General features: G+C 63.4%; 60 protein-coding genes and 2 CRISPR repeat arrays (2 of these 62 only partly in view). Of the genes, 21 read left to right on the top strand and 39 right to left on the bottom strand.

Annotated features, from left to right (window positions below; all coding sequences use genetic code 11):
• On the bottom strand, window positions 1-841 hold the 5' portion of the coding sequence (gene nifL / locus HH302_RS14155) for a nitrogen fixation negative regulator NifL (RefSeq protein ID WP_172202884.1). It extends 743 nt beyond the left edge of the window; 841 of the gene's 1584 nt are visible here — the first part of the coding sequence; the start codon lies at window positions 839-841; its stop codon lies off the left edge, out of view.
• Between the two features lie 293 nt (window positions 842-1134).
• On the opposite strand from nifL, the gene rsxA reads away from it, so the two are divergent.
• The 10 genes from rsxA to HH302_RS14105 all read left to right on the top strand — a co-directional run bounded on the left by rsxA (window position 1135) and on the right by HH302_RS14105 (window position 8474).
• Entirely contained in the window at window positions 1135-1716 is a 582-nt protein-coding gene (rsxA, locus tag HH302_RS14150; RefSeq protein WP_172202883.1) for an electron transport complex subunit RsxA, read from the top strand.
• Between the two features lie 11 nt (window positions 1717-1727).
• Complete coding sequence (locus HH302_RS14145) at window positions 1728-2255, top strand: RnfABCDGE type electron transport complex subunit B (RefSeq protein ID WP_172202882.1); 528 nt, start codon at window positions 1728-1730, stop codon at window positions 2253-2255.
• A gap of 11 nt (window positions 2256-2266) precedes the next feature.
• Complete coding sequence (gene rsxC / locus HH302_RS14140; RefSeq protein ID WP_172202881.1) at window positions 2267-3760, top strand: electron transport complex subunit RsxC; 1494 nt, start codon at window positions 2267-2269, stop codon at window positions 3758-3760.
• Window positions 3757-4842: an RnfABCDGE type electron transport complex subunit D gene (locus HH302_RS14135; protein ID WP_371814720.1), complete on the top strand. Its 1086-nt coding sequence runs from the start codon at window positions 3757-3759 to the stop codon at window positions 4840-4842. Before rsxC ends, HH302_RS14135 begins: the two co-directional genes overlap by 4 nt.
• 1 nt (window position 4843) lies before the next feature.
• Window positions 4844-5461: an electron transport complex subunit RsxG gene (rsxG, locus tag HH302_RS14130; RefSeq protein ID WP_172202880.1), complete on the top strand. Its 618-nt coding sequence runs from the start codon at window positions 4844-4846 to the stop codon at window positions 5459-5461.
• Entirely contained in the window at window positions 5458-6144 is a 687-nt protein-coding gene (locus HH302_RS14125; RefSeq protein WP_172202879.1) for an electron transport complex subunit E, read from the top strand. Before rsxG ends, HH302_RS14125 begins: the two co-directional genes overlap by 4 nt.
• Before the next feature lie 11 nt (window positions 6145-6155).
• Entirely contained in the window at window positions 6156-6449 is a 294-nt protein-coding gene (locus HH302_RS14120) for an RnfH family protein (protein ID WP_172202878.1), read from the top strand.
• A gap of 111 nt (window positions 6450-6560) precedes the next feature.
• Window positions 6561-7472, top strand: a complete 912-nt coding sequence (gene bla / locus HH302_RS14115) for a class A beta-lactamase (protein ID WP_172202877.1) — start codon at window positions 6561-6563, stop codon at window positions 7470-7472.
• Between the two features lie 278 nt (window positions 7473-7750).
• Entirely contained in the window at window positions 7751-8212 is a 462-nt protein-coding gene (locus HH302_RS14110) for a hypothetical protein (protein ID WP_172202876.1), read from the top strand.
• Window positions 8205-8474, top strand: coding sequence for a hypothetical protein (locus HH302_RS14105; RefSeq protein WP_172202875.1), 270 nt, complete (start codon window positions 8205-8207; stop codon window positions 8472-8474). Before HH302_RS14110 ends, HH302_RS14105 begins: the two co-directional genes overlap by 8 nt.
• A gap of 32 nt (window positions 8475-8506) precedes the next feature.
• Here the strand turns inward: HH302_RS14105 and nifM are convergent, their stop codons facing one another.
• From nifM to nifE, 13 genes are all read right to left on the bottom strand, one after another.
• Window positions 8507-9373: a nitrogen fixation protein NifM gene (gene nifM, locus HH302_RS14100; RefSeq protein ID WP_172202874.1), complete on the bottom strand. Its 867-nt coding sequence runs from the start codon at window positions 9371-9373 to the stop codon at window positions 8507-8509.
• Complete coding sequence (locus HH302_RS14095) at window positions 9366-9839, bottom strand: nitrogen fixation protein NifZ (RefSeq protein WP_172202873.1); 474 nt, start codon at window positions 9837-9839, stop codon at window positions 9366-9368. Before HH302_RS14095 ends, nifM begins: the two co-directional genes overlap by 8 nt.
• Complete coding sequence (gene nifW, locus HH302_RS14090; protein WP_172202872.1) at window positions 9836-10153, bottom strand: nitrogenase-stabilizing/protective protein NifW; 318 nt, start codon at window positions 10151-10153, stop codon at window positions 9836-9838. The genes HH302_RS14095 and nifW overlap by 4 nt, the downstream gene beginning before the upstream one ends.
• Window positions 10154-10170: 17 nt before the next feature.
• Window positions 10171-11307, bottom strand: coding sequence for a homocitrate synthase (nifV, locus tag HH302_RS14085; RefSeq protein WP_172202871.1), 1137 nt, complete (start codon window positions 11305-11307; stop codon window positions 10171-10173).
• 25 nt (window positions 11308-11332) lie between these two features.
• On the bottom strand, window positions 11333-12541 hold the full coding sequence (nifS, locus tag HH302_RS14080; protein WP_172202870.1) for a cysteine desulfurase NifS: 1209 nt from the start codon (window positions 12539-12541) through the stop codon (window positions 11333-11335).
• Between the two features lie 42 nt (window positions 12542-12583).
• Entirely contained in the window at window positions 12584-13486 is a 903-nt protein-coding gene (gene nifU, locus HH302_RS14075; RefSeq protein ID WP_172202869.1) for a Fe-S cluster assembly protein NifU, read from the bottom strand.
• Between the two features lie 261 nt (window positions 13487-13747).
• The gene (fdxB, locus tag HH302_RS14070) at window positions 13748-14050 is read right to left on the bottom strand and encodes a ferredoxin III, nif-specific (RefSeq protein ID WP_172202868.1); all 303 of its coding nucleotides are present in this window, start codon (window positions 14048-14050) and stop codon (window positions 13748-13750) included.
• A 36-nt stretch (window positions 14051-14086) separates the two neighbouring features.
• Window positions 14087-14305, bottom strand: a complete 219-nt coding sequence (locus HH302_RS14065; protein WP_172202867.1) for a CCE_0567 family metalloprotein — start codon at window positions 14303-14305, stop codon at window positions 14087-14089.
• 8 nt (window positions 14306-14313) lie between these two features.
• Window positions 14314-14778 (bottom strand): NifX-associated nitrogen fixation protein, encoded by a 465-nt coding sequence (locus HH302_RS14060; protein WP_172202866.1) that lies wholly within the window; start codon window positions 14776-14778, stop codon window positions 14314-14316.
• Window positions 14775-15215, bottom strand: a complete 441-nt coding sequence (locus HH302_RS14055) for a SoxR reducing system RseC family protein (protein WP_172202865.1) — start codon at window positions 15213-15215, stop codon at window positions 14775-14777. The genes HH302_RS14060 and HH302_RS14055 overlap by 4 nt, the downstream gene beginning before the upstream one ends.
• Window positions 15212-15745, bottom strand: coding sequence for a NifB/NifX family molybdenum-iron cluster-binding protein (locus tag HH302_RS14050; protein WP_253946155.1), 534 nt, complete (start codon window positions 15743-15745; stop codon window positions 15212-15214). The genes HH302_RS14055 and HH302_RS14050 overlap by 4 nt, the downstream gene beginning before the upstream one ends.
• Window positions 15642-17048: a nitrogenase iron-molybdenum cofactor biosynthesis protein NifN gene (nifN, locus tag HH302_RS14045; protein ID WP_172202864.1), complete on the bottom strand. Its 1407-nt coding sequence runs from the start codon at window positions 17046-17048 to the stop codon at window positions 15642-15644. Before nifN ends, HH302_RS14050 begins: the two co-directional genes overlap by 104 nt.
• A 1-nt stretch (window position 17049) precedes the next feature.
• Window positions 17050-18453 (bottom strand): nitrogenase iron-molybdenum cofactor biosynthesis protein NifE, encoded by a 1404-nt coding sequence (gene nifE / locus HH302_RS14040; protein WP_172202863.1) that lies wholly within the window; start codon window positions 18451-18453, stop codon window positions 17050-17052.
• A gap of 215 nt (window positions 18454-18668) precedes the next feature.
• On the opposite strand from nifE, the gene HH302_RS14035 reads away from it, so the two are divergent.
• The 3 genes from HH302_RS14035 to HH302_RS14025 all read left to right on the top strand — a co-directional run bounded on the left by HH302_RS14035 (window position 18669) and on the right by HH302_RS14025 (window position 20568).
• Window positions 18669-19202 carry a nitrogen fixation protein NifQ gene (locus HH302_RS14035; RefSeq protein WP_253946154.1) on the top strand — a complete coding sequence of 178 codons (534 nt, stop codon included), beginning with the start codon at window positions 18669-18671 and terminating at the stop codon, window positions 19200-19202.
• A 3-nt stretch (window positions 19203-19205) separates the two neighbouring features.
• Window positions 19206-20051, top strand: a complete 846-nt coding sequence (gene modD / locus HH302_RS14030; RefSeq protein ID WP_172202861.1) for a ModD protein — start codon at window positions 19206-19208, stop codon at window positions 20049-20051.
• 298 nt (window positions 20052-20349) lie between these two features.
• Window positions 20350-20568: a hypothetical protein gene (locus tag HH302_RS14025; RefSeq protein WP_172202860.1), complete on the top strand. Its 219-nt coding sequence runs from the start codon at window positions 20350-20352 to the stop codon at window positions 20566-20568.
• A gap of 134 nt (window positions 20569-20702) precedes the next feature.
• Here the strand turns inward: HH302_RS14025 and HH302_RS14020 are convergent, their stop codons facing one another.
• Complete coding sequence (locus HH302_RS14020; protein ID WP_172202859.1) at window positions 20703-21131, bottom strand: molybdopterin-binding protein; 429 nt, start codon at window positions 21129-21131, stop codon at window positions 20703-20705.
• Window positions 21132-21316: 185 nt separating this feature from the next.
• Here HH302_RS14020 and HH302_RS14015 point away from each other — a divergent pair, with 185 nt between their 5' ends.
• From HH302_RS14015 to modC, 4 genes are read left to right on the top strand one after another with little or no spacing between them, the layout of a single operon-like run.
• On the top strand, window positions 21317-22129 hold the full coding sequence (locus tag HH302_RS14015; protein WP_172202858.1) for a TOBE domain-containing protein: 813 nt from the start codon (window positions 21317-21319) through the stop codon (window positions 22127-22129).
• Window positions 22130-22152: 23 nt separating this feature from the next.
• Window positions 22153-22896: a molybdate ABC transporter substrate-binding protein gene (gene modA / locus HH302_RS14010; RefSeq protein WP_172202857.1), complete on the top strand. Its 744-nt coding sequence runs from the start codon at window positions 22153-22155 to the stop codon at window positions 22894-22896.
• A gap of 39 nt (window positions 22897-22935) precedes the next feature.
• On the top strand, window positions 22936-23619 hold the full coding sequence (modB, locus tag HH302_RS14005; protein ID WP_172202856.1) for a molybdate ABC transporter permease subunit: 684 nt from the start codon (window positions 22936-22938) through the stop codon (window positions 23617-23619).
• Window positions 23620-23626: 7 nt separating this feature from the next.
• Window positions 23627-24712, top strand: a complete 1086-nt coding sequence (gene modC, locus HH302_RS14000; protein ID WP_172202855.1) for a molybdenum ABC transporter ATP-binding protein — start codon at window positions 23627-23629, stop codon at window positions 24710-24712.
• A 379-nt stretch (window positions 24713-25091) separates the two neighbouring features.
• Here the strand turns inward: modC and HH302_RS13995 are convergent, their stop codons facing one another.
• From HH302_RS13995 to nifH, 9 genes are all read right to left on the bottom strand, one after another.
• A complete protein-coding gene (locus tag HH302_RS13995) occupies window positions 25092-25691 on the bottom strand; it encodes an NAD(P)H-dependent oxidoreductase (protein ID WP_172202854.1) in 600 nt (199 codons plus the stop codon).
• Between the two features lie 16 nt (window positions 25692-25707).
• Window positions 25708-26022: a N(2)-fixation sustaining protein CowN gene (cowN, locus tag HH302_RS13990; protein WP_172202853.1), complete on the bottom strand. Its 315-nt coding sequence runs from the start codon at window positions 26020-26022 to the stop codon at window positions 25708-25710.
• Entirely contained in the window at window positions 26012-26287 is a 276-nt protein-coding gene (locus HH302_RS13985; protein WP_172202852.1) for a DUF6129 family protein, read from the bottom strand. The genes cowN and HH302_RS13985 overlap by 11 nt, the downstream gene beginning before the upstream one ends.
• Window positions 26284-26985, bottom strand: a complete 702-nt coding sequence (locus HH302_RS13980) for a dinitrogenase iron-molybdenum cofactor biosynthesis protein (protein WP_172202851.1) — start codon at window positions 26983-26985, stop codon at window positions 26284-26286. Before HH302_RS13980 ends, HH302_RS13985 begins: the two co-directional genes overlap by 4 nt.
• 75 nt (window positions 26986-27060) lie before the next feature.
• A complete protein-coding gene (locus tag HH302_RS13975) occupies window positions 27061-27258 on the bottom strand; it encodes a 4Fe-4S binding protein (RefSeq protein ID WP_172202850.1) in 198 nt (65 codons plus the stop codon).
• A gap of 14 nt (window positions 27259-27272) precedes the next feature.
• Window positions 27273-27497 (bottom strand): putative nitrogen fixation protein NifT, encoded by a 225-nt coding sequence (nifT, locus tag HH302_RS13970; protein WP_172202849.1) that lies wholly within the window; start codon window positions 27495-27497, stop codon window positions 27273-27275.
• 82 nt (window positions 27498-27579) lie between these two features.
• Complete coding sequence (gene nifK / locus HH302_RS13965) at window positions 27580-29148, bottom strand: nitrogenase molybdenum-iron protein subunit beta (protein WP_172202848.1); 1569 nt, start codon at window positions 29146-29148, stop codon at window positions 27580-27582.
• Window positions 29149-29324: 176 nt separating this feature from the next.
• Entirely contained in the window at window positions 29325-30800 is a 1476-nt protein-coding gene (gene nifD / locus HH302_RS13960) for a nitrogenase molybdenum-iron protein alpha chain (RefSeq protein ID WP_172202847.1), read from the bottom strand.
• Between the two features lie 73 nt (window positions 30801-30873).
• A complete protein-coding gene (nifH, locus tag HH302_RS13955) occupies window positions 30874-31755 on the bottom strand; it encodes a nitrogenase iron protein (RefSeq protein ID WP_172202846.1) in 882 nt (293 codons plus the stop codon).
• Window positions 31756-31908: 153 nt separating this feature from the next.
• On the opposite strand from nifH, the gene HH302_RS13950 reads away from it, so the two are divergent.
• The 4 genes from HH302_RS13950 to HH302_RS13935 all read left to right on the top strand — a co-directional run bounded on the left by HH302_RS13950 (window position 31909) and on the right by HH302_RS13935 (window position 35991).
• Window positions 31909-32793, top strand: coding sequence for an NAD(+)--dinitrogen-reductase ADP-D-ribosyltransferase (locus HH302_RS13950; RefSeq protein ID WP_371814719.1), 885 nt, complete (start codon window positions 31909-31911; stop codon window positions 32791-32793).
• 283 nt (window positions 32794-33076) lie between these two features.
• On the top strand, window positions 33077-34159 hold the full coding sequence (locus HH302_RS13945; protein WP_172202844.1) for a site-specific integrase: 1083 nt from the start codon (window positions 33077-33079) through the stop codon (window positions 34157-34159).
• Between the two features lie 274 nt (window positions 34160-34433).
• Window positions 34434-35303 carry a hypothetical protein gene (locus HH302_RS13940; RefSeq protein WP_172202843.1) on the top strand — a complete coding sequence of 290 codons (870 nt, stop codon included), beginning with the start codon at window positions 34434-34436 and terminating at the stop codon, window positions 35301-35303.
• Window positions 35248-35991 (top strand): hypothetical protein, encoded by a 744-nt coding sequence (locus HH302_RS13935; protein ID WP_172202842.1) that lies wholly within the window; start codon window positions 35248-35250, stop codon window positions 35989-35991. Before HH302_RS13940 ends, HH302_RS13935 begins: the two co-directional genes overlap by 56 nt.
• Window positions 35992-36527: 536 nt before the next feature.
• Here HH302_RS13935 and HH302_RS13930 read toward each other — a convergent pair.
• The 15 genes from HH302_RS13930 to HH302_RS13860 form a co-directional block, all read right to left on the bottom strand.
• Window positions 36528-37340 (bottom strand): hypothetical protein, encoded by an 813-nt coding sequence (locus HH302_RS13930; RefSeq protein ID WP_172202841.1) that lies wholly within the window; start codon window positions 37338-37340, stop codon window positions 36528-36530.
• An 850-nt stretch (window positions 37341-38190) separates the two neighbouring features.
• Window positions 38191-38346, bottom strand: coding sequence for a hypothetical protein (locus HH302_RS13925; protein ID WP_172202840.1), 156 nt, complete (start codon window positions 38344-38346; stop codon window positions 38191-38193).
• A 184-nt stretch (window positions 38347-38530) separates the two neighbouring features.
• Window positions 38531-40202: direct repeats of the CRISPR family, unit length 36 nt; unit sequence GTCTCAATCCCGTTGAGTAAATCCGGGAGTCCGCAC.
• A gap of 145 nt (window positions 40203-40347) precedes the next feature.
• Window positions 40348-40668 (bottom strand): CRISPR-associated endonuclease Cas2, encoded by a 321-nt coding sequence (cas2, locus tag HH302_RS13920; protein WP_172202839.1) that lies wholly within the window; start codon window positions 40666-40668, stop codon window positions 40348-40350.
• Window positions 40668-40946 carry a CRISPR-associated endonuclease Cas2 gene (gene cas2 / locus HH302_RS13915; protein WP_172202838.1) on the bottom strand — a complete coding sequence of 93 codons (279 nt, stop codon included), beginning with the start codon at window positions 40944-40946 and terminating at the stop codon, window positions 40668-40670. The genes cas2 (HH302_RS13920) and cas2 (HH302_RS13915) overlap by 1 nt, the downstream gene beginning before the upstream one ends.
• 1 nt (window position 40947) lies before the next feature.
• Window positions 40948-43077, bottom strand: a complete 2130-nt coding sequence (gene cas1, locus HH302_RS13910) for a CRISPR-associated endonuclease Cas1 (protein WP_172202837.1) — start codon at window positions 43075-43077, stop codon at window positions 40948-40950.
• Between the two features lie 9 nt (window positions 43078-43086).
• Complete coding sequence (locus tag HH302_RS13905; protein WP_172202836.1) at window positions 43087-43260, bottom strand: hypothetical protein; 174 nt, start codon at window positions 43258-43260, stop codon at window positions 43087-43089.
• Between the two features lie 206 nt (window positions 43261-43466).
• The gene (locus HH302_RS13900; protein WP_172202835.1) at window positions 43467-44015 is read right to left on the bottom strand and encodes a hypothetical protein; all 549 of its coding nucleotides are present in this window, start codon (window positions 44013-44015) and stop codon (window positions 43467-43469) included.
• A 214-nt stretch (window positions 44016-44229) separates the two neighbouring features.
• Window positions 44230-45138: a CRISPR system precrRNA processing endoribonuclease RAMP protein Cas6 gene (gene cas6 / locus HH302_RS13895; protein WP_172202834.1), complete on the bottom strand. Its 909-nt coding sequence runs from the start codon at window positions 45136-45138 to the stop codon at window positions 44230-44232.
• A 2-nt stretch (window positions 45139-45140) separates the two neighbouring features.
• Complete coding sequence (locus HH302_RS13890) at window positions 45141-47060, bottom strand: TIGR03986 family CRISPR-associated RAMP protein (protein ID WP_172202833.1); 1920 nt, start codon at window positions 47058-47060, stop codon at window positions 45141-45143.
• Entirely contained in the window at window positions 47057-47545 is a 489-nt protein-coding gene (locus HH302_RS13885; protein WP_172202832.1) for a hypothetical protein, read from the bottom strand. Before HH302_RS13885 ends, HH302_RS13890 begins: the two co-directional genes overlap by 4 nt.
• Window positions 47542-48981 (bottom strand): RAMP superfamily CRISPR-associated protein, encoded by a 1440-nt coding sequence (locus tag HH302_RS13880; RefSeq protein WP_172202831.1) that lies wholly within the window; start codon window positions 48979-48981, stop codon window positions 47542-47544. The genes HH302_RS13885 and HH302_RS13880 overlap by 4 nt, the downstream gene beginning before the upstream one ends.
• A complete protein-coding gene (locus HH302_RS13875; protein WP_172202830.1) occupies window positions 48978-50537 on the bottom strand; it encodes a hypothetical protein in 1560 nt (519 codons plus the stop codon). Before HH302_RS13875 ends, HH302_RS13880 begins: the two co-directional genes overlap by 4 nt.
• The gene (locus tag HH302_RS13870; protein ID WP_172202829.1) at window positions 50537-51133 is read right to left on the bottom strand and encodes an RAMP superfamily CRISPR-associated protein; all 597 of its coding nucleotides are present in this window, start codon (window positions 51131-51133) and stop codon (window positions 50537-50539) included. Before HH302_RS13870 ends, HH302_RS13875 begins: the two co-directional genes overlap by 1 nt.
• Window positions 51130-52830, bottom strand: a complete 1701-nt coding sequence (locus HH302_RS13865; RefSeq protein WP_172202828.1) for a hypothetical protein — start codon at window positions 52828-52830, stop codon at window positions 51130-51132. The genes HH302_RS13870 and HH302_RS13865 overlap by 4 nt, the downstream gene beginning before the upstream one ends.
• A gap of 489 nt (window positions 52831-53319) precedes the next feature.
• Window positions 53320-54177: a CRISPR direct-repeat array (repeat unit 36 nt; unit sequence GTGCGGACTCCCGGATTTACTCAACGGGATTGAGAC).
• A gap of 125 nt (window positions 54178-54302) precedes the next feature.
• On the bottom strand, window positions 54303-55423 hold the 3' portion of the coding sequence (locus HH302_RS13860) for a hypothetical protein (RefSeq protein WP_172202827.1). It continues 235 nt past the right edge of the window; only the last 1121 of its 1356 coding nucleotides appear in the window; its start codon lies beyond the right edge, outside the window — the gene reads right to left on this strand; its stop codon occupies window positions 54303-54305.

The raw sequence follows: 55423 nt of genomic DNA, 5'->3' as shown, positions 1-55423 counted from the left end.
CGATGCGCGCCTTCTCCTGCTCCTGCACTTGCCGGCTCACATCGGTGGCCACCAGAAGCAAGAAGGCTTCTCCCTTGCTGGCATAGAAGTCGTCCGCCTCATCGCTATCCGCCGCGACCCACACGGCGGAGCACGAGAACCAGCGCGGTGAGCGCCAGTGCGGGCGGTCGAGCCGCACCTGGCGGTCGAGGAAGGCGTGGCTGCCGGGTTTGAAGGGGCCGAAACCGCTGCCCAGTTCGTTGCGGATCGCGTCCAGCAGCACCTTGGCCGGCTCGGCCATGCCGAGGTCGGACATCAGCGCCTTGTAGGCGAGGTTGTCGAGCACGACGCGGTCACCAATATCCAGCAGGGCGAGCACCAGCGGGGCGCCGTCGACGACCGACTCGATCAGCGCTTTCTGGTTGCGCACTGCGCATTCGAGCTTGTGCAGCGCGGTGATGTCGCGTTGCAGGCCCAGGTAATGGGTGATCTGGCCCGCCTCGTCCAGCACCGGCGTGACGGTGAGATCGGCCAGGTAAGGGGCGCCGTCCTTGCGGCGGTTCACCAGACGCCCGGTCCATGTTTCCTTGGCGGTGATACGGCGCCACATCGACTTGTACACGTCGGGAGGCGTCGTGTGGTTCGACAGGATCGACTGATGCTGCCCGACGGCATCGCCCACGCTGTAGCCACTGACGCGTGTGAACGCCGGGTTCACATATTCGATGCGTGCGCGCGGGTCGGTGATCGAGATCGCGATGTCGGCCTGTTCGACTGCGGCACGGAATAGCGCGGCAGGAATCTTCCGGGCAACCGCCGGTGCGGCCTTCTTCGTGGCGGCGGTCTTCTTCTGCTCTGGCATGGTGGGCCTCGTTTGAACGCTCGCCTACCGCAATGCAGCAACCGTGCCGAAAATCCGCGCCCCGCCACCGCGCTTGAGCGACGTCAAATGCTGGTGTCGTTGTGAGGATTCGTCACAACGCAACGTCGGTTTGTTGCATCCCTGACACGTGAATTTGCGAACGACGTTGGCGCGGCACCAGCCCCGAACGCGCCACACACAAGGGCCGGCGGGGCATTGGCGCACTGCCCCGGTGCGCCGTGCATCGACTTGGCACGCTCCATGCGAAAGCGGGGCAGGAGGCTTCGACCCGCATGAGTGAATACCTGATTCTTCTGGTCGGCACCGCCCTGGTGAACAACGTGGTGATGACCAAGTTCCTTGGCCTGTGCCCATTCATGGGGGTGTCGAAGAGCATGGACAGTGCCTTCGGCATGGGGCTTGCGACAACCTTCGTCATTACGGTTGCCGTGGCGGCGAGCTGGGTGCTGGATCACTTCATCCTGCTTCCGCTCGGGCTGCAATTTCTCCGCATCCTGACATTCATTGTCGTGATTGCCGCGACCGTTCAGTTCATCGAGGCGGTCATAAAGAAGACGATGCCGGCGCTGTACCAGTCGCTGGGCATCTTCCTGCCACTCATTACGACCAACTGCGCCGTGCTCGGCCTCGCGCTGCTTACCGTTCAGGACGGTGGCAGCTTCGTCAAGAGCGTGGTCTACGGCTTCGGATCGGCGCTGGGCTTCACGCTCGCGATGCTGATGTTCGCCGGCCTGCGTGAGCGGCTGGCGCTCGCCCGTGTGCCCAAGCTGCTCGACGGGCCGCCGGTCAGCTTCGTGCTGGCCAGCTTGCTGGCCCTCGCGTTCATGGGGTTTGCCGGTCTCAACTTCAACTGACGGAGGTGACGATGCTTGCGCCGATATTCATTCTCTCGACCCTTGGGTTGGTGCTGGGCGTGTTGCTCGGCGTCGCTTCGCGCTTCTTCGCCGTTGAAGGCAACGAAGTCGCCAGCGAGCTTGCCGCGATGATGCCGGGTACCAACTGTGGCCAGTGCGGGCTCGCTGGATGCACTGCTGCCGCTGAGGCGCTCGTGGCCGGGTCCGCGCCTGCCAACGTGTGTCCGGGTGGTGGGGCTTCGCTGGCCCAGGCAATCGCCGAGAAACTGGGTATTACGTTCGACGCAGGCGCAGCGGGCGATTACAGCCCGAAGATCGCCGATGTGCAGGAAGACATCTGCATCGGCTGCGCGCGCTGCATGAAGAACTGCCCCACGGATGCCATCGTCGGCGCCAGCAAGCAGATTCATGGGGTGTTGCACCAGGCATGTACCGGTTGCGGTGTATGCGTGTCGGACTGCCCGACGGGTGCGATCAGCCTGCGCCCGTTGCCGCAGAGCTTGCAGGAATGGAACTGGGCAGCGCCGAGCTTCGCCTGAGGATGACGTGAATGGGCCTACTTGAAAAACTCAACGGTGGGCGTTGGGGGGTGCATCCGCACGACGACCACAAACGCCCGGCCGCCGACGTGCCGCTGCGTGTGATGCCCTTGCCGGCAAAGCTGTGTGTGCCGCTGTTACAGCATGTCGGGGCGCCTGCCAAGCCAGTGGTGGTTGTCGGTGACATCGTGCTTCGTGGCCAGATGATAGCTGCAGCGCAGGGCAGTGTTTCCGCACCCGTGCATGCACCGTCGTCAGGCGTCGTGAGCGCGATCGGGCCAGTGACCGCACCGCATCCCTCGGGGCTTCCGTTCGACGCGATCACGATCACGCTCGATGGCGAGGACCGCGCGTTTGCCACCGCAGGCGTCGAAGACCCGCTCGCGCTTGATCCGGCGGAAGTCACGCGACGCATCGCCGATGCCGGCATCGTCGGACTCGGTGGTGCGACCTTTCCGTCGGCACCCAAGGCGCAGCTCGGCCGCAAGCTTGAGGTCAACACGCTGGTGATCAATGGCGGCGAGTGCGAGCCCTACCTGTCGAGTGACGACAGCGTGATGCGGCATCGGGCCGACGAGGTGATCGACGGGGTGCGAATCCTGATGCATGCAGTCGGTGCAAGCACCGCGCTGGTCGGCATCGAAGACAACAAGCCGGAAGCGATTGCTGCGATGCGCGAAGCGGCGCGGCCGTACGCCGCGATCCGCATCTGCCCGGTGCCGGCGCGCTACCCGATGGGGTCCGATCGCCAGCTCGTGGAAGTGCTTACCGGCAAACAGGTCCCGGCCGGGGCGCGCACTGCGAGCATTGGCGTGCTGGTGAACAACGTCAGCACTTGTGCGGCGATACATCGCGCGCTGCGCCATGGCGAGTCGCTCTATCGCCGCATCGTCACCGTCAATGGCGGGGCGGTCGCCGCGCCAGGCAACGTTTTGGCGCCGGTCGGCGTGCTCGTCGAGGACCTGCTGGCATTCGTCGGCCTCAAGGAAACGCCAGCCCGCCTCGTGATGGGCGGACCGATGATGGGGCTTGCGCTGCCGCATGCCCAGGTGCCCACGGTAAAGGCCTGCGGCGGCGTGCTCGCGCTCACTGCAGCAGAAATCGCGCGGCCCGCACCTTCCGCCTGCATTCGTTGCGGCTCGTGCGTCAAGGCCTGCCCGATGGGTCTGCAGCCACTGGAAATTGCTGCACGCGTGCGCGCTGCAGATTACGACGGTGCCGCCAGTCTGCAACTTGACGATTGTCTGGCCTGTGGTTGTTGCGCGTACGTCTGCCCATCCAATCTGCCGCTGGTGCAATCGTTCCAGCACGCCAAAGGCGTGATCTGGAGCCGGGCGCAGCAGAAGAAGCGCAACGCGCTCACCCGCGAGTTGGCAGACGCGCGCCGCGAACGTCTTGAGCGCGACGCGCGGGAACGCGCCGAAGCCGCGGCCAAGCGCAAAGCCGCGCGGGCCGCTCAGCAGGCGGCCGCAGCGGCGTCCGGTGCACAGGAGATGCCCTCATGAACATGCTCGCTTCTTCCGCCTTGCCGTCGGTGGCGGCTTCACCGCACGCGGGGCAACTTGGCAGCGTCACGCACGTCATGCTCAAGGTGATGCTGGCACTCGCACCGGCAACCGCCTGCGGCTTCTGGTACTTCGGCTGGCCGGCCTTCAACCTGTGGTTGATCACCGTAATCGCAGCGCTGGCGGGCGAGGCGCTGTGCCTGCGGTTGATGGCCAAGCCCGTCGTGGCAACGCTGACCGATGGTTCTGCGCTGCTCACGGGTTGGCTGCTCGCCGTTTCGCTGCCGCCTTGGGCGCCCTGGTGGCTGGGTCTTGTTGGCGGAGTGTTTGCCACGGTGATCGGCAAGCAGGTCTTCGGCGGTATTGGCTGCAACCTGTTCAACCCGGCGATGGTGGCGCGGGTGGCGTTACTGGTGTCCTTCCCGGTCGTGATGACGGGTTGGGTGGCGCCGATCGGGCTCACCGGCGCGCATGCCCCCGGCTGGATCGAATCGCTGCAGCTCACCTTCGGTGGCAGCGTGCCGGATGCCTACACCAGCGCATCGCTGTTGGGCCAGGCCAAGACCGAGCTTTCACGTGGCGTGTCTCTGCTGCAGACCTTCGCCAACGGCCTTCCGCTTTCGTGGTCTGGATTGCGGCCCGGCAGCCTCGGTGAAACGGCCGTGTTGCTGATCGCTGCAGGCGGCGTTGCGATGATGTTGATGGGCCTGATCACCTGGCACATCCCGCTGAGCATGTTGCTGGCGATTGCGCTGCCGGCTGCGATCGGCCATGCGGTGAACCCGGCACGCTATCTTGACGCGGGGGCACACGTACTCTCCGGTGGCGCGATGCTCGGCGCGTTCTTCATCGCAACCGATTACGTCACCTCGCCGTCGTCACGTGGCGGGCAGTTGGTGTTCGGTGCTGGCTGCGGGCTGCTGACCTGGCTGATCCGGACCTACGGCGGCTACCCGGAAGGTGTCGCGTTCGCAGTGTTGTTGATGAACGCGCTGACGCCCGTGATCGACCGGGTAATCAAACCGCGGGTGTATGGCCGCAACTGGCGCGGGCAACCCATCGCGCCGCGCAAGGAGCGCTGACATGGATCTGGCCTTGTGGCGGGAACGCATCACTTACCAGGGCGCTTTGCTGGCGCTCAGCACCTTTCTCACCAGCACGGCGCTCGTGGTGGCCAACCGGGCTACTACGCCGGCGATCGAGCAGGCTGCAAGAGAGGATCTGAAACAGTCGCTGACGCAAGTGCTGCCGACCGGCGTGGCCGACAACGATCTGCTTGCCGATGCAATCGTCGTGGTCGACAGCGGCGGTCGACAAGTAAACGTATATCGCGGTCGCAAGGCCGGCCAGTTCAGCGCAGCAGTATTCGAGTACAGCGCGCGTGGTTATGCCGGCGAAATCGTCGTGCTGATCGGTGTGGATCCGGCTGGCGTGGTCACCGGCGTGCGGGTGCTGCGGCACAGCGAAACACCGGGCCTCGGCGACAAGATCGACGCAGCGAAAACGAACTGGATTCGTTCGTTCGAGCAGAAGTCACTCGCCGGAATGCCGCTCGCCAGCTGGGCGGTCAAGAAGGATGGCGGCGTGTTCGATCAGTTCGCCGGCGCAACGATCACGCCGCGGGCGGTCGTGAAGGCGGTGCGGGAAGGCTTGCAGTTCTACGCCGCCCACCACGCGGAGATTTCGGAGGCAGCACGATGAGTGGCACGTCGATGGGGCGCCTGTGGCGCGATGGCTTGTGGGATCAGAACGTCGTGTTCGTGCAGTTGCTTGCAATGTGCCCGACGATGGCGGTCACCACATCGGGCACCAATGGCCTGGGCATGGGGTTGGCGACCACAGCGGTGCTGGTGGTCTCGAACATGATGATCGCGAGCATCCGCAACTTCGTCAGCAGCCAGGTGCGGATTCCGGTTTTCATCGTGGTCATCGCCACGCTGGTGACGCTGGTGGATATGTCGCTCAATGCCTGGCTGCATGGTTTGCACAAGGTACTCGGCCTGTTCATCGCGCTGATCGTTGTGAACTGCGCGATTCTCGGTCGAGCTGAGGCCTTCGCGTCGAAGAACGGGGTGATCGCCTCGGCGGTGGATGGGCTCGCGATGGGGCTGGGCTTCACCTTCGCGCTTACGCTCATGGGGCTGGTGCGCGAGCTGATCGGCGTGGGCACCTTGTTCTCGCAGGCGAGTCTGCTGCTCGGCCCGGCCTTCTCATTCATGGAGGTCACCGTGCTGCCCGGTTACACGGGGGTATTGATGATGGTGCTGCCGCCCGGCGGATTCCTCGTACTTGGGCTGCTGCTTGCAGCGCGCCGCTTGATCGAACGGCGCCTCGCGCGCCCCGCCTGCGCGGCCGGGCCGGCCCACTCAGCTTGTAGTGTTTGACGGAGGCAATCATGAGCACGCTCAAGGTAGCAGTCGCGTACACCGAGAAAGGCCGTCAGGCCTGGCACAGCATCGAAGTGCCGGAAGGCGCCAGCGTCAAGGACGCAATCGATCTGTCCGGTATCTACGCCCAGTTCCCGCACATCGACCTCGCGAACCAGCGGGTCGGCATCTTCGGCAAGGCCGTCAAGCTCGATGCACCGCTTCGGGCGGGGGACAGGGTCGAGATCTACCGCGCGATCCAGTGCGATCCAATGTCGGTGCCGCGCCGGCCTGGCTTTGAACTGGATAGCGACGACGCCTGAAGCCGCACCTGCGGTTACGGCGGCCCTTCACCTCCCGAAACAATTCGGGGTCGGATTTTTGCCGTATGCCGAATACCATGCCCGGTCCAGGAAACAGTGGATCGGGCAGAGATGGACAGAAGGGCATTCCTCTGGGCGGGCAGTGTCGCGCTCGCCGCGTTCGCGTCTGAGGCCAGCGCGAAGAAGAAGTCACATCAAAAGAAGCCGCATCATCGCAATCGCCACAGCCCTTTTGAGGACATCGAGGCGAAGGTCGGCGGCCGTCTTGGGGTGTGCTGCATCGATACCGAAAGTGGCCGTATCACCGGCTACCGGGAAGGCGAACGCTTCCCGATGTGTAGCACCTTCAAATGGCTCGCCGCCGCTGCGCTGCTCGGGCGTGTCGACGCCGGACAGGAGCAGCTGGATCGGCGCATCGTCATCGCAAAGAGCGATCTGCTCGAATGGGCGCCGGTGACGAAGCAGCATGTCGGTGGTGAAGGGTTGAGCCTGGGCGAGCTGTGTGAAGCCGCAATCACCGAAAGCGACAACACCGCTGCCAATCTGATCCTGCGACAGATCGGCGGCATTCCGCAGTGGAACGCTTACGTGCGCGGCATCGGTGACACGCTGACGCGGCTTGATCGGGGCGAACCGGAGCTCAACGAAGCGCTGCCGGACGACGTGCGCGATACGACGACGCCCGCGGCGATGGCGGTCGATCTGCGCCGGCTGCTCCTTGAAGACAAGTTGAGTGCGGGCTCCAAGGCCCAACTCACGCAATGGATGCTCGCCACCAAGACCAGCGACCAGCGCTTGCGAGCCGGCCTCAAGGCCGGCTGGCGACTCGCCGACAAGACCGGCACCGGCAACGCGTCGACGGGTACAGCGAACGACGTCGGCGTCTACTGGACGCCCGAAGGCAAGCCGATTGTCGTGACGGTCTACCTCACTCAGGCCAAGGTTGACCGCGCCAAGCAAGAGGCGGTCATCGCTGAAGTCGGCCGTTGGGCGCGCGAACCTGGCACAACGCCTTCGGTTTGAGCTGTGGGGCGGGTGTGTAGCGCCGCACCTGAAAGCCGTTGTTGAAGAGGGGTGAGATGCCCCGTTCTTGGGCATCCACCACCGCTGCGGTGCGAGCCGAGTCCGCTGGCCTGAGCGCACCTGTTGGCCCAGATCAGGCAAGCCGCATCGCTCCGTGGCGCTCGCTGATACGGCGCATTACTTGCTTTCGTTAAAGTATTGATCGGCGCCAGCCACAAGTTGGCGCTGGAAGCGTTGCGGGGACGGATCTTTCCCCGGGTTGAGAGCAAGGAAGCAGCATGTTTGAACAGAATGGCAATGCCCGTCGCCTGGCCGCGGGCCTGCTTGAATCAACGGCGCCGGCCACCGTTGGCCGTGTCGGTGCCAGTGCGGCCGCGAATGTGGCCTACCGTGCAGGCACTGACGAGTCTTCGGCGGCTTTGCAGGACGCCTCGCAAATTCACCGCTACGCACCGTCGGCGTGGATGTTGGTGCCGCGAAACAAGGCCTACGTCGAGACCTGCACCTTCTATTCCCAGCGCGAGGCACTGGCCCACGCTGAAGACTTCGATTGCGAACTGGTGCCACTCTTTGAGCAGCCTGAGACACCTGTGCCGCTTCATCGGGTGATTGCAGTGCTGCGCGATTGTGTGGACGCCCTCGCACCCTTGACGGGGCCCGATTCCGACGAACTGCGCACACGGCGTGAAGCCGCGTACCGCGCGGCTGCCGTACTGCTACAGGAGGTGGATCATGGGTAGGCTCGCACCCGTTGCATGGGTATGGACCGGCCCCGGCCGGCATGTCCAGCTTGAAAGGCCTGTGGGTACCCGGCATCCGGCTTGGAAACCGCTTTACGAGGAAGCGCACTTTGAAGCGGAGCAGGTGGCGCTGCGCGAGTTGAGCGAGACGGTCGAGGCGCTTGAGAGCATCTCGGCAAGTGACGATCTGAGTGCCGCAGAGCTGCAACGCGCGGTGCTGACGATGAAGGGCGCCCTGGCAGCACTCGGCGTTCATCGCTGAGCTTGGGGTGTCGGTGTGGCGCGGGTGTCGCGCTACTTCCTGGTGATCAGGCTGCGCAACCACTCCCTCTGGTAGTGCGCGCGCCGCGTACTCAGAATCTGCATGCGGATCTTGTCGCGCACCTTTGCCAGCGGCACACGCCCAGCGGGGCGGATGTGATCGCAACACAGGATGTGGAAACCCATCGGCGACTCCAGTACGCCGGATAACTCGCCTGTCGCCATCGAGAACAGCGCTGCATCGAGCGCCGGAAACAGCTGGCCGCGCGTGACCGGGCCGAGCAGACCCCCTTGCATCGCCGTCGGACATTCCGAATGGCGCAGGGCCTGCTTCGCAAATTGCTCCGGGTCGCGCGCGCACTGAGCCCGTATCTGGTCGATACGGGCACGCGCCGCGACCCGGCCGCTGCCGGCAAGGTCGTCGTTGATCGTGATGAGGATGTGCCTGACCGTGCGACGCTCGGGCGTGTGAAAACGATCGGCGTGCAGGCGGTAGAAGATCTCGACGTCTTGCTTGCTGACGGGCGGAACGTTGGCGGATACCGCGTCGAGCACCGCCTCGACGGTCATGTCGCGCGTCAGTTCTTCGCGCAGCGCTGCTTGCGTGAGCCCTTGCTTTGCAAGTGTGCAGACGAAGTCCGCTTCGCTCTCAAAACGCGACATGACCTCGGTTACGCCAGCGTCCACCATGTCGCTGCTGACCGCGACACGGCGGGCTTCGTCGCTCATCAGCACACGCTGCTCGATCGCCAGTTGGCGCGCGACCACTTCGTCGACGCGCGCGCGTTGCGCATCGGACAGCGCGTCGGGCGCTTGCTGGAACAAGGCCTGCGCATGCTTGATCGTGAGGTAGCGCGACGGGGCATGTGCAACAGCTTGGCTTGTGGTGGCGTCAGGCATCACTCGTCTCCTGAATCGCTGGTGTGACCGGGCCAAGGGCGCGCTCGCGAACCTGAAGCGTGCGGCCAGGGAACACCGGGAAATGGACGTGGTAGGCAATGTCGTCGGCGACGTCGCGAATCACTTTGAGCACTTCGCCCACCGCGCCAACGGGCACCCGTACCTCGCCGTCGATCGACAGTGCTTTCAGGTTGCGCACCCGTTCCCGCGTCTCGAACTGAGATTCCGCCCAAGGGGCGTCAGCGGGGAGTAGTTCTTCCTCGCGGCAGCCGACAATCCGTTTGGCGTCCAGAAAATGGACCGAGTAGATGACCTGATCCATCAGGAAGGTGCCGATGTCGACCACATGCCCGAGGCTGCCTCGGCGCACGAGCAGATCGCCGCGGGTGGCGCCGGGAAAGGTGCCGTCGTCGCGCACGTTGCGCACGACACGCACCACATCGCCAAGTTCGAACTGCGGGTTCATCGCGGGGCCCGCCCGATGTCGCTGAGCTGCACGGTGGAGATGCCACGGGCGCGCTTGAAGACGCGGAACACGCCTTGCGTGATCGCGTCCGAATTCAGGTAGTCGTCGTAGGCGCGCGCGAGGCGCTCGTGCCACTGTTCGTAGACCGGCGGCTCGTCGGCGCTGCGCAGGTAGTCGTGGAAGCGCTGCAGGATGTGCAGCCGGTTGATTTGCACTACCGAACGTTCGTAGGGGATACCGAAATAGGCGAGGAAGTCCTCGATCGTTTCGAGTTCGGCAAGGTCGTCGGCCAGCGTGGGGGAGGGGGCGTGCATGGTGTCCTCGCGTTCGTTCAGCAGGGCAGTGGTTCTGGGGTAGCACCGTCGAACAGGCGCATCAGATCGTCGTCGTTGGGGGCGCGCTTGGTTGCGACAACGAACTGCCGTACCCGGCCAAGCAGGGCGTCGGCCTCCATGTCGCCGACCGGGCGGCCCAGGCGGGCGAAGACGGACTTCACCGCGCCCTTGCCGGAATGCTTGCCGAGCACGACGCGGTGCGAGCGGCCGACCAATGCGGGGTCGAAACCCTGATAGTTGCTCGGATCCTTCAGAAGGCCGTCGACATGGATGCCGGCTTCGTGGGTGAAGACGTTGGCGCCGGTCAGGCTCTTCTGCGCGGGAATCGGTCGTCCGGATGCGGCGGCGACGCGTTCCGCGAGCACCGGAAATGCGGTCAGATCGATGCCGGTCGATATGCCGTAGCACTGACCGAGGCCGAGCACGACTTCCTCCAGCGCAGCGTTGCCGGCGCGCTCGCCCAGGCCGTTCACGGTGGTGTTCACATGCGTCGCGCCGGCGCGTGCGGCGGCCAGTGTGTTCGCGGTGGCCATGCCCAGGTCGTTGTGCGCATGCATCTCGATCTGCAGGCCGCAGTGGCGTTTGAGCGTGCGAATCGCCCGCCGTACGCCGAAGGGCTCCATGACGCCGAGCGTGTCCGCGAAGCGGAGCCGGATGGCACCGGCAGCCTCGGCGACCTGGGCGATGCGAACGAGAAAGCCAAGGTCAGCGCGCGACGCGTCTTCAAGCCCGATCGAAACGCCCAAGCCGAAGCCACGCGCGAGTGGCACCAGACGAGCGATCTCGCCGAGCAACCATTCACGCGACCGGCCGAGTTTGCGGGCCAAGTGTTGGTCGGAGGCCGGTGCGGAGATGTCGATCAAATGCGCGCCAAGCCCTGCGCAGGCGCGCACGTCCGACTCCGTGAGCCGCGCCCACACCATCAGCCGTGCATGCAGGCCAAGGGCCGCGATCGCGCGGATGCCGGCACGCTCGTGCTCGCCCATCGCCGGGATGCCGACTTCCATTTCCGGCACGCCGAGGGCGTCGAGCCTGCGGGCTACATCCAGCTTCTCGGCGCGACTGAATGCAACCCCTGCGGTCTGCTCGCCGTCGCGCAGGGTTGTGTCATTAACGGTGACGAATGCGGGCATCGCGGTCTCCGTTGCGTAGCGCAAATCAGGCGTAGGCGGGTTGGAACAGCTTGTCCGGGTCTTCAACTGGACCGCTCTCGTTCCAGTAGGGCGAGATCTTGCGCAACTGCGCAATGATCGGCGGCACCGCCTCGATGACGCGTTCGATCTCGTCAAGCGTGTTGTAGCGCGACAGCGAGAAGCGGATGCTGCCGTGCGCCGCGGTGTAGGGAATGCCCATCGCACGCATCACATGCGAGGGTTCGAGCGACCCCGAAGTACAGGCCGATCCGCTGGAGGCCGCGATGCCCAGCTTGTTCAACAACAGCAGGATGCCTTCGCCCTCGACGAACTCGAACGCGATGTTGCTGGTGTTCGGTAGCCGGCAGTGCAGATCGCCGTTCGGGAAGGCGCGTGGCACGCGCGCGAGAATGCCTTTCTCAAGCTTGTCGCGCAGGAAGCGGACGTCCGTGTTCTCGGTCTCCATGTGTTGCATGGCGAGTTCGGCTGCCTTGCCCAGCGCGATGATGCCCGGTGCGTTTTCGGTACCAGGGCGGCGGCTGCGTTCCTGCTGGCCGCCGTGCAGCAGCGCGCGAAAACGTGTGCCGCGGCGCAGGTAGAGCACACCGATACCCTTGGGCGCATGCAGCTTGTGGCCCGACAGCGAGAGCATGTCGATCTTCGTGCGCTTCAGGTCGATCGGCAGCTTACCGACCGCCTGCACCGCGTCGGTATGGAACTGGATACCGCGTGCGTGGGCGTACTCGGCCATCTCTTCGACCGGGAAGATCGTGCCCGTTTCGTTGTTGGCCCACATCACCGAAACGATCGCGACCCGGTCGGTCAGCAGCGCGCGGTACTCGTCCATGTCGAGGCGGCCACGACCATCCACCCGCAGCTTATGCACGACGTAGCCTTCCTTCTCGAGCCGGTCGCAGAAGGCGAGCACGGCTGGGTGTTCGACGACGGTAGTGATGACCTGGTTGCGCTCTGGCTGCGCTTTGAGCGCGGAGAGAATTGCCGTGTTGTCCGACTCGGTGCCGCCGGATGTAAAGATGATCTCCGAGTCGTGCTCGGCGCCCAGCAAGGCCTGGATCTGCGCGCGCGCCTTCTTGAGCGCAACCCCCACCTGATTGCCGAAACTGTGAATCGATGATGCGTTGCCGAACTGTTCGGTAAAGAAGGGCAGCATGGCGGCGACCACGGCGGGGTCACACGGTGTGGTGGCGTTGTTGTCGAGATAGATCGGTTTCATGTCGGGCGCTCCGTTGGGGGTCGGACTGGCTTCTGGGTGCGCTCAGCGCGCCATCTCGTGTTGGCTTGCGGGCAGCAGGCGCACGTATTCGCCCAGTTCTTCGAACAGCTTTTGCTGTATCGCCCCAAGCGTGGCGGCTTCGAGCGCGCAGCCCATGCAGGCGCCTTTGAGGTTCACGTAGATGTTCTTGCCGACGATGTCGACGATCTCGATGTCGCCATGATCGTTCTGCAGCATCGGGCGCACCGATTCGATGATTTCTTCGATCTTGCGCATGCGCTGGAGGTTGGTCATGCGCGGTTTCTCGGCAGCAACGGTGTCGATCGGTGCCGGGGCGGCGGCCGCTGGAGCTGCCTCGATTGCGCCGGCTTCGCAACGAGCCGCGACGATCGAGATCAGCACGTCCTCGATCTTCTCGTGGCAGGACGCACAGGCGCCGCCAGCCTTGGTGAAGTGGGTTACCTGTTCGAGTGTCGTGAGCCCGTTCTCGCGCACCACCCGTTCGATCAGCGCCGAATCGATCGCGTAGCACTTGCAGATCAACTCGCCTTCTTCGTGGTCGTCCTTCCATGCCTCGCCGCGGTAGTTCGCAATCGCGGCTTGCAGCGCTTCGCGGCCCATCACCGAGCAGTGCATCTTTTCCGGTGGCAGACCATCGAGAAAGGCGGCGATGTCCTGGTTGCTGACCTTGAGTGCTTCGTCCAGGGTTTTGCCCTTGACGATCTCCGTGAGCGCCGAGCTCGACGCAATCGCCGAGCCGCAGCCGAAGGTCTGGAAGCGCGCATCGCGGATGATCTCGGTTTCCGGGTCGACATCCAGCATCAGGCGAAGTGCGTCACCGCACTGGATGGAGCCGACGTCACCAACCGCATTCGCTTGTTCCAGCGGGCCGGCGTTGCGTGGGTTGAAGAAGTGTTCCTTGACCTTTTCGGTGTAGTCCCACATGGCAGGCTCCTTGACGACTTTGAGGGCGCACCGCGCTGATCGGTGCTTGCAAGGAGCTACTGCAAAGCGTGTGCCAAGTGAGCTCGTCGGTCGTAAAGGCCGGTGTGGAAAGGGCTTGGGCGGGCGAGCGTGGCGCGATTGTCGGACTTGCTACAAGGCCCTGTGGGGAAGGCGCCGTAGCGGCGTGATCTGCGGTCGGGCCGCGGATGAAGCGCCACCGGCCGCAGTCAATGCGGCCGGTGCGGGTGAGGCGGGGGGGCGTCAGGCTGCCAGCGGCATCGCGCTGTGTGTGAAACAAGCCTTGGGGCAAACGCGGCTGCATGCACCGCAGCCGGTGCAGTCCATCGGGTCGGCGAGCGACATCACGGACGAGATGCTCTCGCTGTCGTCGTCATCGTCGTCTTCGGGCAGATCGTCTTCGCTCCGATCGATCAGTTCCAGCACGTCACGCGTGCAGACCTTGTAGCAGCGGCCGCAGCCGATGCACTTCTTGGCATCGAGCGCGACAGCAAATTCAGGCGTCCATGGGGTGCCGCCGCGGGTGATACCGGTAATGTCAGACATGGTGTTGCTCCTGTGATGGTGAAAAGGGGGGGTGACTCACAAGGGGTGTTCAGTACGTGCCGCGCGCAACCGGGCTTCCGCTTCGGCCCAGGCCTGGCACGCGTCGTAGGTGGATTGCGAGATGCCGGGGATCTCGTGGAACGCGGCGGGAAGTCGATCCTCGACCAGGTCATGCAGCTGGCCTGCCCATTCGGACGCGATGCGCCGCAAGCGGCGGACGTCCTTCTCCAGCGATTCGAGTGTCGGGCTGTCCATGGCAGTGCTCAAAGGTCGGCCACGTCCGGGTGGCGGCCAACGAGTTCGATCGCCACGGCGAGCTGCTTGTCCGCTTCCGTCTTCATCTTCGAGAAGGAATCGAAGCCGAAGCGATGCACATCGCGCAGGCTGCGATCCAGTGCAACGAGCTTGCCCACGGTGATGATCACGCGGCCGAAGCCTTCGTGCGACAGATGCACCAGCGGCACGGCCATGTTTCCGCATTCCTTTTCGATCAGCACCGCGATGGCGTTGTAGAAGGCACGCACTCGAGCGAGCGTGACTTCATCCGGATCGCCCAGTAGCGGGATCGCCGCACGGGCTTCCTTCGTCAACACGAAGGGTGCAAGCAGCTGCTCGACGCTCTTTCCGTCGTGCACGCCATAGCTGTCCAGCGCACGCATCTGGCGCAGCATTTCGCGCATGAAGTCGGTTTCGAAGATCGGGTCGGGCACGGTGGTAGTGGTCGTCATGATTCGGAGCTCCGCTTGTCCGAAGGGGGGAGGGGACTGCAACTGTGTATGGCGGGCTGGTTCCAGTCGTCGCCCAGGCGCGCGGTCAATACGCGCGCGGAGAGCAGGCCGGCGAACAAGCCAGTCAGGGCGCCTGCGAGGGCGGTCAGGTTGCCGTGGCCGAGTATCTGCCCGAGTACGGCGCCGACCACGCAGCCCACCGCTGGCACCAGGTAGGCAAGGGCGGCAGTCATCAGCAGGCGATGATCCTCAAGGGCGAGCGACACCTCGGCGCCGAGCACGACGCCAGGGGCGAGCGGCAGCGCGAATACGCGATCTGCGGATTCGCCCTGGCAGGCTTTACGCGCACCGCAGGCGCTGCAGGCTGCAGCGGGCTGCACGGCTACATCCATATGCCCCGGGTGGATCGCGATGACGCGTGCAGTGCGTTCCATCATTCCTGCCAACCCTCGGCGGCCATGCGCTCGAAACGCGAATCATCGGTGTCGCGATGAATGCGGCGGTCTATCCACTGCACGCCGCCCGCATTGATCGCGTCGCGGATGCTGTTGAGCAGCGGGTCGATCGATGCAGCGTTTTCCAGTCGGATCGGCTGGATGTTGGCCGCCAGCAGCTGGCGCACTGCCGAGCCGCCAACTGCCAGGCAGTAGACCGCCGCGCAGCCCTCCAGCGCCCGGATTCGCTCGCCGAGCTTGTTCTCATTGCCGTCCATGTTTTCGGGCGGGAATTCCAGCACCCCCGCCAGCCGGGCACGCTCAGCGTCTACCGTGAAGATGACGAAGCCTTCGGCGGCGCCGAAATGCTGGTCGACATGAACGCGGTCGCGGCTGGCGAATGCCACCCGCAGCGTGCCCGGCTCGGGGTCAGTGGCGGACCACGCCAGCGCGACTTTGCGAAGGGAGAGGGTGGTCTTCGCGGTCGCGGGGTCCGCCTGACCAAAAAACGGATCGGTAGGCAGGAATGTCATGGTGTTGCTCCAGGACGAGGTTGGCGATGTCGAACAGGGCTTGCCGCGCTGCGCGGTAGCCCACCCAGGGGCGGGCAAAGCCGCCCAGCCGGTCGTATTGCGGGAAGCCTGCGCGTAGCAGCGGAATACCGAGTCGCCCGGCGCACGGTGCAAGGTGCGCGCTGCCAACCAGCAACTGGGCATGCTGGCTTTGCGCTCCCTGTTCAAGATCCTGCAGGTCGCCAGTCTGGACGGTGGCGCAGCGCAGGCGCACGAGCGATTCGGCGCGCACCGGGGCAACGGCTGTTACGACCTCACAGCCATTGCTGGTCAAGAATTCCGTCATGCCCGCAAGCAGGTCGGGCTCCCCTGCAATGCCCACGCGGAGGAAGCCGGTCATGAAGTGACTGTCGACCATGGCATCCTGCAGTTGGGCACGTTGTCGCTCGATCCGTGCCGGGACCGTGATGCCGGAGATCTCCGCCAGCGTTTGCGTGAAACGGTCGCAGGCATCGAGCCCCATCAGGTGGTCGAATCGGTAGTCAGGCACTTCGGTGCGCAGATGCAATTCGTCGGCCGCGCGCTTGAGCGAATCGCCGATGACCAGCGTGGCGACGGAGTCGCCCATTGCGGCAATTTCTTCGCGTGGTGTACCGCCGAGCGTCAGCGGCGAATGCTCGGCTTCGATCAGGTGGCCGTCGAGCGAATCGCCAAGGTCCGGCAGCACCACGGCGCGCAGCCCGAACGCTTCGCACCAATCGCGGATCACCTCGATGTCGCCCGGCGTTAGCGCGGCCGATGCGAGCACGTTCACCTGACGGCGCCGGCGGCCCGCATGTCGGGTGTGCGGCACCAACGTCTGGATGATCGCCTCGACCGCCAGCGCGAAACCGCTCTCCAGACTGCCGATGTAGTCGGGCGTGTTCACCGGCACGATGGCCACCTGTGCGTACTGCGGGTGGCTGGCGCGGAACTCGCGCACCAACCGGTGAATGTCGCTGCCCTGGGTTTCGGCGATGCCGGTCGTAGGCAGGCCGATCACATCCGGGCCGCTTTTCTCGCACAGCGTCTTGAGGCCTTCGATGACGTTCTCGTCGGCGCTCATCACCGTGGCGATCTGGTCCATCGCCGTGGTCTGCAGCGGAATGCTCTCGCGGAAGTGGCGCACCAGAAACACCTTGCCGAAGGCGGTGCAGCCCTGCGAGCCATGCATCATCGGAATCGCCCGCTGCAAGCCGAGGAAAGCGAGGCTCGCACCGAGCGTGGAGCTTGTCTTCAGCGGATCGACCGAGAGCGGCTTGCTGCGTTTGATCACTTCGGCCATGTCAGGCTCCCACCGGCGTGCCGGCCAGCTTGCTGCGCGCCCATGGCGCCGGGCGGCGAACCGCATCCCAGACCGGGCTTTCGATGCTAAGTGCCAGCTGGCGCGCGAGTTCCAGCATGCCGCGGTATCCGGCATAGCCGAATTCGCGTTCCTGGTTGATGTCGAGGAAGGGGATGCGCGCCTTTAGCGCGGTGTAGAGGTTGCGTCCGCCCGCGATGAGGATGTCGGCGCGCAAGTCCTTGTACGCGGTGAGCAGCGCCTTGGGGCTGCCGTCGTCGATCATCACCGCGTCGTCGCCCATCAAGTCGCGAATGCGTGCCTTGTCTTCGGCGGTGGATTTCTTCGTGCCAGTGGCCACCACCTGCATCCCCAGGTCTTGCAAAGCAGAGACGATGGACCAGGACTTCACGCCGCCGGTGTAGAGCAGTACCCGTTTGCCTTGCAGGCGCGCGCGCCACGGGTCGAGTGCTGCGTTGATCCACGCCTCCTCGCGTGCGATCAGCGCCTCGGTACGCGCGTTCAGATCCGCGTCTCGCAGCAGGCCGGCAAAGGCGCGTAGCGCTTCGGATGTATCAGCCACGCCATAGAAGCTGCCCTCGAAGTACGGCACGCCCCAGCGCTTCTCGAGCTTGCGCGCCACGTTCAAGAGGGCTTTCGCGCACACCACCATGCTGGCTTCGGCACGATGCAGCGTCTGCACCTCGCGGTAGCGGGCGTCGCCCGACAAGGTGCCGATGATGCGCAGCCCGAGTTCGTCGAACAGCGGCGCGACATTCCAGAACTCGCCGGCGATGTTGTATTCGCCGATCAGGCTCACGTCGTGTACCCGCTGGCCCGGCACCCACGCCACCGATACCGGCTCAGGTTCGCGAGTGCCGATCACATGATCGAGCATGGTCTCGCCGGCGATGCGGTTGCCGAGGTTCTTGCTGCCGTAGAAACCCGCCGCATCGACGGGCACCACCGGCACGCCCCAGCGCGCTTCTGCCGCTTTGCAGACCGCGGAGAGATCGTCACCGGTGAGCGCCGTGACGCAGGTGGCGTAGACAAAAACGGCCGCGGGCGCCTGCTCGTCGATCGCCTGCTTGATTGCGTGAAACAGCTTCTTCTCGCCGCGCCCCATGATCACGTCCTGCTCGCTGAGGTCGGTGGTCATGCCTGTGCGATAGAGCACCGGGCCGCTGGATCGCGTGCCGCGGTTGTCCCAGGAATTGCCCGCGCAGCCGATCGGCCCGTGCACGATGTGGGCGACGTCGGCAATCGGCAGCAGCGCGATCTGCGCGCCGTCGAAGCTGCAGCCACCGGCCGTTGCACCCGGCTTGGGGCGCGCGCAGCCGCTCTTCTCGCCGGCGTTGTGGGCGCAGGCGGGCTCATTCTGCAGGGCGGTGATCTCGGAAGCTTTCACGGCGGCGACCTTGCGATGGGTGTCGCAAAGCTCTGTCGCAATCCCTGTGCCTGGCCTCGGAAACCGCGCGAATGCGGGCTTTCAGGCCAAACACTGCAGTGATGAAGGCGACAATTTGTCGCAATCGATACACACCAGCGACCGCGAGTTCGCCTCGCGCGGGCGAATCTCGCCATGGCGCGACTCTTGCGATGCGCCGGGTACAGGAGGCCGCCATGAACGCACCCGAATCCGCTGTGCTATGCCAGAACGAATTGGCGATCCACCTCGATCTGCTGGTGCTCCGCTGCGTGATTGCAGAGAGCGTTCGCGTCCGGGCCAGCCCGCTGATCCGAGGCTTGCCCGACGCTGCTTACGCGCGCTTGCGTCGCACATGCGCCCCGGATGCACCCGCCTTGAATGGTGCGCCGACCTCGTTGCCGTTCGATGAGTTCGACGAGCTATTTGAACTGCTTTGCGAGCATGCTGAACCGCGCTGTGAGCTGACGACGTGGCTTGCGGCGGCCATTGCTACCGCAGCCCAGCGCGACAATCACCTGTGGCAGGACATGGGCCTGCCCTCGCGGCGCGAGCTCTCAGCAATTCTGAATGCGCGGTTCCCAGGGCTTGCAGCGCGCAACGACCGTGACATGAAGTGGAAGAAGTTCTTCTACCGCCAGTTGTGCGAGCGTGCCGGCGTGCCGATCTGCAAGTCGCCCAACTGCGCGGACTGCTGCGATTACGTGGTTTGCTTCGGGCCGGAGGCCTGAGTCATGCATTGCGTTCTGAGTGACGCCGCGCTCCGGTCCTTGCTTGACGAGGATGTCCCGTTCGGCGACCTGACCACCGAAGCGCTGCGCATCGGCAAGGAGCGGGGGCGTCTGTCGATGTACGCGCGGCAGGCGATGCGGGTATGCGGTACCGAAGAGGCTGCGCGGATGCTGACACTCTGCGGCGCATCGGCAGACGTCGCAGTGCCATCGGGCGTGCACGTCGCAAGCGGCAATTTGTTGTTGCACGCCTCCGGTTCAGCGGGCGATCTGCACCGGGCATGGAAGGTGGCGCAGACGCTGATTGAGTGGCTGTCCGGCGTCGCGTCCTGCACCGCCGAGATCCGGCAGGCGCTCACCGCAGGCGGTTTCGATCTGGCGCTGGCTTGCACCCGCAAGAACATGCCAGGCACGCGGGTACTCGGGGCCAAGGCGGTTCGAGCGGGCGGAGGTGTTGCGCACCGGCTGGGTCTGTCGGAAACGCTACTGGTTTTTCCTGAACATCGTCTTTTTGTCGACAAGGCGGACATGCGCGACCGCTTCGTTGCGCTGCGTCGCCAGCATCCCGAGAAGAAGCTCGTGGCCGAAGCGTGCGACTGGGGCGAGGCGCTCTGGCTCGCGGAGTGTGGTGCCGACATCCTGCAGCTCGAACGCTTCAGCCCCGCAGCACTTGCGGAGTGCAAGGCCGCATTGAATGCCCGCGGCCGGTGCCCGCTGCTTGCCCCCGCCGGAGGCGTCACGCTTGCGAACGCGCTGGACTACGCACGTGCTGGCGCTGATTTCCTGATCAGTTCGGCGCCGTATTTCGCAGCGCCGCGGGATGTGCAGGTGGTCTTCGAGCGGGAGTGAGGTGCTGTGACCGTGTCTTTCAGTCTGGGTTGGCACGAAATTCGCTATATCGAAGCGTGTATAGCGACGCCAAAGAAAGTCACCAATCGTGAATGCAGCGCATCACAAAGCAAGCTGTTCCAACAAGCTGAGGCACGCGTCCCCCGCCTGTGGCGGCGCCGACAGGCCCGATCGGAGTGAGGTCGTGGATTGGCGGCGAGATCTGCCGCGCGAGTGGGCTGCGCTAGTCGTGGTGCCAACGGTCTTCTCGCGATTTCGCGAATACGAGATGCTGGCCGAGCGCTTGGTCGGCTAAGAAGTGGACGACGAAGCGTGCTACTGCGAACACTATTTCGTCGTGAATGCCCTGCGTTCGGACGATGACGACGAGTTCTTCATCGTCCCCGGCTACTGGGAGCATCTTGTCGCATGGCGCCTGCGGGATGGCCGCTGGTTGGTGTTCCGTCGCCTGTCGAGCGGAGAGGACTGCACGCAGTACCGCAGCTTCTTCTGTCTCTCTGACGAGATGCCGCGGTGAGGCCGATGCAAGCTTGCGCGGCCACGGGTCCGTCATCGCGCCAGGCACCTGCACCGGCAGGGCGATTCAGCGTGGCGGGGCCTGCAATACGCAGTCGGGGCTACGCAGGCGGCAGCCCCGGTGGCGACGGGCGTTCAGTCTGTCACGCCGATGATGATCGACGAAGCCTTGATGACGGCGGTGGCCGCGCTGCCCGGCTTGAGCCCGAGCGCATCGGCACCTTCGCGCGTGATGCTGGCAAATACCTGGGCACCGCCAGCGAGTTTCAGGATCACTTCTGCGCTGACCGGACCTTCGACGAGTTTCTCGACCGTGCCGGGAAGGCAGTTGCGGGCCGAGAGTTTCACGCCGCCATGGTCAGTCATCACTATCACGTTGGAGGCCTTGATCAAGGCGACGACCGGCTTGCCGACGGCGAGGTCGAGCGCTTGCGCACTGCCCTGCGTGATGGTGGCAATGAGCTTGTCGCCACCCGCGGTGACGATTTCTACTTCGGCACTGACCGGGCCGCTGGAAAGCGCCGTAACCTGGCCTTCAAACACATTTCGTGCACTGATTTTCATGGTGGTGAGCCTTGTTCGGGTGAGGGGAGGGCGCACAACGGTGTCGCCGGCCCCGAATCTAGGCGACGCGCCGCCGACACTACAACCATAGCGCGCTGTCACGGCAGACGAAATCGCCACGGAACCGTCGTCATTCCGATATATTCGCAGCTATATATCGAATTCGGATGGTCGGAGTGCGAAATATGAAACCGGGCCGCTTGATCGGGCGCTTTGGCGTCGATGTCGATGCTGGCAGTTTCCTCGGCGACACCCGCATCCGTCTGCTCGAAGCCATCGAGGTGACGGGGTCCATCTCGCAGGCCGCGAAGGCGGTGCCACTGTCCTACAAGGCTGCGTGGGATGCGGTGGATGCGATGAACAACCTGGCCGAGCTTCCGCTGGTGGAGCGCGTCGTCGGCGGCCGCCACGGCGGCGGCACGGTGCTGACCGAGTACGGGCGCCACGTCGTGACGATGTTCCGAGCGCTGGAGGCGGAGTACCAGCTGGCGCTGGACCGCGTTACCGCGAAGCTTGCAGCACCGTCGGAATCGGATCCACAGTCCTTGCGGCGCCTGATGCGCAGCGTGGGCGTCACGACCAGTGCGAGCAACCAGTTCGTCGGCCCGGTGACCAGCCTGCGTGCGGGCGAAGTGACGTTCGAGGTGGGGGTTCGCTTCGACGGGCACAACGAGATCGTTGCGCATATCTCGCGCGAAGCGGCAGAGCAGATGCGCCTCAACATCGGCCGCGAGTTGCATGCCTGGGTGAACGCCTCGGCGGTGATCCTGCTGACGGACGACAGCGTCCGCCTGTCAGCACGTAATCGCCTGTGGGGCGAGGTGTCGCGCATCCACGAAGGCCCGGTGTCGGTGGGCGTGACCCTTGCGCTGCCGACCGGCCGCAACGTGAGCGCGATCATCACGCGCGATGCGCTGGCCGATCTGGCGCTGCAGGTGGGCAGCCGGGTGTGCGCGGTATTCAAGGCATCGAGCGTCACGCTGACGGCATTTGATTGAACTCTTACGGAAAGGAATCAAGCGTGAAACGTCTTCTCCTGGCTACGTGTCTGTTCGGTTTCGCAGCGTCTGCGCAGGCCGATGAAGTGAAAGTGGCGGTAGCCGCCAACTTCTCCGCCCCGATGCAGAAGATCGCGGCGGACTTTGAAAAGGCGACCGGGCACAAGGCGGTGCTGTCGACCGGTGCGACCGGCGCGTTCTACGCCCAGATCAAGAACGGCGCGCCGTTCGAGGTCTTCCTGGCAGCCGACGACGAAACGCCTGCAAAGCTCGAAAGCGAGGGCTTGGGCGTGAAGGGCAGTCGCTTTACCTACGCGATCGGCAAGCTGGTGTTGTGGAGCACCAAGCCGGGGTTTGTCGATCCGCAGGGCGAGGTGTTGAAGAAGGGCGGTTTCGAGAAACTGGCCCTCGCCAATCCGAAGACCGCGCCCTACGGCCTTGCAGCGGTCGAGGCCTTGAAGAAGCTTGGGCTTGCCGAGGCGGTGCAGCCGAAGCTGGTGCAGGGCGAGACGATCACGCAGACCTATCAGTTCGTCGCGTCCGGAAATGCGGAGCTGGGCTTCGTCGCACTGTCCCTGGTCTGGAAGGACGGTGCGATCGCGAATGGTTCGGCCTGGGTCGTACCGGCAGACCTGTACTCGCCGATCCGCCAGGACGCGGTGCTGCTGAGCAAGGGCGCATCGCAACCCGCCGCACAGGCCTTGTTGCAGTACCTGCGCAGCGATGCGGCACGCGCCGTGATCAGAGCCTACGGCTACGCATTCTGATGCTCATCTGCCACTTGAGCGCTTCGAGCGCGAACTGACGTGCCCTTACTACCCGAAGCACAGGATTGGCTTGCGGTCTGGCTCACGCTGAAGCTCGCCACCACCGTCACGCTGCTTTTGCTGGTGGTGGGCACGCCGCTCGCCTGGTGGTTGGCGAACACCCGCTCACGCGTACGTAACGTAGTCAGCGCTCTGGTTGCGATGCCGATCGTGTTGCCGCCAACAGTGCTTGGTTTCTACCTGCTGTTGCTGATGGGGCCGGAGGGCCCGGTTGGGCGGCTGACGCAGGCAATGGGGGTTGGTCTGCTGCCATTCACCTTCGCCGGGCTGGTGGTGGCCTCGACGTTCTACTCTTTGCCCTTCGTCGTGCAACCCATCCAGAACGCGATCGAGGCGATCGGCCCGCGCCCGCTTGAAGTGGCTGCGACGCTGAGGGCATCGCCCTGGGATGCATTCTGGTCGGTGGTGGTGCCACTCGCGCGGCCGGGCTTCCTGAGCGGCGCGGTGCTGGGTTTCGCGCACACCGTGGGCGAGTTCGGCGTCGTGCTGATGATCGGCGGCAACATCCCCGGCAGTACACGAGTCCTTTCGGTGCAGATCTTCGACCACGTGGAAGCGCTCGAATACGGACGCGCGCATTGGCTGGCCGGCGGCATGGTGCTGTTCTCGTTCGTCGTGCTGTTCGCGCTCTACACCCTCAACCCGCAAACGCGACGCAAGTGAAGCAACGATGAGCGACCGGCAGATTCTCCTGCGCCTGCAGCATCAATACCCCGGGTTCACGCTGGATGCGGATCTCGCGCTGCCCGGGCGCGGCGTAACGGTGCTGTTTGGCCATTCCGGATCGGGGAAGACCACGCTGTTGCGCTGCGTCGCAGGGTTGGAGCGCGCGGCCAGCGCGTACCTGTCGGTCAATGGCGAAGTCTGGCAAGACACAGAACGGTCTCACTTCTTGCCGACCTGGCGTCGTCCGATCGGTTTCGTATTCCAGGAAGCGAGCCTGTTCCCGCATCTCGATGTGCGCGGAAACCTCGCCTACGGTAGCAAGCGCACCGCGGCGACGGGTGGCGTGCTGACACTGCCAAAGGTCGCCGCCTTGCTGGGTATTGAGCATCTATTGGGCCGCGCCACCGATCGGTTGTCCGGGGGCGAGCGGCAGCGCGTCGCGATCGCGCGGGCCCTGCTTACGCAACCCCGTCTGCTGTTGATGGACGAACCGCTCTCTGCCTTGGACGCGGCGCGCAAGCAGGAGATCCTGCCCTACCTCGAACGGCTGCACGACGAACTTGAGATCCCGATGCTCTATGTGACGCACCAGGTTGAGGAGGCTGCGCGCCTGGCAGACCATCTGGTGCTGCTCGAACAAGGCAAGGTGCTGGCGAGCGCGCCGCTGGACGAAGCGCTGTCACGGCTCGATCTGCCGCTCGCGCGGGAGCACGAAGCCGGGGTTGTGATCAGCGCAGAGGTCGTGGGCCACGATGAGCAATGGCATCTCACTCAACTGCGCTTTTCCGGTGGCGACATTGCGGTTTCGCAACGCCCGCTGAACGTGGGGCGATCGGTGCGTGTCCGTATCCTCGCCCGTGATGTCAGCATCGCATTAAGCGGGGATAACGCATCGAGCATTCAGAACCGATTCGCCTGCACTATTCGCGATATCGTTCCGGTTGAGGATCCGTCGCAGTGTCTGGTCGGACTCGTCGCATCCGGTGTTCCTCTGTTCGCAAGGCTTACCCGGCGTGCTGTCAGCCAGTTAGGGCTCACGCCAGGCCTCGCGGTGTGGGCCCAGATCAAGGCCGTGGCATTGCTTGAGTGAGCGGCCGCCCGGCCGCGATGCGACCTCGCGGCTTGCCGACCGCACTGCATGAAACGAAGCGGCTCGGCCTAGCCGCCCACCGTGTCATGCCCGTTCTTCGCGCCGCATCCACAGGCATGCGGCTCGCCACCGGCGCCGCGCCCTCCGCATCCAGCGTTGTTACGAGTGGCCGACTTTTCGTGCCCGCCACAACACGCCTTTTCCGTGGCGGGCCTCCCGATCAGTCGCTTGAATGCTGCGCCAAGACCATGTGCTGCCTTGCACGGGATGCCGTGCGTAATTCGGCAGACGGTTTCGTGAAGTGATGAGGATGCGGGGTTGGGCTTGGGATCACACATGGCAGGCCTTGTTTGGGGTGTTGAGGATTTGCTCGGGCGGCTTACTCGGCGCTTGGAAATAGCGCCAGCGCTTGTCGCGCGCACTGAGTCAGCCATGCGCTGCGGCAATCATCTGAACTGCCGATCACCGGTTCGAAGTTGATGCGCTCGACCTTGTCGATGCCGCAGAAACCCCATACACAGCGCTTCCACAGGTTGTCGAGCGGATCGCCGTAGCGTTCGAGTTCCGCTTCGCGGGGGGTGTTTGAGGTCGTGACCACCAATGCGGCGCGGGCCTTGAGTTGGCCGATAACGACGCCTTCGCCACGGTCGTTGGTACCGAAGCGGTAGGCCTCGCCCGGCCTGAGGACGCGGTCGAGCCAGCCTTTCAGAACGGCCGGCGGCTGGCCCCACCAGTTTGGGTGTACGACGACGATGCCGTCGGCCGCGAGGACCGCGTCCGCGTGCTCGCGAATCAGTGGTGGCGCCACGTTGCCGCGCTGCAACTCGTCCTCGGTGAAATTGGGGTCGAAGCGCTCGGCGCAGAGGTCGCGCAGCGTAACGGTGTGGCCCACTGCGGCCAGCTCACTCGCGATGCGTTGTGCGATGCCGTGGTTGAAGCTGCCCAAACGTGGATGGGCGAGAACGATCAGGATATTCATCGGTCGCGATCGTGCGTCAGCAACACTCGATTTCGATCTGGTCGAGCAGGGCGAGCGCCGTCTCGTCGTCATGCATCTCGAGTTGCTCCCGCAGAATGTTCAGGTGCGCATGGATCAGGAACAGCGGGTCATGCTTGGGGCCGCTTTCCGCAGCGAGCTTGCGAGCGAACAATTGCCAGAATCCGTTGGTGCGGGCGGGATCATCGATGTAAGGCCGCAGCAGGGCGACGAGCCGCTGCGCTTGGCCGCTACAGTCGAGGCCGACGAAGCTGCAGTATCGGTCGCGTGTCGGGCTGTCGGCCTGAGGCGTGCTTGCCAGTTCAGTCTTCATCGTCGGTCAGGGCAATCGCGAGGCCGCTGGCGGTATCCGCACTGCCCGTCAGTGCCGCGCAGTGCCCCGCGGTGTTGATGCCGTAGAGCGCAAACCCGTCGCCGCGCGCGAGCGGTTGCAGGCGGGAAGGAATGTCGTTGTCGCTGCAAAGCGTGAACGGCATGCCAGGGAAGGCTTCGCGTAACGCGGTATCTACGCCCGCCTGGTGTGCCTTGCCGTGAGCCAGCGCGCCGCACACCTGTTTGAGAAAGTCCGCGGTGATCATGCGTCTTCGTCCGCTCTGGCGAAGCGTTCGAGCGACGGCGGGGTGACCCCCATCACGCGGGCCAACCATGGCGGCGGACTCGCGAGGGAGGCTTGAAGGCGAACCGCACTGTCGCGTGCAGGGCCGGGCAGGGGGATCTTCACCGGATGCACGTTGGCGCGGATCACCTTGGCTGCCGCAGGGCCTCCGATCGATTGGACGTAGAGCACATCGCAATCAGCGATGAGGGCTGAGCGGGCGACGTTCTTATCCTCGGCATGATCGGCTTCGAGCGTTGAGCGCACGTCAACCAGGCGCAATTCGTCGGCTGAAACCTGATAGATGAGGAATCGCTCGCAGGAACCGAAATGGCCATCCAGCATTTCGCCGTTGTTCGAGGCGCATGCAAGCCGAACTGAGCGCGGCATGTCGCCATCGGTATAGGCATCTGTCCGCGGCAGTTCGCTGCCCGTCACGCCCTCGCCCCAAAGCAGTCGCACTGCTTTCTTGAGATCTTCCTTTTCGGCGACGCAGATGCCACCGTCTCCGTCCATCGCCTCGCGCAAGAGCTCCACCGAACAGCCGGCGAGCTTCGTTTCCGATAACGGCAGGTCGAGCTTCTCTGCAAGGGCCAGCGTCAGTTCGCGCGGGCTGACTTCCAGTGCCCTTGCGGCAAGGCCAATACGCAGCGCGGCTTCACGCGTGATCGATGTGTTCATGGCGAGCTCCGGACTTCCGAGACGAGGGCAACTGCGGCGGTGTTTGCAATTGCTGCACGACACCGCCGCCGCGGGTCACATGTAGACGATGCAAGCGTCGCCCGAGGCGCAGGTGGCCTGGCAGCGCGGGCCTTCGTCGTGGTCTTCGCATTCGTTACAGGTGTCGGCTTTGATCTTGACGATGCCGCCCTTGTCGAAGATCGAGTTGGTCGGGCAGACCTTGATGCAGTCGCCACAGCTGCTGCATTCGGCGACGATGATTTTCATTGCCATGATGGTTCTCCTAGCTATTCGACGCCGTCCACCCGACGGGCTCGCACCGAGATGGGCAGCCGTGCAGGGGCCGGGATCGGATCGATGAAGTAGACGCCCCCGTTACCGAGCCGGATTTCGCCACCCCACTTCTCAGGGGTGTCGAATTCGATCGAGGTGATTCGGTCCTCGATGTCGCGCTTGGGCAGGTAGAACGACAACCCACCATCTGGGGCCTTGCGTACCATGATGTTGGCCATGTCTTGGCTCCGGGTTCGTCGAGTCGGCGTGCCGTCGCGGAGCAAAACCGCGATCGGCACGCCGTGCTCGGCTGTGCTGGGTTCAGCGAACGATGTCGTAGTTGTAGTCGGTGTCGTTCATGAACTTGGTCTTCTCGTCCAGCCGCTCCAGCACAGCATTGGTCAGCGTGGTAACGAGATACATGCCGCCCTCGTAGCCCAGCGTGGTCATGCGGTGCAGGTGGTGGCGATCGAAGATCGGGAAGCCCAGGCGGATCAGCGGCACTTCGAACTCCGGCCCCTTGTAGAGCGTGTCGCGCTGGATCGTCTTGCCGTAGGTGCTGCCAACGATGAAGTCCGGCTTGTCGGTGAAGCACAGGCTGCGCATGTGCCACAGGTCGCAGCCCGGATACAGCTTGGCGTGCACACCGTAGGGCGAGGATTCGAGCAGCTTCTTCATTGCCTTTTCCCAACGCTTGTTGCTGTTGTTGCAGACGATGTGGGTCGGCTCGATGCCCAGTTCCAGCATCACCTTGGTGAGCCCCAGCAGGAAATCGGGGTCGCCGAACAGCGCCATCTTCTTGCCGTGCAACCAGGCGTGCGAGTCGGTCATCATGTCGACCAGGCGACCGCGCTCCTTGAGCAGCGATTCGGGGATCGGCTTGCCGGTGACTTCGGACACCTTCATCAGGAATTCGTCGGTCCACTCGACACCCATCGGGATGTTGAGCTTCGGCACTTCGTGGTTCCAGGTCGACTCGATGAACTTCTTGCTCTTCTCGAGGGAAGTCGGTTGCAACATCAGTGTGGTGATCGCGTTCGGCGCGTCCTTCACCTCGTCGATCGTCGTGCCGCCGGCGTACATCTGATACTCGCCGTTGGCCGGGGTGTCGAGCACCTCTTCGGGATCACACAGGTAGGTGAAGTCGACATCCATCTCCTTGAGCATCCGCTTGATGACGCGGTAGTTGCCCAGGTAGGTCTCGAAGCCCGGAACGATGTTGATCTTCTTGTTGCTGCCAACCACCTTGCCGTCCATCGTTGCTTGCGTGAAGTAGCTGACGATGCCTTCGAACATGTTGTCCCAGCCGGTGATGTGCGATCCGACGAAGGAGGGGGTGTTCGCGTAGGGGATCGGGAAGTCCTTCTCGACATGCCCTTCCTTGCGCGCGTTGCCGATGAAGGCGCCCAAGTCGTCGCCGATGACTTCCGCGATACAGGTGGTGCACACCGCGATCATCTTCGCGTCGTACAGTTTGGTCGCGTTTTGCAGGCCTTCGTGCACGTTCTTTTGGCCACCGAACACCGCCGCGTCTTCAGTCATCGAGTCGGCGATGAAGGCGATCGGTTCCTTGAAATGGCGGTTGAAGTAGGTGCGGAAGTAGGCCACACAGCCTTGCGAGCCATGGATGTAGACCATGGTCTTCTCGAAGCCCATGCCGCACAGGGCGCCGCCGAGCGGCTGGCAGACCTTGGCCGGGTTGATCGTCAGCGCTTCGCGCTTGAAATTGAGATCCTGGTATTCCTGGGTGGTCGTCCAGGCAAAGGTCTCGGCGATCTTCTCTTTCGAGACGGTCTCTTCAAAGGTCTCGCGCTTGTTCTTGATGAGCTCGCGATACTCCGGCTCGTTGAAGAGCGGGAAACACGGTTTCGTATCTTCGACGGTTTGCATCTTGCATCTCCTTGCCCGGCCAACTAGCTGTGGACGCGGGCGAAGCTTGATCGGCCGTGTGGCGCTAGCCACACGTGCTCACACGGACTTTCCTTGGGGCGGGCGGCTACGCGTTGCAGAACGGAATCCGGGGCAGGGGAGCCCCCCGGATTCCGCAGTACGGCAAGCGCGTCAGCTCAGGCGGCCTTGAGATCGTCAGCGCTGGTTTCTTCCTTGAGCCAAGGCGCCTTGAGCATTCCCCAGCAGGGGTTATTCACGGTCATGTCCATATCGCGGGCAAAGACCGCGAAACCATCGAAACCGTGATAGGGGCCGGAGTAGTCCCAGGAGTGGAGCTGGCGGAAAGGCACGCCCATCTTGTGGAAGGCGTACTTCTCCTTGATGCCGGAGCCGATCAGATCGGGCTTGAGCTTGCGGACGAACTCTTCGAACTCGTAGCCGGTCACGTCGTCGTAGATGAGGGTGGCGTCCTTCATCTCTTTCATCGTGCGGTCGTAGTCATCGTTGTGCGCGAACTCGTAACCGGCGCCGATCACCTCCATGCCCAGGTCTTCATAGGCACCGATGGTGTGGCGCGGACGCAGGCCGCCGACGTAAAGCATCACCTTCTTGCCTTGCAGCCGCGGCTTGTACTTCGCGATGATCGCGTTCATCGCCGGCGTGTACTTGGCGATGACGCGTTCGGCGCCTTCCTTGATCGTGTCGTCGAAGTGCGATGCGATGTCACGCAGACTCTCGGCGATCTTGGTCGGGCCGAAGAAGTTGTATTCGAGCCAGGGGATCGCGTACTTCTCTTCCATGTGCCGTGCGATGTAGTTCATCGAGCGGTAGCAGTGGAGCAGGTTCAGCTTCACCTTCGGCGTGTTTTCCATTTCCGCCAGGGTGCCGTCACCCGACCACTGGGCGACGACCCGCAGGCCCATCTCTTCAAGCAGGATGCGCGAGGCCCACGCGTCGCCACCGATGTTGTAGTCACCCAGGATCGCAACGTCGTAAGGCGTGCTCTCGAACGCCTGGTCGTCGCGGTTCGAGATGATCCAGTCGCGCACCGCGTCGTTCGCGATGTGGTGCCCCAGCGATTGCGATACACCGCGGAAGCCTTCGCAGCGCACCGGGATGATCGTCTTGCCGATCTCGGCCGCCTTTTTCTTCGAGACCGCCTCGATGTCGTCACCGATCAGGCCGACCGGGCATTCGGACTGCACCGAGATGCCCTTCGACAGCGGGAAGAGGCCTTCGAGTTCATCGATCAGCTTGGCGAGTTTCTTGTCGCCGCCGAAGACGATGTCCTTCTCCTGAAAGTCGGAGGTGAAGTTGATGTCGCAGAAGGAATCCACGCCCGAGGTGCCGGCGTAGTAGTTGCGTCGGCCGCCGCGCGAGTAGGCGCCACAGCCCACCGGGCCGTGCGAGATGTCGATGATGTCCTTGATCGGGCCCCAGACCACACCTTTCGATCCAGCGTAGGCGCAGCCGCGCTGGGTCATCACGCCCGGCACCGACTTGCGGTTCGACGTGATGCACTTCTTCGATTGCTCGATGGTCTTGTCGTTCACCATCAAGTGCTTGGCGCGATCCTTCTTGGCCTTCTCGGGGTAGACCTCAAGCACCTCTTCAATGAGGGCCTGGGCCGCTTCGCGGGTCAGTTCAGTCATTACGTTCTCCCTGCGCCGGCCCCTAGCCGGACACGGCGCACTGGTTCAATCGCTGGATCGTGAAGTGGCTGAATCAGACTGCGAGTTCGGCGGCGGTCTTGCCGACGATCTTCTCGTCTTCCACTTCCATGATCCCGAACTCCATCAGCAGTTCTTCCAGCTCTTCCATTTCGAGCGGATTGGGGATCACGAACTTCTTGTTCTCGACGATCTTGCGAGCGAGTTCGCGGTACTCGTCGGCCTGCTTGGCGGTCGGGTCGTATTCGATGACCGTCATGCGGCGGATCTCGGCGTGCTGCACGACGTTGTCGCGTGGTACGAAGTGGATCATCTGGGTGCCGATCTTCTCGGCCAGCGCGATGATCAGTTCGTCTTCGCGGTCGGTCTTGCGGCTGTTGCAGATCAGGCCGGCAAGGCGAACGCCGCCCGAGTTGGCGTACTTCACGATGCCCTTCGAGATGTTGTTGGCGGCGTACATCGCCATCATCTCGCCCGACACGACGATGTAGATTTCCTGCGCCTTGCCTTCGCGGATCGGCATCGCGAAACCACCGCACACCACGTCGCCGAGAACGTCGTAGAACACGAAGTCGAGGTCGTCGGAGTAAGCACCTTCTTCTTCGAGGAAGTTGATCGCGGTGATCACGCCACGGCCGGCACAGCCAACACCGGGTTCCGGGCCGCCCGACTCGGCGCATTTGATGCCCTTGAAGCCGATCTGCAGCACGTCTTCCAGTTCGAGGTCTTCGACAGACCCGGCGTCAGCGGCCAGTTGCATCACGGTGTTCTGCATCTTGGCGTGCAGGATCAGGCGGGTGGAGTCGGCTTTCGGATCACAGCCGACGATCATCACCTTCTTGCCGGCCTCGGCCAGAGCGGCGACGAGGTTCTGCGTGGTGGTCGACTTGCCGATGCCGCCCTTGCCGTAAATCGCGCATTGACGAAGCTTTGCCATGGTGCTTCTCCTTGAGGGAAACGTTTTTCGGGTCAGGCACATGAGTTGCGTGAAATCGGGCAATCACTGCACTGACGTCTCGCACTCAAAATCGCAATGCGCGTGCCAGACCCGTCGAAAGCGCTTCAAGTGTTTGAAAAACAAGGAGAAAACGTGGTTGATGGTGCTGCGAATGGCAGTGCGGCATGCGACAAAGCACCGGCACTGTGTAGGGATGGCGACAAGGCTTGCGACAATCCGACGCTGCCGCCATGGGCGCGCCTATCGATCAACCGCTGCAATCTGCCTGCGGTAATCCTGGGTAGCTACACCTATCAGCAGCATCCCTCTGCACTGGTGCTCGACGGCGTGCTGGAGTTGCACCGCGACTTCTTTGCGCTGCTCGATGCAGAACCCGCAGAGGATGTTCGCCTCCAACTCTTCTACGACTACATGAGCGTGAGTTTCAGGCTCGATGCGCTGGAAGACGCAGGCTATTCGCAAGGTGTATCTAAGCGGCGCGGCAGGCTCAATTACCTGAAGCTGATCCGCGGCTGGCACTTCAATTCAGACAGCGTGGAGGGCGCTGTGCTCAAGGCGTGGGTCGAGTCCCGCTTCGGCCTGTTGCCGCGTCATCATCGAGCGCCGATTCGAGATTTTTCCGGCGAACCCTATCGCCTGTACCTCGAACAGCGCGCAACCGGGCTGTACAACACCAATGCGCTCGAGGCGCAGCTGGATCTCGTCTACACCTGGACCCAGTACGAACTGAAACGGCGCTTCCCGGATACGAGCCATTTCACGCTATTCCGCGGACTCAATCGCTGGGAAGCACATGAGGTTCTTGGTGAGCACGACGGCCAGTCGCTCGTGCTGCTCAACAACGTCAATTCCTTCACCTTCCAGCGCGAACGCGCCGAGGAGTTCGGCGATAGCGTGATCCGAACCCGAGTACCTGTTCCCCGCATCTTCTGCGTCGCGCGCCTCATGGCGGCGCGCCTGCAGGGTGAGGACGAGGTGCTTGCGATTGGCGGGGTCTATGGTGTCGATGGGGTCTAGCGGTGCCCCGAGCGCCGGTCCGCCTCATCCCGAGAATTGCATGATTGGCGCTGCGGAGCGGCAAGCGCTAATTGGCAGCGCGTCGATCGCGCACCGCTACGGCTGAGCGTAAAAAAGAATCAGGCCGCTGTGAGCGGCCTATTCGTGGTGCGGGTGAAAGGACTCGAACCTTCACGCCTTGCGGCGCCAGAACCTAAATCTGGTGCGTAATTCCTCTGTAAGCCTTTCTGTGCAACGCTTTGGAGAAATTCCGCCAGATTTGTTGGGAAAATTTGGGAAAATCATGAAACGCCAAAGCCTCGGTGAGCGACGGATCGAGAAGGGTATCTACCAGCGTGGGCCGTGCTCGTTCCAAGTGAAGATGCTCTTCCAGGGGCATGCACTGAACGGAACGTTCGACACACTGGCGGAGGCCCGGGCTTTTCGCGATTCCAAGCGCGCCTCCCTGGCTCTCGATCCAGACGCGGCACGCGTCCTGAAGTCACGAGTTCGCCGCAATGAAATCCGAACTTTTACCCTTGAAGCAGCGCTGGATCGTTACGCGGTAGAGGTCACCCCGGCTAAGAAAGGGGCGAAGGTTGAGTTGGGTTACATTGCCAAGATCAAGCGAAACAAGCTTGCGACGAAGAGCTTTTTCCACATTGGACCTGACGACATCGCAGATTTCCTTAAAGGGCTGGTGCGCGATAAGGAAGGCCCGCTGAAGGGCGCGGAACTGACGGACGAAAGCAAGCGTAAATATGCGTCGCTGCTTTCCAGGCTGTATGAGGTGGCGCGCAAGCGCTGGCGCATGACGGTCGGTAACCCCGTACGCGACATCGAGTTGCCGCGCCCCTGTAAGCCACGAACTCGGCGCCTTGAGGGCGACGAGGAACCGCGCTTAATCGCAGCACTTTTGGAATGTCGAAATCCTTTAATGGCGCCGTTGGCTCAACTTGCAATCCAGACAGCGATGCGCCAAGGCGAGTTGTTGAAGCTCGATTGGGCGGACGTTCGGCTCTCCGACGATCATGGAACCGCTTTACTGCGCGATACCAAGAACGGCGAGGACAGGGTCGTTCCCTTGTCGGCCGATGCTGTAGCAGTACTCCGCGACCTGCCAAGACCTAAGCGCGGCGGCTTAGTCTTCCCTATGACCAAGAATTCTGTGCGGACGTCATGGGATTTTGCGTGTCGCCGAGCCGGCATCGATGGCCTCCGGTTCCACGACCTCCGACACGAAGCAACGAGCCGATTGTTCGAACTCGGGCTCGACCGGGTAGAAGCAGCGGCCGTGACCGGTCACAAGACGCTTCAGATGCTTAAGAACTACACGCATCTTCGTGCAGAGATGTTGGCGAAGAAGCTCAACCGTCCACCTCAGTAGTTTGAACTCTCGCACGCCCCGAACGTTGTAATTGTGGAGCGCACAACGCGTTGACGAATGGGCCAATGCGGTCGTTCTGAGTGCTCAACTTCCGGATGACCTGGATTCTTGTCCCTGCTAACGGCTCTTGTTGGCCGACTGCCACCTCGCACCGTCTGCCAGCGCTGAATTCGGACGCCACGGCAAGCTTGTCGTGATACGCCGAGCGGGTGACTCAGGCATACGCTGGCGGTCGTGAATGTGTTTCACGATCAAAAGGGGAGGCGGACGTCACATGAAACGAGTACTGGTGGCACTTGGGGTGTGGCTGACTGCGCTTGTGCTGGCAGCGTGTTTGATGCGCTGGGCGGGCATGAACACGCCGGCCTATGTGGCAGGGTGTTCGTTCGTCCTGTCCAGCTGGATCGTTTCGATCATCGGGGAAGTATGGCTCGCGCGCACGCGTGCGGTGGCCAGCAGATCGTTGTGGTTCCCCGCCTTCTTGGCCCAGTTCCGGCCCGACCCTGTTCTCAGGCCCGTCTGGTTCGTGTTGGCCGCCTGGGTTCTTTTGCGTGAGCTGGAGGGGGGCACGTCGATCGCCTGCTGCAACGCAACCACGGTGGTGACGTTGGGGCTCATGATGCTCATTCTTGCGAACGCAAAACAAGCTTATGACGAGGCACTGCGTGTTAAGACTACGCAAGGCCAGCACACCGGAAACGCCAAGCGTATGGCAAACCTTCGCGGGGCGGCCGTTGTGGCGGGAGCATGTGCAACTGGGGCTGCTGTCGGTTCAATCTGGGATGACGATAACGACGCCATTGGCGTTCAAGGTGATGCATTTGGTGATGACCCATGGTCTGGCGGGTTGTTCGGAACTACAGCGTCCTGGTCGTCTTTTGACGATCATCGCTTGAGTGCATCAAGCATGTTCTCAAGGGACGATACCCACGGCGTCAATCCTGCAACTGGTTTGCCGTTGATCGGCGGAATCGGAAGTCCCGACGTCGCCGGCAACCCATACGGATGCGGCAGCTTTGACCGCGACTGGAACGATGCCTCGACAAGTTTTGCATCGGATGATTCATGGCGAAGCTCATCGTTCGACGATGGATTTTCTTCGTCATTCGACCATGCCAGCGGCCTATCCGCGTTTGACGACTAAAGACACTTCGTCGACAGGTCGACCCAACGTGCCGAACGCCCGTCATCGGTTTCTCTCACGATTTGTCTTCAATCTGTTCGAGTCGGCTCGCGCCATCCCGGAATTGCTGTTCTTTTGCGGGCTGCTGGCGGTTGTTGCGCGCGTGCTAGAGCGCGCAGTAGGGCCGACGCTTGGGGCCGGTCAATCTGCAAGCTGGTTTCTCGACTACCTGAGTGCCGCCTACGCGAGCGCCGGGGCGCTCTCCGGCGGATGGCTGCTGCGTGAATACCTGATAGCACGGCACGCGCGAATCCAGTTCGAGGCAATGCTCTGGATGACCGCCGGGGCCAGCATCGTTGCCGCCGGCGCTGTGTTAGTCGGGGATCTATCAAACGCCGCGGTCGCGGCCGTGTTTGCAAGTCTGTTTCCGGCGCTTCTCTTGCAGGCGTACGCCGCCTCCCTCGAGGGTGACGATGGCGCGGGCGTTGATAGACCTGCGTCGCCGTCATACTCAGTCGGCAGGTTCATGCAATACACCGCCGGATTCGCCACGTTCATGCTCGCAGGCTGGTACATCTCGCTTCACTGGCTGCCAAGGGTGGGGGCCGATCCACGTCCGTTAAACCCCTTGCTCGTCGCAATCGTTCTCTGCAGCGTCGCGTTGTTGTCTGCTGCCATCATCGTGATGTGCTTGCCGCACGACGACTGAGCGGGCCACCCGCTCCTCGGGTGCGGAACCCGACTGAAACACGGCGCAAGCGACACCCCATCGCTGCACTGCCCTCAAACCGCGCCGCGGGGACCCGCGGCGCGGTTTCCACACCGTCGCTTTCAGCCATTTTCGTGTCTGCCAACGAACTGGCGGATACCCCTCAACAGCGTCGGCGAGTAGACGCTTCCTCTTTGGCGGGCGGACGTGAGGGTTGCCGACGAGACTAAAAGGCACGCAGGCGGCGCTCGATCCGCCGGAACAAGCACTGCTTGCCGTTGTGCGTCGTAATCGAGTCTGTTCGGCGCTTAACGTTGCGAGCCTCTCCCAATGGCGCTAAGGGCCATCGCCGGACTGCGTGCTTGCGATGCGATGCGGTGCGCGCGCCACGCTTCGAGCAGTTCAAATACCCGCGCAACCCATCGCCATTTCGCATCCGCGGCGACACCACTTGGCCATGCGGAGGTGATTCAGCCGCGCCGAATCGGTATGGTTGGTATTGGCTGTCGTGCGGCTGCAGCCCCTGCGCCAACGCTTTAGCGCGGCGCGTCGGTGTAGCGCATCTCGTAGGCCAATACGCCAAAGGGCGCCGCCGTTTCCACGTACTGGAAGCGGATCGCCGAATCTAGCGTAGCCAGACTGGCCGCAATGCTTGCAGTCTTGAGCCCGCCGGTGCAGTCCACCGTCAAGGTCTCGGGTGCAAAGCCATCGCCAATCGCCTGCCGCGTCAGTGCTACGATCAAAGAATAGAGTTTTGGAATGTCCTCGAAATCAACCTCCGCGACGATTGGCACTGCGGCGGCGCCCGGCGCCAACAGACTCACCAGCTCGACCGCCTGATTCAGGCCTGCCGCTGACCCGCGCGGCCCCGGCGAGGCAAGTAGCACCACCTTTTGCAGTTGATGCGCATGGGGGCGGATCGCCCGCGCCAACTGCACCCAGGGCCAGCGGCACTGCGTCGCCCTGTCCCAATCCTCCAGGGCCTCAACGCGTTCGTTGGCAGGCAGATGGCCGATCTCCAACAAGGTTTCGCCTTGGGCGGTGCATACCGCACCGTTTTGAAAAGTCATTGTCCCGCAAGGGCTCAGCAACACAAGCAGCCAATGTGCAGGCATCGCGCTGGCTGGTAGCAGAAGGCCGTGGACTGGTTCCCAATGCCGAAGCCCCAGGCGTAAACCTGCACTGCATGCCAGGCTTGCAACGGCGCAGGCGGTCATCACGGCGAGTCGTGTGCCGTTGCTCCAGACGATGCCGCACCACCGCAAGATGGTTTCCTCAAAGACATGGTCGCCCTTGATAGCGTCGAGCAACCACGAACTGAAAACTAGCATCCCGAGGCTCGGCAGCACGATTCGTAGGCTGTGCAACACCTTTACCCATTGCGGCAAGCGCTCGCCACAATGGCGTCTTGAGGCTTCATGATCCATGGCGTATCTGTTGCGGAAAGGCAGGGCTTGATCTTTGCGCGCAAACGCGGCGGCGGGTGCAGACGACAAGCTTGTCGATCACCAAGCCGACCTCGCAGTGCTTGCTTGGAACGGGCAAAAACCAATCTCCGTGTTCGCAAGCCCACGCAGCGCAGAATGAGGTAGGGCGACGCGCAGCCCTGTTGCCCAAGCGGTTTACTGCGCCAACTGGAGTGTGAATACCGGGCGGTAAAGGCCTTGGAACGCGCTGCCACGCCGCCAAGAATCCCCAGTGCGTCGTGGGGCGTTGGCTCGAGTGTTCAGATGCTTGCCGTCGTCGAGTTTCCGGGCGGCTCGGCGCGCGCTTCGCATCGGCTGCGCCCTGCAGGTCGACTTTGCGTTAGCGAGCGTCCCAGTGCCGGATCTTGAAATGAGCCAATTCGGGTGGTCTGGTATTACCCTTTTTCACTGAGGCACGGCCCAGTGCGCCAATGGCCGGCACCCGCCGTATCAACAGCTTGTCGATCACAGCGATCGCAAACCGTGTTGTGTCCGTCTCGGCCGCTTTAGCCGGCACCGGCGCCGACCACCGCACCGGCTTGCCATGCTTCGCGAACGGGCGACCGGATTGGGGATGGCACGTGAGTGTTGAGGGGGTACCGGCCGATGTCCTGCATGAAGCCCTTTCAAGCGGGCGACCGGCGCGCAATGGCCATGCGCGCCACAACGCCGCGGCTCACCCGCGCATGGGTTGCATGCGCAAGCGCAGGCTCGCGGCCATCGTTAATTCCCTCTAGGTCTCGTCGGGCGTGCCAACGGTTCCACTGCGGTTTGCCGCTACTGCTCCGATGATGATCAGGCCGATCACCGCGATCTTTTCGGTGGGTAGGTCCTTGGCCGCCTTGATCAGCACTTCGACGGCATCCTTCAATTTGTCGGCCAATGTCATGACAGCTCCTTTATGAACGCATCGATGAAGGGTGCGCGCCGAGCTCGTCAGCCGAGACGTTGATTGACGGATCTGATTCGGACGCGACCGTTTGCTGGCGTGAACTGTAATGCCAGATACAAAGACCGATGTGCGCCACAAGCTTGTTAACAAAAGGGCGGCATTTCCGTGCGACCGTTTATTTGGCTTATTTCTGTTCAGCAAATCCGAGCGTGCGCACATCGTCCAAGACGTTCGCGAAACGGATATCACGTCTCAATCCCGTTGAGTAAATCCGGGAGTCCGCACTTTGAAAACCCCTCGAAAGAGGACCGCGTTCAGTCTCAATCCCGTTGAGTAAATCCGGGAGTCCGCACAAGTCGTAGGCCTCGCATTCGCCGCACTCGTGTCTCAATCCCGTTGAGTAAATCCGGGAGTCCGCACCTCAACATAAGTACGAAATGCTTACGTTCGATGTCTCAATCCCGTTGAGTAAATCCGGGAGTCCGCACCTGCGCCGAAAGGCAAGGGTAAGAAGTAACAGTCTCAATCCCGTTGAGTAAATCCGGGAGTCCGCACGCAATACGTCCGTGAAGTTATCGCCACGCTGCGTCTCAATCCCGTTGAGTAAATCCGGGAGTCCGCACGTTACCTCCGGTGCGGCTGTAACCAAGGCGGCTGGTCTCAATCCCGTTGAGTAAATCCGGGAGTCCGCACAAGAAGTGGCAGACTGGAACCCTGGCTGCCAGTCTCAATCCCGTTGAGTAAATCCGGGAGTCCGCACGGCAACCTCCACTGCTTCGCGTCTCGCGGCGCGTCTCAATCCCGTTGAGTAAATCCGGGAGTCCGCACTTTGCTGATGGTCGCCCGACCGCCGATGGCATGTCTCAATCCCGTTGAGTAAATCCGGGAGTCCGCACATCTTCTCAGGAGATAGTGATGGAAAAGAAACTGTCTCAATCCCGTTGAGTAAATCCGGGAGTCCGCACCATGTTTCTGAGGCCTCCCATCGGCACTTTGGTCTCAATCCCGTTGAGTAAATCCGGGAGTCCGCACACCATCTACAACCCGCATAAGCCGCTTGTTCGGTCTCAATCCCGTTGAGTAAATCCGGGAGTCCGCACGACTTAGATGCGAACTATATTCGCAAGCTATTCGAGTCTCAATCCCGTTGAGTAAATCCGGGAGTCCGCACGCGTATATACGCCGGGCGCATCTGCCAAGGCGTCTCAATCCCGTTGAGTAAATCCGGGAGTCCGCACCTCTACCGCTGTCAGGCGCCGGGAAGAGATTCCGTCTCAATCCCGTTGAGTAAATCCGGGAGTCCGCACTTGGACAACACAACCGTAATCGGCCGCCTTCTGTCTCAATCCCGTTGAGTAAATCCGGGAGTCCGCACGCGTATCACTTGCTGTGCGCATTTGACTCAGAGTCTCAATCCCGTTGAGTAAATCCGGGAGTCCGCACTTTATTCTTATGACGCTCGGTGGTGTCGTTGTGGTCTCAATCCCGTTGAGTAAATCCGGGAGTCCGCACTTTCATTGATGGCGCGGATGGCGAGCCACCGGAGTCTCAATCCCGTTGAGTAAATCCGGGAGTCCGCACGACATCTCTGAGGTGCGCATTTTGCTCATCTCATGTCTCAATCCCGTTGAGTAAATCCGGGAGTCCGCACCGGGCTCTATGTCAAAAACGTCTGCCGCAAGGGTCTCAATCCCGTTGAGTAAATCCGGGAGTCCGCACCCGAACCTTGACCTGAAAATGCTGGGTTACGTCTCAATCCCGTTGAGTAAATCCGGGAGTCCGCACTCAACACCGTTTGCGTCTGGCGTACCCCGCTGGTCTCAATCCCGTTGAGTAAATCCGGGAGTCCGCACAGTACCCTCTGGAAGCCGCGCCAGTCAAGGGTTTGCGGGGTGGTTTACGGCGCTGGGAGGGCATTTATGACGACAGGATTGTCTGGGGCTGTGGATAAGCGGGTTTTCTCTTTAAAAATCAATCATCGGCGCTACTTTGGATTTTTCAGGTTTCGTCGCTGGGGGCACCGCACAGAATCCATCGGCGCGGGTCTTGCGTCAAGCCGGGGCCACAGCCGATGTGCCAGGCGCGCTGTGCGTCCACAGCCGGCAGCGGGTGGATCGCGAGCAGGTCTTCGCCACTGCGCATTGCGGCCAGCAGCTTGCGGGTGAGGCTGCGTTGGCGCTGTGGTTCCAGCCAGCATTCGAAGACGCTTTCGAGCACGCGCTGGCCATAGGCCTCAAGGATCGCGACGGCGCGGCGCCGGCGGCGGTTATCGGCGATATCGAAGGCGACCACGACGCGGGCGACTCGGGGCGGCGCCATCAGACGATCCAGTGCGACGGGGCTCGCGCGGGTGGCGCGCTCGATCCGATCCGCCGCGTGACGCTTTGGCCAGTGAGCGGCCAGGCGCAGACCGAATCGGTAGCGGGGTCGATGATGCCTGCCAACTCAAGGCGCAGGGCGGCGATGCCGCGGTGGTCAAACCAGCCTTCAAATACGCTCTCCTGCACCCGTACGGCCCCGGCGTCGGCGAGCGCGCGGACGGCCTCGCGGCGCAAACGGTTGTCCGATATGTCGTAGCTGATGAGCCAGAGTGCCATGTCAGTGCGGTGTGAACGGTTCGTAGCGTTGGGTACGTCCAAGCAGTAGATCGGCCCATTGCGTGACCTGGCTTTGCATGGCGCGGCGGAAGTCGGTAGGTGCGCCATCGCGCGGGTGGGTCAACGGGCTGTCGAGCTTGTCTTCTATCGCAGCAATGAAGATGCGCCGGGCACGTGAATCGAGCCGAGGCAGGCCGTTTTCAAGCCGGAAATCGGCGCGGGTAATGCGGTCGCGCAGGACCAGGCGCAAGACGGTGCTGTCCACGACCAGGGAACGGAACTCTTCCATCAGATCCGATGCAAGCGCGGCGTGGCCTGGGCGCAGGGCGTGCAGGGCGCCCACGTGGGGGTTGAGGCCGCGCCGCGCTATCAGCGTGACCATGTTCTGGTACAGGATTGCGTATCCGTACGAAAGCATGGCGTTGATCGGGTCGCGCGGCGGTTGGCGCTGGCGGCCGTTGAAGTGCCAGCTTTCGCCGAAAAGTTTGGCAAGGGCTTCGAAGTAGCGTTTGGCGGCCGTGCCTTCGTGTCCGCGCACGGCGTCGAGGCTGTCTGCCTGTTTTGCCTGGCGCAGGGCCTGGGCGAGCGCTTCGTCGAGACGTGGGTCGAGCCCGCCGCGCAGCCGGTAGTAGCGGCGCAGCACGAGGCGGCTGTTGCCGATCTTGCCGGCGACAATGCTGCGTGCAAGGTCGAGGTTGAACACCGGGTTCTGGTGCCGCAGGAACTGCCGGCGTTGTAGATCGACGGTGCCACCGAGGAGGTCGGAAAAACCGATCAGCGGTTCCCCAGGTGCACCCTGCACGACAAAACCAACGCGCCGGGCGGTGAGTTCGCGCAGTGCGGCAAAGCTGACGGCGCCTTCTCCGGCGACGCTGATCTGGTCTATCTTCTCAAGCGGCACTTCCAGCAGGTCTTCGTCACCGCGGCTGATGATCAGTCGGCCACCGCGTTTGTGGAGATAGGCGCCGTCTTCGGCGACATGCACCGTGCGCAGCAGCGGTGGGGCACCATAGTCTTCAACGAGTTCGCCGTGGTCCGGCTCGGGGATGTCGGCCTGCCGCAAGGCATCGGGTAGTGCTTCGCTGGGGGTGGTCGCAGCGCGCGGGCGGACTGGCGAGGGCTGCACGATCTCACTCGCCTCTCCGTTACCGAACTGCGGGGCGTGGGCGGCTTTGACCCTGCGTGCGCCAGGCGGCACGGCGCGTTCGGGGGTGCTCAATGCCCCCGCTGCCGGGCGCAACCAGCGGGGCAGCAGCCAGGGGGCGGCAGCGGGGTCGGCGGCCCAGACCTGGTCGTCTTGGAAGCACACGCCAAGAAAGCTGAAGCCCTGTGCAAACGTGGTGATGCGGGTCTTGTCGAAGTTGAGTTCGAGGCCGGCGGCGGCAAGCCACTGGTCGGTCTGCTCGAGCGCGAGTTCGGCGTCCTCGCAGTTGGCGCAGAGGATCACGAAGTCGTCGGCGTAACGCACCAGCCAGCGGCCTGGGCGAGCTATCGTTTCATCGAAATCATCGAGGTAGAGGTTTGCGAGCAGCGGAGAGATCGGGCCGCCCTGCGGGATGCCACACGCGCGGGCGACAAGCCCATGGGGCTGCTGGAGTGGGGCCTGAATCCAGTTGATGATGAGTGTTAGCAGTGAATCGTCGGGCACGAGCGCGCAGAGGCGTTCGAGCAGTTCTGCGTGGGGAATGTTGTCGAAGTAGCTGTGAATATCGGCGTCGACGACCCATTGGTTGCCGCGCTCGCGGCCGCGTATGACGCGCTCGATCGCCTGCGGCACGCAGCGCCCGGGGCGGTAGGCGAAACTCTCGTCTTCGAAGTGTGGTTCGAGTTCGGGTGTGAGGGCCAGTGTGGCGGCGGTCTGTAGCAGGCGATCGCGAACGGTGGGCACTGCCAGGAGGCGCGGCGCTCGCCCAGGGCGGGGCAACTCGATCGGGCGTAGCGGTTGTGAGCGGTACGCGCCATTGCGAACTTCGTCTGCCAGTTGCTGGATGCGGCTCATCGCGTTGCGGGCAAAGGCGTCGATGGTGACGCCGTCGCAACCGGCGACGCCATCGTTGTCCTGCACCCGCTGCCAGGCGGCGAGGAGTATGTCTTCCTGCAAGGTACGTTGGAGCAAGGTTGTCGTTTGCATGATTGGCGGTCAGGCGTCGCGATGGTTGATCTGCTTCTTCAGTGCAATGCGATCGGCGCGCCGCAGGGCCTTGTGCGTCCGGCCATGGATTCGGGGCGGCGTTCGCATGAGCGGCGCAATGAGTGGGTTGCGTGGCGTTGTGGGCAACACGACCCGGAGAATCTGGCGGCGTGGTCGGCTCATGCGGGTGGCTCCTTATTCGTGCTGCCGGCGAGGTGGCTCGAAGCCGTTGTCGCTCGCCATGTCTGAAATGGTGCGGAGTGCCCAGTCGCCGGCTTCGAGGTCCCACTGGTCTTCGGTCGAAAAGGCCGGCGGGCGGGTGAACGGTGGGCGTCGCGTTGTGAAGCGAGGAGCGAATGCGTCTCCAGCCATGTGCGCCATCGTTACCCTCAGAAGCTGGCTTCGCGATGACGTTTCTGGCGCTCAGTTTCGGCGCGCTGCGCGCTGAGGTAGCTCTGCTCGAACTGCCGCGTCATGTAAGTGACGTTCATATCGAAACTCATATGCGGCGCGTTGAGTGCCACGACCGAGCTGCCCTGCTCGAAGCGCGCTTCGACGTCGCCGACGAAGGGTTGCTGGATTCGCACAGCGCGGTATTTGCGCTTGAGCATCGAGATGGTGGGGGCAACGTTGTCGTTCATCGGCCCCTTGGGCAGCGTGAGCAGGGTGGCCACGAGTTTGTCCTGGGTATCAAAGATAAACAGAACCTTGCTGAGCCCCTCGATGTTCAGCCCACTGCCGTCGCTTTCTAGCATTCGGCCTTTGGAGTATGCGTTGGTGCCGGCGTCGCGCAGCGGGGTTGCCCGGCCGAGCTGATCGGCGACCGTCTGGTAGGTCGTGACGCCGATTTCCTGGCCGAATACGGTGGCGTTGCCAGCGGCGGCCGTTAGGCTCAGGCCGAAGAAGGTGGCTGCTGCGGCGACGAATTGCTTGAACATTTTGCTTGCCTCATCTCGTGTTGGTATGAGGCGTATTGAAACGCGCGGCGCGCCTGATCCTGTTTAGCGACAAGCTTGTCGGGGTGTCGCGCTGCGACGGTGGCTGCGGCTTCCACTGCCAAACAGGCTGTCGTGTCACGCCAATGTGGCGCGGGCCGCCTGCGTGGTGCAGGCGGCCCGCGGAATGGGCTGTTGGAGCGGGGGCGGACGCTGGTCAGCGCGGCGGCTGGGGCAGCGTGCTGAATCGGTACTGGCCGAGGCCGAAGCTGGTCTTGTTGCCGATGTGCAGCCATTCACCCAGACGCAGCCACCCCTCAAGCTCGCCAAGCGGGCCATCGAGTACTACGACGCCGCTGAGACCGCCGAGGTCCATCCGTCGGCGGTCACGTGCCGCGACGCGTTCAATCGTTTCCCAAGCGAGGCTGTTGCGCGGGATGCTGAGAGTTTCGGCCTGCGCCAGCAATTCACGTTTGCTGTCGCCATCGATCAGCGGTGCGCCATCTTGTTGTTTGGCAAGCAGCTGGGCGCGCGCGAGCAGACGCTCGATCAGCACGCGGGGCGGCGGGCAGTGTTCGAGCAGGTCGTTGCCGCTCTTGATACGCACCGGCCCAACGAAGTCGAGCAGGGCGCCTTCGGCCTTTTGGGTGCGGACTTGGAGCAGTTCTTCCGCCGCGACCGGCGCCAGGGCGGCGATACACCACCCGGTATCGGGCGACCAGAGTGTCGTTGCGCCCGTTGGGGCGATGCGGTCGATCTGCTCCAAGGTGTAGCGGTGGCGTGCCGGGGTGACCCCGTTGCGCCCCAGCATCGCCAGCGCTTCTGCGCAGGCCGCGGCATGACGGACCATCGGCCCGACGAGGATCAGTTCGAAAGCGAAACGCTCGCCGGCCCTGACCGGCTGCAGCATCCCGTCGGCGGGCCGAAGCACATGCCCCCGTACTTCGCTGCTGCCTTGCTGCTCACCGAACAGGTCTTCGTAGATCGGGCGCAGATGGGCGTGCAGCATGAGGCCAAAGCCACCATGCAGATCGGAGTAGGGGTTGGCCAGCGCAAAACCGCGTTCTGCCCGGGCGATGAATCGGAGCGCCAGAAAGTCGAGGCGCTCCGGTCGCGTCACTGCCATGCTCAACGCTTGACCCCCGCAATCGCTGAGTAGCGGCGGAGGGCTTTGCCTTGCTTGCGTGATCCCCCCTTGGCGTTCTTGAAGTCTTGGTCAGCTAGGCTCATGTGTTCGAGCGACACCCCGGTTGCGAGGGCATTGTCCGGGTTGGCCATCGCGAGAAGTTCGAACATCTGATCAGTCTTGAGCCAGTCTTGTTCGAGTTGCGCCTTGCAGAAGCGGTCGATAGCCTGCGTGAAGGCATTCAGCGCTTCTTGCTGATTCGGTTCGGCGCCATTGTTGGCTTGCACGTTCGCGCTCACGATGCGGATGGACACGGTACCCAGCCCCATGGACTTGCCCATGCCGAGCGAATGACGTAGCCGTGTGTCTCCGCCCCAGGTCAGCGCCCAAAGCAATGCGCCATATTCAACAGGCGTCAGGTTGTGGATCCGGATGCTGCCGCGGAACTTCGCGCCCGCCGACAGAGGCTGAATGTGGCTCGTTATCTTGCTTGGGGGCGAGGCCTTGATTGCTGATTTTGGCCGCGTCGGGTAACGCTTCCAGCCGCGCAGCATGCAATCGTTGTCCATCAGCGTTTTGAACGGGGGGTAGCCGTCCTGGCCGGGCTGGATGGCACCGCTTGGGTTCGCTCCGGGTTGCTCGATGTAGTTCGGGTAGAAGCTCGCCTTGGGTGAATTGAGCACGACATGAACCGGCTGGGTCGGTGTTGTCGTCGTCGAAAGTTTAGCGAGGCCAATGCTGATCCGGCTTCTCAGGCCAAGTGTTGCGTCGTCGTCTTCGATCCGCCCGAAGATCAGTTCGGCCAGATCATAAGCGCCTGAGGCGGAGCCGTGATTGGGATGAGCGTGCTTCGCCGCCATAGTAGTCGTATGCGAGTACGGCAGCCTGAACAGCTGTGAGAGACCGATCGAAGTGATGTTCCGGTTCTTGTCTTGAATGAAGAATACGGGAATACGTTCTCCGGCAAGCGCCTTTGCTTGCCAGTGTATTTTCCAGTCGCCGTCGTCGTTCTCGGAGTGAATTTCGATAAAGGCACGGATTACCCTTTCAGGTACCTCGACTGTGCGCAAGGCGTTCTCAGGTTCCGCGAAGATGAAGTCGGCATGTTTGCGACCGCAGTGTCCGGTAAATACAAACCGGCCAAACGAGCCGACCGCTTGCGGGGCGATTTGGAGCGCTGGATCGTCTGCGTGCAGTTGGTTGATGATGCGATATCGAAGGGACTTGTTTCTGCTGTGCGGGTGGCCGCTCAGGTCCTTCTCTCCGATGAAGAACACGCGATGTGCAGGAAGGCTCTTCCGAGCAAGCGCGTCGGCGGCCAGCTTGTATTTCTCTCGCGCCGAGTTGGTGCGAAGTGCCTTGCTCCAATCTATGCCCGAGTACTTCTTGAAAACGTCATATTCAAGTCGCCACCGCTGAACTACCTCAACATGCCATGAGCCATTTTCGAATCGGAGCCATCCGGATTGCGACTTGCTTCCGTATGAACCGTCATCATTGCTGACGGTAAAGCGCTTGTTGTAAAGGTTTGGGTTGTTCAAATCCCGAACCGACAGCCAGCGGTTTTCGATCAGCGACATCTTTCCGAACGAGGCAATCTCGATCACGTTCCTCAGCATCCCCCGTAGCGCCGAGCCGGGAATCGCGTACTGGCCGTCCGGGGTCTTGAAGCAGCCGCGGGCTTCGGTGCCGTTCTTCTCGGTGGCGACCAGCAGTTCGGTATGCGCGGTGAGTTCGAAGTCGATCTTGCCGCAGATGCCGTTCTCGAAAGGAACGTCGTGGCTGACTTGGTCGGCCCAGTCGGGGAACCAGACTGCTTTTGCTAGCGGCACGAAGTTGTAGGGCGCGGTAATCGGCCCGGTACTCGGGGCATCGTTCCGGCTGGATTGCGGCCCGCGCGAATGATTGAACGGTTGGCTCATTGCTGGTCTCCGTATCCGGTGAAGCGGGCCGCGAAAGGACGCCAGCCGTGACGTCCGTCGTGGCGCAGGAATACCCGGTAGCGCAGGGCGTGTCCGACGACGACATCGCCGGCCGGGGTGGCCGGTACCGTCTCGAGGCGGCTGTCATAGGCGATGACAGCGTCGCCGCCTACATCTTCCGAGAAACGGGTCAGACTCCACACCGGCCCTTCATGGCGCACATGCAGGCTGGTGTCGCCGCGCACATATTCGCCGGCGAGGATCGGGCCGTGGCCGCGCGAGTTGCCAAGGTCGATCCGTACTGCGCTGGTGTATTGCGTCCAGCCGTGTTGCGGAGCGAATGCGGCAATGGCCGCGACGACTGCTTCGGCGCTGTCGACGCGAGTCGACTGCGTGCTGAGTTGTGCACCGGAATACCGGGGCGCGCCCTCGATGTGACCGAGCACTTCGCCAACGGCGGTGAGCGTCTTTTCGAGATCGTTCATTGTTTGCTCCTGAGCCATTCCGGCGCGTCGTTGATGACTCCGCGCATGAAGCCGTGTCCGCGCGCTTGGGCTGCGCCCAGCGCAAGCTGACCGGTGCAGAGGTCGTGCAGCGTTGCGGCGAGGGCTTGTTCGACCTGCGGTTGCAGGTCGCCGCTGGCTTGTGCGATGCCCTGGGTGTCGATCTGCATCATGAGTTTGAGTTCGCCGCCGTAGAGCATTTCTTCGCCGAAAAGCACGCCGTTGCGGGTGCCGCCGGTGAAGCGGTCGATGCTGTTGTGCATCAGCACCTGCGGACGAATCGTCTTCGGGTCGGGCACGATGTCGTCGATCAACACATTTCCGCGGTGGCCTTCTGCGCTGGCGTCGTCCTGCTTCACGGTGCCGAATACTGCGGCGACTGCGGGGTTGGGTTCGTGTGGCGAAATTGCGCCGGCAAAACGTCCGACCAGGCGATTGAAATGGAAGGCCAAGCGGTGCGCGAGCGCGCCCTTGATGGCGGATGCCGGTACCACGACGGCGGGTTTGGCCGAGAGGCGACCCTTGCCGTTTTGCCACACGACCCGCTTCTCGCTCGCGGGAAGCATGTCGGCAGGTTTATCGCCCGGCGCGAACGGGTGCGCCCCGCCGCCAACGCGCCAATAGTCTTCTGGAGTCAAAGTTACGGAGACGGACTCCCATGGCCCCACTGCGTTCGAAGGCGCCGCCTTCGGAGCGAGCAGGCGGCTGGCAGAGAAATCGAGCCGCGTTGGTAGTGCCGAGTAGCGATTCAGGTCGTCGGCGACGCGCAGATCGAAGCGGCCGGACTCAAGGCGCACGATCAACAGCCGGCCAAACCCGCGGCGGGTTGCGCCGCCCAGGCGCAGCGATGCGGAACCCAGCGACATGAGCAGTTGCGCCCACGCGGCTTCATCGGCCTCAGTTGCGCAGGCCAGTTGCATCTCGAAGCTGAAACGGTGTCCGGCGGGCACGTAGCTGCGGTCGAATTTGCCAGCTGTTTCGCCTGTGCCACGATGGCCGAGCCGTACATGGTCGCGCTTGGGCAGGTCGGCGCGCAGCAGCGGCCCGAGCAGCTCGTCGCGCAGCAGTCGGTCGTCGGTCACAAGGCCGTCGACCGGCACATCGTCGGCAGCGTGGATGCGGCCCCACGACACCTGAACGCGTGAAGCCGCTCCGTCTGCGAGGCTGCGGCCGGCGTGACCGAACAGGGCTTGTGCGAAGTCCGCGCCCGCGCTTTCGCGAACTGCCGCGCGCAAGACCCCGGCGAGGCTGCTGCCCGGCAGCGCTGGCAGGTCGTTGGCGTCGCGCACGACCGGGCTGTCGAACAGCGCGTCGCTGCGACCGCTGCCGATCGACAAGGGGCTTGCTGCCTCAAGGCATATGCGGGCGACGTGCACGATCGGCAGCTGGGCGCGCAAAGTGGGCTGTAAGGCTGTCATTGTTTTTCTCCTGCGAGATCCCACTGTCGCTGGGTAAGCATCTTCTGCGCGGCGCCGGCTAGTCGCGCCACGGCGAGGCCCGGGTTGCGGCCGGCCACCGGCGCTGCGAGGCACTCCCTGAGCCAGCGCGAATAGGTGACTTCCTTGCCTTCCGCGTTGGTCACGGGCCGGGTGCCGGTGATGCGGTGCCAGTCATCGTTGTTCTTGGCCTTGCAGACGCCGTTGTCGCCGAACAGAGCAGCTTCCAGCGCGTCGAGCTTGTCGCGGGCGTTTTCTGCAGCCGCAGCAACCAAGCCCCATTGCGAGCGCGTCGGGCCGGCCAGTTCGAAGTGAGGCAGGCCGTGCAGCCTCATGGCCGCGCGTTGCATCGCGATCAGTTCCCGCACCTTTGCGGCGACCCACTCCTTGAGCTCGGTGTCCTGGCCGCTGACGCCGGCACGGGTCTTGAGCCAGCGCACCAGCGGATCATCCGGTTCCGGTACGGGCTGTAGCGGCGCCGGGGCCGGCTCGGTTTCAAAACGCGGCTGAGTGTCGCTGAGCCACTCCGGCAGGGCGATGGCGACGCCGAGGCCCACCTCGCGGTGCAGACCCAGGCCTGCAGCCAGCGTACGGGCGAGTTCGGCCGCATCGAGTTCGGCATCGAATTCGAAGGTCAGCACGCTGCCTGCCGAGATGACCTGACGTTCGAGGTCGGGCAGGCGACGATGCGTGTTGTAAGGCGCGTAACGCCGCACCCGCAGGAACGAGGCTTCCGGCACGAAGCGGCCACTGGGCAGGCCCAGATCCTGTGGCTGCGGCGAGAAGGTCGGCACCCCTTCGTGGCAAGCAGCCAGATCGGAGAGCAGCCAGAGCGAGACACGGCGCCCCAAGCCCTGAAGCGAAGGAGTATTGGGTTCGAGCGCCCGCAACTCGGTTCGTGCACGCCCGTACTGGGCCGAGCGTGATCGGCCGACACTGATCTGGCCTGACAGCACTTCCAGCACCTGATCGCGCAGGACCGGCGAGAGGTCGGCGTCGAAGGCAATCTCGGCGGCAAAGCGCTGGCCGGACTGCAGGCTTTCATAGCCAAAGAGCTGCCCCTCTGCGACGCGACCGGTGCGTGGGTCGATTGCCGTCTTCAGCCTAAATGCGGTTTGCGGCTTGACGAGGGTGCCGTGCCGGGTGAGGTAACCCTCGCGCAGTTGCTTGGGTTGGCCGCCGGCCGCACGAACCTTGGATGCCGCCTCCACACGCACGAAGTTATAGGTGCGTGCGGCGTCGATCCGACCGCCGGATTCGGCCGGGGCGTCTTTGACTTCATGCAGCGACATCGGCATCGGGAAAGACGGAGCGCCGGAGGCGCTGAGGGGGTACGCGTTGCCAAAGCGCACCTTGCCGCTGTGGAAGACTGTGAAGACGTCCTCTGGCGAAAGCCGGGCATAGAGCCGCGACGCGGCTGCGCCGAGAAGCGTGCCCCCGGGAATGTGCCGCAGCGAGCGGTGTCCGCCGCTCGTGGCGGCGCGCTCGGAGAGGATGACGTCGTCGATCAGCGAGAGCGTCAGTTCGTAGCGGTGCATCAGCGTGCCTCCTTCCATTGCACGGTGCAGCGGCCCAGGCCGCGCGAGCGGTGCGCGCCAGCGGCGCGGATCAGCGGCAGCGCGCGGTTCAGCGTGGCGACCCAGTCGTCCGAATCCGGGCCTTCGATCTGGGCTTCCAGGGTGAGGGGAATCGTCACTTCGGTGCTGCGCAGGCTCTGATCGCGCGCGGTACCGCTGGCTTCGTCAATGGTGGTGGCGAAGATCGGGCGGGTCAGTTCGGCACGCAGTTTTGCCGCATCGCGCTGGTTCCCAGCCTGCAGCCAAGCGACGATTGGCTCGGGCAGACGCGCGTCGGACACCTGGAGTGCGCCCGGCTTCGAGTCGTGGCGCGTTTCGCCTGCGTCCGCATCGGCACCCTCGCCGAACAGCGCGGACGTATTGCCTGTCGCCACATGGCCCAGCGATTCCAGTGTGGCGAGCGCCTCGCGGAGCAGCCCCTTGAGCTGTCGGCCGGGCAGGTAGGGCAGTCGCGCCGCGTCGCGGTCGATACTCGCGTCGATCAGGTTGCCGGTGCCGCGGCCCGAGCCGCTGTGCCAGAAGTCGTGGAACGTTACGGTCAGGGTCTTGTAGCTCATGCGCCCACCTCGTTGTGGCTGGTTAATGCGCCGACCGCGATCAGGTCTTGCGCGTCGGCCAGGGGGGTTGCGATCTGGTGAGTGCCAAACGCGTCGCCGCGGACGAAGGGCGCGTCGCTCAGCGGGCTGCCGAAGCGGCCCAGAAGGGCATCGAGCGCAGCAATCCGCGAGCGGGTGCCCTCTCGGTCGCGTCGCGTCATCGTCTCGCGCCAGCGCCGGTACGCATCCACCGCGTCGTTGCCGTCGAGCTCCAGCGTGTTGAGCAGCGTGCGGGCCGGCCCGCGAGCCATGTCGGGGCTGGCAAGCAAGCCGGCGAGCGCGCGCAGGTCGGCTAGCGCGGGCAGGCCGCTACTGCTGCTCGTGGCGTATGCACCAAGGCTCATGTGTGCCGGGCCGCTGCCCGGCAGATCGATCGACGCAGCGAAGGGCGACCCGGCCTCTTCGTCGAGGCTGTTGGTGATGCGTGCAAAGGCGAGGGAGGCCGGCTTCGTGCTGCCGGCCGCGACCGCGCCGGAGCGCTGCTTGGCGAACTTGCAAAGCGATTCGCTCAACTCGTAAGCCATGTAGAAAGGCTGGCTCGACCGGACGAATACCGCGCCTGCACAGGCGGTGAGGTGGTCTAGCCTGCGCAGGGTTTCAAAGGCCGCGCCGCTGCGACCGCCAAGGCTTGCATGCCAGGCGCCCAAGGCGCTGCGCGTTTCGATTTCAAAGGCGGACAGGAATGCCTCGGTGAAATCAAGTGCTAGGTCTGCCCGCACGATGATCGTCAGGTCGTCGCCGCCCAGCACGATGGGCCGGGCTGGCAGGCGTAGCACCTCGCGCGACCCCGCGCGGCCGCGCACCGCCTGGGGCAGCAGCACCTTTTCGCAGGCGTGCTGGGCCGCCTTGAGGGTGGCGCGGCCGATACAGTCCGAAAAGCCCCGGAACACCTTCGCATAGTCGCGCGGATCGTCGGCGAAGACGCCCTGCAGTCGGATCAGCACCTGGCCCAGGCCGTTGCCGTCGGCGTGCACCACCGCGACGGCTCCGCTGCCAAGAAAGGGGAAGTCCCATGCGTTGCCGCTGTCGTCCTCTGCGCCGTCCTGTTCCAGATTTCGCGGCCATACGTATCGCGGCAGCCCGGCGGCGTCACGCGCCGCTGCGGACGCCTCGGGCGGCAACATGCGCTCGCCCACGCCTTCAGCGGCATCGAGGTCGGCTCCACGCTTGCGCAGCGTCGGTGCGCTCACAAAACCCTGCTTTCGTGACGACCCGTTGCTGACGTGGCGCACCGCGGGCAAGCCTGTACGCGCCTCGCGTTCGGCCAGCGGGCCGGGGAGCGGCAGGCTGATCGCAGGCTCGTTGCGCTGTGCGCCGAGTTGCTGCAAGGCGGTAGAGAGGGCGGCGAAATCGCTGCCCCCTTCGACAATTGCGTGGATGAATTCAAGGCCCGGTGCAAGCCCGGGCATCGCAAGGCTCCACGCGTCACGCAGCGCCGTCAGCGGCGCGGCGGAATCGGCCAGAGCATAGAATGCCCCGCCTGCACGGCGCGCCCAGCGAATGTCGCCAGCGACGTCGAGCCGGCTTGCCAGAGCATCGAGAGGGCCTTCGCACAGGGCGTCGACGACCGAGCTGGCGGCGACCATCTCCGCCATGCGGCCGCTGTCGAGAATCCACGACTGGATGGACTTTGCCTCAAACGCATAACAAAAGGGCATGGGCTGTCTCCTGTTTATTCGAATTTGATGTGGCGGAATTCATTGGCCAGATGAGACCCAAGCATGCCAGCGCGCCGCACGGCGAGTCACCCTGACAAGCTTGTCGAACCCAATTGCGCAATGCCTGGCCGGGCGCCGTGCGAGGCCTCGCCAGCGGTTCGCCTTATCGCTGGCGAGGCGATTACCTGTCAAGCATTCAGATCAGGAGGATTGCATGTTCAGCGCACAACTGCGCGAAGCCGGATTCCTCGCCGATTCAATAAAGGGGGGCGGTGTTGGCTTCCGCTTGCCGCGCGCGCGAAGCGAGTGTTAACGTGCCGATGCCCCGACTGGAGCAGAGTGGAAAAATACGAAGTAGCGCCGATGATTGATTTATAAAGAGAAAACCCGCTTATCCACAGCCCAGCTTTACCCTGGCGTCATAAATGCTCATCCAGCGCCGTAAACCACCCCGCAAAGCCTTGACTGGCGCGGCTTCCAGCGGGTACTGTGCGGACTCCCGGATTTACTCAACGGGATTGAGACGGTAATAACTGGACTCTGTTCATCTCTTAGAACAGAGTGCGGACTCCCGGATTTACTCAACGGGATTGAGACGACATTATTGGTCCGCCATTTGGAGGTGAGTCGGTGCGGACTCCCGGATTTACTCAACGGGATTGAGACAAGACGACCGTGACGGACGGCTTGAACAAGTGCGTGCGGACTCCCGGATTTACTCAACGGGATTGAGACTCCCTTGCGATCTCAGCCAGCGCTGCTAGCGCGGTGCGGACTCCCGGATTTACTCAACGGGATTGAGACTGTTTCGTCGACATGTAGGTGACGAACTGGCGTGCGGACTCCCGGATTTACTCAACGGGATTGAGACTCTTACGGACACGCGGGTAGCTCTGCGTTCTGGGTGCGGACTCCCGGATTTACTCAACGGGATTGAGACTTTTTACACGTTTAACAAGTAGGTCGTACGCGGGTGCGGACTCCCGGATTTACTCAACGGGATTGAGACACCCGGATCCAGCCGTTACAGTACCTTTCGGTGCGGACTCCCGGATTTACTCAACGGGATTGAGACTTCACAGCCTCACCGAAGAGGTCAGACTGAAAGGTGCGGACTCCCGGATTTACTCAACGGGATTGAGACCATGAACGCGTCCAATTCCGCGAAATGCTTATGGTGCGGACTCCCGGATTTACTCAACGGGATTGAGACTAGATCGCGTTGCCTCTGTTCTTGAATGCGAGTGCGGACTCCCGGATTTACTCAACGGGATTGAGACACGGCCGGCGGCAATTGCGAGCATGGAGCTAGTGCGGACTCCCGGATTTACTCAACGGGATTGCGATGTGTGGTTTACCGGGGTTACCTGTGTATCGCAGCGTCTTCCGCTTGACGCGTCGGCAGGGCTGCCATGGGGCCTCGCCAGGGGCATGTAACCCTGCTTGGCGGCGGGCATCTGCGCTTCGCGGTGTCAGGGAAGGTAGCGCGTCACCGCCGGGGCCATGACACGCGAGGCGGTTCCGTTGGTGGCGACTGACAGTTCGCCGGTGACCAGGATGCGGCCGGCGGGGTCAAGCGCGAGGGTGTAGGCGTACTGTGCCGGGTCGCTGCTGTGTTGCCCGCCCAGACGCAGGCCGTTGGGGCCAAAGGCTTCGTCCGGCGTGCTGTCGGGCAGGTAGCGGCGCAGTTCGGTGGTCTTGATCGGCATGCATTTCCCGATGGGGTCGTCGAACCAGACCGGCACGTAGGTGTCGCCGACGGTGAGGATGCGGCCTGCCGCGTCGATGACCAGCGCACGCGCCGCGTTGAACAGCCCGGGCGAGGCTTCGGCCGTGCGCAGGCCGCGTGTGCCGAAACTCGCGTCGGGGTTGCCGTCGGAATCGAGGCGCGCGATCAGGTCGGCGCAGTGCGTGCTGATGCCTTGGCAGTTCTTTCCGGCGGCCACGATGTGGCCGGCTGGGTCGACGGCGAGGGCACGCAGGTCGCTGTTCTGCTTGAGATCGATGCGGGTGATGCCTTGTGCCCCGAAGCTGGTGTCGTAGCTGCCGTCGTCATTGAGGCGGATGACCAGTGCGGCGGCATACGCCGTGGCAATGGGCTCGGTGCCGGCGATGAGAATGCGCCCATCGGGTTGGATGGTAAGTGCGTGCGCTTGACCTGCGCTGAGCGGTGCCATGATGACGGTGCGCCCGTTGGAGCCAAAGGCGGGGTCGGGTCGACCGTCAGGCAGGCGCCGTTCGATGACGATGCGGGATGTGGCGTTGGCGCTGGTGACGATGCGACCTTGGGCATCGATGGCGAGATGCTGGTCTTGCAGCGGCGTGGCGTAGCTGGAGGTGACCAGACCGTTGCGACCGAAGTCAGGGTCGAGGTGGCCGCGCGCGTCGAAACGGGCGATGAATGTGTTGGCGAGATCGCGGCCAGCAATGATGTAGCTGCCATCGGCGGCGCGCGCCGCGTCGAGAGGATTGGCTGACACGAAGCCAAAACGGGTGGCGGTGTAGCCGCCGCTTTCGCCGAAGTGCGGGTCGAGTTGCCCGTTTGCATCGAAACGGTATAGCGCGAAGCGGGCGCCCTGGTCTCGCGTATCGA

The organism is Niveibacterium sp. COAC-50, assembly GCF_013184235.1.
GTDB lineage: Bacteria > Pseudomonadota > Gammaproteobacteria > Burkholderiales > Rhodocyclaceae > Niveibacterium > Niveibacterium microcysteis.
The sequence above is the reverse complement of the archived record's forward strand: the minus strand, read 5'-3'. Positions and strand labels throughout refer to the sequence as shown.

Coding starts and splice junctions, on each gene's coding strand:
- HH302_RS13870 (WP_172202829.1), bottom strand. CDS start 51,133: ATGAGCTACAAGACCCTGACCGTAACGTTCCACGACTTCTGGCACAGC.
- cas2 (WP_172202839.1), bottom strand. CDS start 40,668: ATGGCGCCGCCCCGAGTCGCCCGCGTCGTGGTCGCCTTCGATATCGCC.
- rsxC (WP_172202881.1), top strand. CDS start 2,267: ATGGGCCTACTTGAAAAACTCAACGGTGGGCGTTGGGGGGTGCATCCG.
- HH302_RS13880 (WP_172202831.1), bottom strand. CDS start 48,981: ATGACAGCCTTACAGCCCACTTTGCGCGCCCAGCTGCCGATCGTGCAC.
- HH302_RS13865 (WP_172202828.1), bottom strand. CDS start 52,830: ATGCCCTTTTGTTATGCGTTTGAGGCAAAGTCCATCCAGTCGTGGATT.
- nifM (WP_172202874.1), bottom strand. CDS start 9,373: ATGCCTGACGCCACCACAAGCCAAGCTGTTGCACATGCCCCGTCGCGC.
- HH302_RS13925 (WP_172202840.1), bottom strand. CDS start 38,346: ATGACATTGGCCGACAAATTGAAGGATGCCGTCGAAGTGCTGATCAAG.
- nifN (WP_172202864.1), bottom strand. CDS start 17,048: ATGGCCGAAGTGATCAAACGCAGCAAGCCGCTCTCGGTCGATCCGCTG.
- HH302_RS13940 (WP_172202843.1), top strand. CDS start 34,434: ATGAAACGAGTACTGGTGGCACTTGGGGTGTGGCTGACTGCGCTTGTG.
- HH302_RS13975 (WP_172202850.1), bottom strand. CDS start 27,258: ATGGCAATGAAAATCATCGTCGCCGAATGCAGCAGCTGTGGCGACTGC.
- HH302_RS13890 (WP_172202833.1), bottom strand. CDS start 47,060: ATGAGCCAACCGTTCAATCATTCGCGCGGGCCGCAATCCAGCCGGAAC.
- HH302_RS13900 (WP_172202835.1), bottom strand. CDS start 44,015: ATGTTCAAGCAATTCGTCGCCGCAGCAGCCACCTTCTTCGGCCTGAGC.
- HH302_RS13935 (WP_172202842.1), top strand. CDS start 35,248: ATGGATTTTCTTCGTCATTCGACCATGCCAGCGGCCTATCCGCGTTTG.
- cowN (WP_172202853.1), bottom strand. CDS start 26,022: ATGAAGACTGAACTGGCAAGCACGCCTCAGGCCGACAGCCCGACACGC.
- HH302_RS13875 (WP_172202830.1), bottom strand. CDS start 50,537: ATGCACCGCTACGAACTGACGCTCTCGCTGATCGACGACGTCATCCTC.
- fdxB (WP_172202868.1), bottom strand. CDS start 14,050: ATGTCTGACATTACCGGTATCACCCGCGGCGGCACCCCATGGACGCCT.
- HH302_RS14020 (WP_172202859.1), bottom strand. CDS start 21,131: ATGAAAATCAGTGCACGAAATGTGTTTGAAGGCCAGGTTACGGCGCTT.
- modC (WP_172202855.1), top strand. CDS start 23,627: ATGAGCGACCGGCAGATTCTCCTGCGCCTGCAGCATCAATACCCCGGG.
- nifK (WP_172202848.1), bottom strand. CDS start 29,148: ATGCAAACCGTCGAAGATACGAAACCGTGTTTCCCGCTCTTCAACGAG.
- HH302_RS14065 (WP_172202867.1), bottom strand. CDS start 14,305: ATGGACAGCCCGACACTCGAATCGCTGGAGAAGGACGTCCGCCGCTTG.
- nifW (WP_172202872.1), bottom strand. CDS start 10,153: ATGCACGCCCCCTCCCCCACGCTGGCCGACGACCTTGCCGAACTCGAA.
- cas1 (WP_172202837.1), bottom strand. CDS start 43,077: ATGCAAACGACAACCTTGCTCCAACGTACCTTGCAGGAAGACATACTC.
- HH302_RS14135 (WP_371814720.1), top strand. CDS start 3,757: ATGAACATGCTCGCTTCTTCCGCCTTGCCGTCGGTGGCGGCTTCACCG.
- HH302_RS14055 (WP_172202865.1), bottom strand. CDS start 15,215: ATGATGGAACGCACTGCACGCGTCATCGCGATCCACCCGGGGCATATG.
- HH302_RS14110 (WP_172202876.1), top strand. CDS start 7,751: ATGTTTGAACAGAATGGCAATGCCCGTCGCCTGGCCGCGGGCCTGCTT.
- HH302_RS14060 (WP_172202866.1), bottom strand. CDS start 14,778: ATGACGACCACTACCACCGTGCCCGACCCGATCTTCGAAACCGACTTC.
- HH302_RS13985 (WP_172202852.1), bottom strand. CDS start 26,287: ATGATCACCGCGGACTTTCTCAAACAGGTGTGCGGCGCGCTGGCTCAC.
- HH302_RS13980 (WP_172202851.1), bottom strand. CDS start 26,985: ATGAACACATCGATCACGCGTGAAGCCGCGCTGCGTATTGGCCTTGCC.
- HH302_RS14120 (WP_172202878.1), top strand. CDS start 6,156: ATGAGCACGCTCAAGGTAGCAGTCGCGTACACCGAGAAAGGCCGTCAG.
- nifD (WP_172202847.1), bottom strand. CDS start 30,800: ATGACTGAACTGACCCGCGAAGCGGCCCAGGCCCTCATTGAAGAGGTG.
- HH302_RS13945 (WP_172202844.1), top strand. CDS start 33,077: ATGAAACGCCAAAGCCTCGGTGAGCGACGGATCGAGAAGGGTATCTAC.
- HH302_RS14095 (WP_172202873.1), bottom strand. CDS start 9,839: ATGAACCCGCAGTTCGAACTTGGCGATGTGGTGCGTGTCGTGCGCAAC.
- cas6 (WP_172202834.1), bottom strand. CDS start 45,138: ATGGCAGTGACGCGACCGGAGCGCCTCGACTTTCTGGCGCTCCGATTC.
- HH302_RS13995 (WP_172202854.1), bottom strand. CDS start 25,691: ATGAATATCCTGATCGTTCTCGCCCATCCACGTTTGGGCAGCTTCAAC.
- HH302_RS13885 (WP_172202832.1), bottom strand. CDS start 47,545: ATGAACGATCTCGAAAAGACGCTCACCGCCGTTGGCGAAGTGCTCGGT.
- HH302_RS14035 (WP_253946154.1), top strand. CDS start 18,669: ATGAACGCACCCGAATCCGCTGTGCTATGCCAGAACGAATTGGCGATC.
- rsxA (WP_172202883.1), top strand. CDS start 1,135: ATGAGTGAATACCTGATTCTTCTGGTCGGCACCGCCCTGGTGAACAAC.
- nifV (WP_172202871.1), bottom strand. CDS start 11,307: ATGCCCGCATTCGTCACCGTTAATGACACAACCCTGCGCGACGGCGAG.
- HH302_RS14145 (WP_172202882.1), top strand. CDS start 1,728: ATGCTTGCGCCGATATTCATTCTCTCGACCCTTGGGTTGGTGCTGGGC.
- nifS (WP_172202870.1), bottom strand. CDS start 12,541: ATGAAACCGATCTATCTCGACAACAACGCCACCACACCGTGTGACCCC.
- HH302_RS14050 (WP_253946155.1), bottom strand. CDS start 15,745: ATGACATTCCTGCCTACCGATCCGTTTTTTGGTCAGGCGGACCCCGCG.
- rsxG (WP_172202880.1), top strand. CDS start 4,844: ATGGATCTGGCCTTGTGGCGGGAACGCATCACTTACCAGGGCGCTTTG.
- cas2 (WP_172202838.1), bottom strand. CDS start 40,946: ATGGCACTCTGGCTCATCAGCTACGACATATCGGACAACCGTTTGCGC.
- nifT (WP_172202849.1), bottom strand. CDS start 27,497: ATGGCCAACATCATGGTACGCAAGGCCCCAGATGGTGGGTTGTCGTTC.
- HH302_RS14015 (WP_172202858.1), top strand. CDS start 21,317: ATGAAACCGGGCCGCTTGATCGGGCGCTTTGGCGTCGATGTCGATGCT.
- nifU (WP_172202869.1), bottom strand. CDS start 13,486: ATGTGGGACTACACCGAAAAGGTCAAGGAACACTTCTTCAACCCACGC.
- nifH (WP_172202846.1), bottom strand. CDS start 31,755: ATGGCAAAGCTTCGTCAATGCGCGATTTACGGCAAGGGCGGCATCGGC.
- HH302_RS13905 (WP_172202836.1), bottom strand. CDS start 43,260: ATGAGCCGACCACGCCGCCAGATTCTCCGGGTCGTGTTGCCCACAACG.
- HH302_RS14125 (WP_172202879.1), top strand. CDS start 5,458: ATGAGTGGCACGTCGATGGGGCGCCTGTGGCGCGATGGCTTGTGGGAT.
- HH302_RS14105 (WP_172202875.1), top strand. CDS start 8,205: ATGGGTAGGCTCGCACCCGTTGCATGGGTATGGACCGGCCCCGGCCGG.
- bla (WP_172202877.1), top strand. CDS start 6,561: ATGGACAGAAGGGCATTCCTCTGGGCGGGCAGTGTCGCGCTCGCCGCG.
- modD (WP_172202861.1), top strand. CDS start 19,206: ATGCATTGCGTTCTGAGTGACGCCGCGCTCCGGTCCTTGCTTGACGAG.